Here is a 57,671-nt window from a genome sequence, read left to right as displayed (position 1 = left end):
GGAAATGACCTCCGACCCCGCCTCTGTCAGCGCAAAGCCGATAGGATTTTGGCGTTCTTCGAGGATATGGGCGATCAAGCTGGCCGTCCGGGCCAGGATCGGGACGCCCTTCATGCCGAGCAGCGGATAGCCCGCATCGAGCAGAAGCGAGGGAATGGCGCCCGACACATTGAGCACCAGCTTCCGGCCGGTGATTTCGGGAATGACCTCTTCGGCCAAGAGCGCGGTTTCGAAATGCTCTCCGAAAATCCCGAGTTCGCGTGCAACCTCGATCAACCGACCTGTCCTCGGGTCATGCGCCTTGTGGTAAGGATGTCCATAACCGGGAATGGCCTTCTTCTCGCTGCGCAGTTCGGAAACCACCTTATGGATCGCTGCGCGCCGGTCTCCGCCCGCATCTATGCATTGCTGCAAAAACGCCCCGGCCGCTTCGGCGGCGCCCAGGATTACCGATCCGCAGCCTAAAAGCCCCGCTGCAACGGCCCCCTGCACCGCTTCGGGCGCCGCCGCATATGTAACCCGTGCCGCCTGCACCGAAGGCACCAGCCCGTGTTCGGCGATCGCTACCAGCGCTGCATCGAGCGCTCTCGTTTGGGTTTCGGTGGGCATGGCGCCGGTCACCAGCAGCCAGGTATGCTGGGTAAACGAGATCTTGCCGATCAAATCCGCGCACAAATCCTTGCCGCGAATGACGATTTGATCCGGCGTCGCGGTCGAAATATTGGTTTGCCGTGTCGAGTTTGGGCCGATCTTCATACTGGACCTACTGCCTTTTCGGTGTGGGAGACGGAGAGCAACGGTTCAGGCGTGGGACTGCGGAAAAGACTGACCTCCTCCTGCCGCGCCTCTCCAGCGTTTGATGATCTACGGCGCAGAGTTCGCCTGCGCCCTCATCTGCCCCGCCCCCATTTTTCGTTTAGCGAAATTTTTTTCGCATAACGCATTTTGTTGAGTTCTCATCGGGATGTCAAGGGATACAAGTCTGCGGTGGAGGCTCTTTTTTGTCGGGGCTGGCTAAGGCGCCGGAATAAAAAAACCGTCCCATGCATCTCCATACGGAGCGCATGAGACGGCCAGGGAGGAATGCCCGAGGGGGTCGGGCACTCGCTTGTCAGGCGATGGCTTCCATTTCGCCGGCCGCTTCGATTTCCGGCGCGGTCTGGTTGTCGACGATCACCAGGTCGTAGCCATCATCGGCCAGCCGCCATTGGCCGCCCACCAGCTTGGTGGTCGAGACGTTGGCACTGGCAAAGCCCGGCACGTTGTCGCGGCCGAACGCGACCTGGCCCACAATGGTCTCGAGGTCGGTCGCCGCGATCGCATCGGTGTTGGCGTCCAAATCCTTCGGATCGGCGCTGCGCTTCAGAACGTCCAGCGCCACTTCGAACAGGGCGTGGGTGAAACCGATCGGCTGGGTCCACTGGCGCCCGGTCTGTTCGGTGAAGGCCTGGGCCAGTTCCGCGGCAGTCATGCCGTTCATCGACGAAGAATAAGGATGGCTCGGCGACCACCACACTTCGGTAGAGAGGTTATGCCCCTGCTCGCCCAACGCCTCGACTGCCGAGGGGAACAGGATGCAGCGGCCCATGGTACACACCGGCGGACGATATCCCTGCTGCAGCGACTGGGTCCAATAGGTGGTGAAGTCGGGCGGGATCATCAGGCCGGTGACGATATCGCAGTCATTCTGCTGGAACAGCGAGATCTGCGCCGAGAAATCGTCCGAAAGGTTCGCATATCGCCCCGGATCGTTGACGCTGTAGCCCAGATTGGCCAGGAACGGCGGAAAGCCGGTATTGGGATCGGAGAAGGCGTTGCCGTCCGGATCGTTCGGCCACAGGCCGCCCACATTCTGATTGAGTCCGTCGAGCTGTGCCCACATGTTCGTGTAGGTCGTGAACCAGTCCGCCGAGCCGGGAAAGAAGTGGTAGGTATAGAAGAACCCTTCGGGGCTGGCGGGATTGGCCTGGCGGCCCATAAACCACGCATCCCACGGTGCCATTGTCGAGATGCAGGGCATCTGCTCGAGTTCGCACACCGTCGAAACCGGATTGGTGGTGTCCGGGGTCGAGGCCGTCAGCATCAGGTCCACGCCTTCGGAAACGATCAGCTCCTGGGCCACTTCACCGGCGCGGTTGGGGTTGGACTGGCTGTCGCGAACCACAACTTCCACATTATATGTCGTGCCGCCAATGCTGAGGCCGCCGGCCACCGCTTCCTGGAACATTGCGATCATCATCTGATCGGCTTCGGCGAACCCGGCAAGCCCGCCCGATTGCGGCGTCACATAGCCGATGCGGATGGTGGGCGCCTGGGCGCGGATAGCTGGCGCGAACAGGCTGGTGGCAGCGATCGCCGTGCCAGCCCCGGCCGCGCCTTTGAGAAACCGGCGGCGATCGATGCCCCGCGGCAGGATAAGCTTGGTCATGATTGTCTCCCTTTTTCTCGCCCCGCAAGGCGAGCCCTCCCCTCTAATACCTGCATTAAACCGTCGCGTTCCTGCACAATCCAAGCGGACGCGCGCCGGAATGTGTCCTTCCCGAAAGGACGAACGCCCCGCCGCGAGAGGCGGCGAGGCATTATATATCAGCCGGCGACCTTTTCCTTGCCGCCCTTGGCCTTGTCGCCCGACGCAGGGGGAGCGCTCTTGAGCGAGCCGTCTGGACGGCGTGGATTGGTGATCGGGGTCAACTCGCGTTCAAGACGCGCCCTGAGCGGCTCGACGCGCTTGGAGAGCGCCAGACGCTCGCCCAACTCGCTCGCGTCCTGGTCCACCAGGAACCCCGGCCCAGCGCTGCACAATTCGATGATGCCACCCGGCGTCTGGGTATAGCAGCTATCGAACACGTGGTGATCATAGACCGGCGTGGTCGGGATCGGGCCCGAATGCGAATAGTCGCGCCAGCCGCCCAGATCCTCGTCGGCATCGAGCGCCAGATGGTGCCACAGCCCCACACCGATCTCCTGGAACGGCCCCTGCGGCGCCGGCGCGGTGTACCAGCGCGCGCTCTTGGTGTCGCCATTGAGCTCATAGCGCTGCAGCGCGTCATTGCGCACGAAGCCCATGTGCTCGGCATAGGGCTGCAGCTCGTCGAGAGTGGTATAGGAGCGGATGCCTTCGATCCCGGTGACGCGGAAGGCCTCGGGAATGTCCTGCGCCGGGAAAGCCAGCGGCTTGTCCTTGGCGTCGGTCGCCATCAGTTCGACCGTATGGCCCTCGAAATCCTCGAACACCAGCCGGCGCGGCTGTGTCGGGTCGAGCCGGATCAGTTCCGAATAGATCTGCTCGTTGGTCAGTCGGTCCATCCAGTAGTCCAGCGCCTCATGGCTGCGCACGCGCAGGATCGCGGCCGCGTGATTGCCCTTGCCCGGCGTGGCCTTGGGAGCGTCGTTGAACTCGAGGAACGTGACCACGCTCCCCCGCGTGCCGTCCGCATCGGCGTAATAGGTGTGATAGCGGAAGGTCGTCTCGAAATTGAGCGTCTTCTTGATGAAGCGCAGCCCCATGATGCGGCACCAGAAGTCCACATTGGCCTGCACATCGGCGGTGATGCCGGTGATGTGATGATTGCCGTCCAGGGCCTTGGCCGGCTTGTTGGTGTTGGGACGCTGAGACACTTTAAATCCTCCTTCTCTTGTCCGTGATGCTGCGCCGGCCGCCAGCGGCACGCGCAGGGTTATGTCCTAGGCGGCAACCCCTTTGACGAGTTGGCCCAGAAGCGACATTTCCTGATCGCGGACCACATGGTCGCCATCGGAAAACATGTGCAGTTCGACATTGGCCCCCGCCGCCTCGAGCAGCGCGCCGGTGGCCCTGAGATCGTCCATCGGCAGCCACGGATCGCCGGCGCCACCCGAGAGCAGGACAGGCATGCCCTCAAGCTTAGCGCTTGCCCGCCTGTGCGCTATGTCCAGCACGCTGCCGGTGAAGATCGCGGCGGCGGCCGGCCGGTGCGCGCCGCCCAGCAGATATTCCGCCACCATGCACCCGCCCTGCGAGAAGCCGGCCAAAACCACTTTCGAGGCTGGAAACGCGTTCTCCGCCGCCCGCTCGAACGCCGTATCGATCCACTCCAGGCCGGCCTTTACCGCGTCGGCGTTTTCAGCAAACGGCGCGTCATAACGGCCCTCGTACCAGTTTTTGCCGCGAGCATAAGGTGCGAGAACCCGCGTCATCTTGCAGCCGGACCGGGCGCTAAACCCATTCGGCAATTCGTCCGCATCCCGATCCCGCCCGTGCACCGCAATCAGCACACGGTCACATCGACCCCACGGCGCACCAAACTCGGCCAGCCCAAAACCCGAAGCTGCCGAGGCATCCTCAGGTATAGACCCCCTTGCGGAGTAAACGCTCTCCATCGATAGATTCTCCTCCCGGTAGAGCGTCGCTTTCGCGTTTGATTTTTTCGCTCAGCGAAGCTATATCCGTACAGCGAATATTTTATGAAAGGGAGCATCATGTCAAGCGTTCTGGATGGCAAAGTCATCGACGAGAAGGAATTCAACTCGGCCATCGCCCGTGGCTTTGCCGTTCTGGAGTCGTTCGACAGCGAAAATGTCGAGATGACGCTATCGCAGGTTGCCGCCCGCACCGGGCTCTCACCGGCCACCGCACGCCGCTGTCTCTATACGCTTTCGATCCTGGGCTATGTGCGCCAGCACGGCCGCAAATTCACGCTCGGCGCGCGGGTTTTGACCCTGAGTTCGTCCTATATGCGCTCGAGCCAGATCGACGAATTCCTGCTCCCCGAGCTGCGCCAGCTCGTCGAAACGTTCGGCGATGCCTCCTCGGTGGCGATCCTCGATGAGAACATGGTGCTCTATCTCGCCCACACCTCGCGCCAAAGCGCCGTTCGCCCCATCGCGGCGATCGGCGCGCGCTATCCGGCCCACGCCACCTCGCTTGGGAAGGTCCTGCTGGCCTATGCGGATTCGACCACCCAGAATCGTTTCCTCGCCACGGCCCCCTTCAAGGCGCTCACCGATCGCACGGTGACCGACCAGGCCGAGTTGTTGCAGATCCTCAAGGAAACCAAACGGCTCGGCTATGCGGTCGGCATCGACGAGCTCGACTATGGCATCGCCTCGCTCGCGGTGCCGGTATTCGACGGTGAAGGCCGGGCGGTCGCCGCGATCAACACCTCGGGCTACAGCGGCCGCCTCTCGGCACAAGCCCTGATCGAGGAGCGCCTATCGCTCCTGCTGCAAGCCTCGCGCAACATCACCGCCAAGCTCTCGCAATACCCCGTCCTGGTCAAAACAGCCCTCACCCCCGCGGGCCGCTAGACCCGAAGACGAGAGGGCCCCGCGCTTCGAACCTCATGGCCAACCGCCGGCGCGGGGCGGGTGAAGCGGAACGCCGCATGTACGTGCATCGCCAGACGGTGGTGCCGGAAACACCTTTTCTGAGGCCGTGGAGAGGTTGCGGGTCTCCGGTCAAGCCCGAAGACGACAAGGGGGAGAGGTGGCATCCCCCATCAACACCCCACATGGACCGGCCCCTCCTCGCCTAATCGATGCCACTTACCCCCACCCTCTCCGGCGTCATTGTCGGGCTTGACCCGACAATCCGCAACACATCCGGCGGCACGGGAGACGTGGGGCCACCCCTACCGTCCAGCCCCCCAAATCTGATCCGCCCCCAAGAGGCTTGACTTCCCACCTCCATCCATCAAAATCTTCGTATCACGAATTAATTTTCGCCTAGCGGAGAAATTGCATGGCAAAAATCCTTGTCCTTTACTATTCGAGCTTCGGTCACATGGAGGCGATGGCCCAGGCGGCGGCGGCCGGAGCCCGCGAAACGGGCGCCGAAGTCACCATCAAGCGCGTCCCCGAACTTGTCCCCGAAGAAGTAGCCCGCAAGGCTTACTACAAGCTCGAACAGGATGCCCCCTTCGCCACTCCGGCAGAACTGGCGGATTATGATGGCTTCATCTTCGGCATCTCGACCCGGTTCGGCATGATGGCTTCCCAGATGAAGAATTTCCTCGATCAGACGGGACCGCTCTGGGCCCAGGGTGCATTGGTCAACAAGGTTGCGACCGTCATGTCCTCCACCGCCGCCCAGCATGGCGGCCAGGAACAGGCGATCCTCAGCACCCAGGCGGCATTGCAGCACCACGGCATCATCATCGTGCCGCTGGGCTACGCCTATCAGGATCAAATGGGCGTGGACGTTGTCCGCGGCGGCTCGCCTTACGGGATGACCACCGTCACCCTATCCGACGGCTCACGCATGCCCAGCGCCCAGGAACTCGACGGCGCCACCTGGCAAGGCCGCCACCTCGCCGACATCGCCCGCCGCCTGCACGGTTAGGCTCCATCAGCCATTCGACGCCTTGCTCCAAGGCTGCTCCCCCCGCACCTCGTCACCCTCGGGCTTGCCCCGAGGGGATCCACGCCCCTTCCCAAATATGCGCGCCCTTCTCGGCTCTTGCCGCGCGCCTCTTCCAACCGGCAGCGCTGCGGATTGTCGGGTCAAGCCCGACAATGACGAGCGGAGAGGGGAGTGCCCCCAATCCGCGTTGTCCGCGCCCTTGTCCTAACCCACCGTGTCACCCCGGGCCTGACCCGAGGCAAGGTATGCGCGCCCCTCCCGGCTCTTGCCGCACCCTCTCGCCCCTCGTCGTCTTCGGGCTTGACCCGGAGACCCGCAAGGCTTCCACGCCCTCAGCAGAAGTGTGTCCAAACCCCTCCCGCACCGCCAGCAGCGCTGTGGATTGTCCCTCCTCACCTCCGGCTCACGCCACCCTTCCCCCTGCCACCTTGACAAGCCCAACCGCTTCGCCAACAGTATTCGCTGTACGGATATTTTTTCGTACAGCGAATTTTTGCTCTGGGAGGAGAGATCAACATGTCTTTAAGATTGCCAGGTCATCTGGCTTTCGCGTCCTTGGCCGTCGTCGGCCTGACGCTGGTTCCACCTGTCCTTGCGCAGGACGAGCAGGAAAGCGTCGGCTTTGGATGGCCGATGGCCGATCAGGAGGGCCATCAGGCCGTCGGCGCGGGAAGCGGAGGGGCTTTTGGAGGAGAAGCCATCGCCGCGCGCAACGGGGAGGTTCCAGAAGGGGTGGAACCGCTCGAGCGCGATATCTTCACGTCGGACGATTTCTATCAGGACGTCGATTTGTGGTCCGATCCGCGATATTTCCGCTGCAACAGTCCCATGGGGCTGGAAAGCCAGTGGGGCGCCTATGGCAATGCCATCATCGGAGACAATCCGCCGGAGTCCGGCGCCTGGGGCTTTTGCGATGCGGATTTTCCGCGCGGGGAGATCGTAAGCCCCTACCCGTTCGAAACCGCTCAAGAGCATTACGAAGCGCTGCTGGCCGAGGCCGAAGAGGCCGGAGCCACCCTCAAGCGCCCCATGGACGACCTTCCCGACTGGAACGGGGTCTATGACGATTCAAGCGAAAACTGGTTCTGGGGCCGCATCGTTCAGGCGACCACGATCACTTCGCTGCTCACCCCGGAATATCAGAAGCGTTTCGTTCAGGAAGCCTATCACCACGCCAACACCAATGCCGCCATGTGGCCCAGCCAGTATTGCTGGCCCGAGGGCTTCCTGCGCCGCTGGCACGAGCATTCGGTCCGCGACCATCAGGTTTTGATGAACGAGGATATCGTCCAGATCCTTACCGGGGTCGCCGACAATTTCCTCACTCAGATCCGCATCGGCGACGAGTTCATCATCGAGGAGGGCAGCGTGCCCCGTCTCGGCGAGGCCGTGCCGCGCTGGTACGGAGAGACCATCGGTTTCTGGAACGGCGACCATCTGATCACCTGGACGTCCAACATCCAGGGCTGGATGACCCATGGCGGGTTCGAACATTCCAACCTGATGCAGACGGTCGAAATCTATTCGCCCGAGACCGACGAGCAGGGCAACATGATCGGCCTGCGCCACGAAGCGATCTTTTACGATCCCGAAGCGCTGGTCGAGCCGATCCGCATGGTGCGCGTGCTCGAACGTGTTGGCGAATACCAGGACCGCCATCCGTACATCTTCGTTGAATGCAACCCGACCATCTACCCGGTCGACGGCAGGGCGCAGCCGGTCTCGCCCGGTCAGGTGATCGACTATGTCGTTCCCGACTGGTTCGGCCGTCCGTGGGCCCAGATGTGGGAACGCTTCCATGAAGAGGGCATGGAGCGGCCCGAGAACGAAGCCCTGTTCGGCTTCTGATCCTTCCCAGAACGTCCCGGTCGCAAAGCGATACTTGCGGCCGGGAAGCGCGGCCAGACAAAGACTTGGCCCAGTTCGAAGCGCTCCAGAGAAGAGCGGAAATGCACCAAACCGCCGGCACGGGAAGCTCCGGCCGGCCCCACGGGGATTGCGCATCGCCCGCAATCGGCCTGGCGTGATCCGGATGAACGGAGACGATTGATGCAGATGCATTTGGCGCGGGTAACCACCCCCGGCCCCTCCCTTACGGGCTCGCCACCGGTAACCAGCGGACGCCGCCGCATGGATTTGGAGATTCGCCGGGAAGGACCGTTCGCCGCTTCGTTCGGCGCGGCTTCCGATCTTATCATCATCCGCCACATGGGCGGCGAAATGACCGCCGACGTCTATTACTCCGACCGGGTCTATACCCGCTCGCTGCCCGAAGGCGGCGTGCTGGTCGTTCCGCCCAACGCCGCCTTCAGGCTGCGCTGTGCCCATCGCGCCACCAATCTCTATGCCGCGCTCGCCCTGCCTCAAGGGACCGCCGTTGCACGCTCGCACGATCAACGGCCCAATCTCAGCCGCCCCATGATGTTCGCCTCGGATGCGGTGCTGGGCGGGCTACTGGACATGGCCCAGGACGTTCTCGATCTTCCCATGGGGGCAGCCTCGGGATTGCTCGACAGCCTGGCGAGCGTGATCCTGTGCCATCTCGCGCGCAGCCACGCCGAAGCGCATGGTGAACAGCAGCGGCTCTTGTCCAACGCTGATCAGACCTCAAGCACCATGGTCACGCGGGCGGTGGAATACATGATCGGCAATCTGGACCGGTCGATCACCCTCAACGACGTCGGGAACCATGTGCGGTGCAGCGCCTCCCATTTGGGCCGGCTGTTCAAAACGCACCTGAGGGCGTCACCCCACCGCTATCTCCTGGGCCTCCGCGTCGAACGGGCACAACTCTTGCTCGCGGCGACCAGCCTGCCCATCGCCCATATCGCGCTTGAATGTGGTTTCGCCAGCCAGGAACACCTCACGCGCCATTTCCGGCGCCTCAGCGGCACGACGCCCGCCGCCTATCGCCGCGCGCAGATCCAGGCCTAGACGATGAAACGCGGCGGCATGACGCGCGCGTCCATGCTGTCGCAGATTTGCCGCAGCTCCGCGATATGCCGCTCCCCCTCGGGATGGTCGCGGAATGCGTGAAAGCTCGCGCGGTGGCTCCACTGGGAATAATTGATCACCATCCCTCCATCCTCCGAGGCGTGGACGGCGCTCGACACGAACCCTGGCTGGTGACGCGTGAAGGTTCCGATCATCTTCTCCAGCCGCTTAAGGAAATCGTCCTGCCGGAAAGGATCGACCATCACGACCACGATGACGGTCAGCACTTGCCGTTTTGTATCGATGAACGTTTGAGGCATTGGCGCTTCCTTTTCAGAGGACTTGATCAACGTTCCCACTGTGATTTTCGTTCGCATCCTTCTCTCGATGTGCATTGACGATATGCGGGTCCATCCCGAGCGGCATTGTGCAGGAGGATGGGCGGATCGTGCAGGCAATAAAATCCCCGCTGCGATTGGATTTGCCCGGCGATTACGATCGCCCATCCAAGGAGGAGAAACATATGATCCGCAAATTCACGGCCGCCCTGGCCGGCGCCCTGATGGCGACGACCGCCGCCGGCGCCATCGCTCAGGAGGCAACCTCGACCGGAGGGGAAGCCGGACCTATCCATTTGCGAGACATGGGAAATTTCTATGTCGGCGCCGAGTATTCCGAGCCTGATGCCGAAGGTAATGTGTTCGTCAAAAACCAGATGCACGTCGAGTTCTACCTGCCCGAGGAATCGCAGCACGAGCTGCCGCTCATCCTCGTTCACGGCGGTGGCGGGCAGGCTTCCGACTGGTATTTCACGCCCGATGGCCGCGACGGCTGGCGCGATTATTTCCTCAATGCCGGCTTCGATCTCTACATCGTCGATCGCCCCGGCTACGGCCGTTCTCCGGCATCCCCGGAATATGGCGAAGGCAATCTAACCGCCGTTCCCAGCGGGCTTATCGCGCGCCTCGCCGCAGCCAGCAACTGGCCCGAGGGCGAGGTAAGCGCGGAAAGCGAAAGCATCCTCAACTGGATCGTCGCTTCCTCAACCACGCCTTACGCAGGCAATGAAGTGGCCGCCCAAGGCATTGCCGAACTGCTTGAGCAAGTCGGCCCGGCCGTCCTGCTTCTACATTCGGCGGGCGGGGTCAGCGGCTTCTGGGCTGCCGACATGCAGCCGGATAACGTCGCTGGCATCATCGCGTTCGAGGCCAGCGGCTCGGATATGCTCAGCATCGCCGAAGGCCTCACCTTCGAACCCGCGCTGGCCGACGGCTTCGAGCCTGTGCAAAATGGCGATGGCTGTGACGTTCAGGCGGATGATTCCGTCAGCACCCTCACCAATTTCGCCGACATTCCAGTGGTCCTGATCGGGGCGCCGGAGAGCTTTTTGGCCGAACGCCTCCCCTGCCAACTTGCAGCCATGCAGCAAGCTGGGATCGATGCCACTCTCGTCGATTTCGGTGAACTCGGCGCTCCAGGCACCGGCCATTTCGCCATGGCCGAAACCAACAACGCCGATTCAGCCCAGGTCATGATCGATCTCGCCGCCGACATGGCTGACGGAGAATAACTGATCTTCATCAAGGCGATCTGATGCTCCGTGCATCAGATCGCCAATATCTTCAGGTGCTTTATCCGCCGGTGATCCCCAGGAACGAAAGTGCCAGGAACGTGGCGAACAGCACGAAATGGGTCATGCCCTCGATGGCATTGGTCTCCCCATCATTGAGGTTGATGGCCGCGACGATCAGGGTGATGAACACCATCATGGTCTGAACCGGCGTCATCGCCATGATGATCGGCTGGCCGGTAAAGAGCGCGATGCCCTCGATAACCGGCACTGTAAGGATCACCGTCGAAAGCGATGCGCCGAGCGCGATATTGATCACCACCTGCATGCGGTTGGCCAGCGCGGCGCGCAGGGCGGTGAGGATTTCCGGCGCCGCCGACATGGTGGCGACCACCAGCGCGGCAAGGGCCAGGGGCGCTCCGACCGCTTCGAGCCCTCCGGTGAGAAATTGCGACATCACCTCGGCCAGAAAGCCGATGATGACGATCCCCAGCACCAGAAACACCACCGAGGTGCCGAACGGCTGGTCGGCCAGGGCATGGTCGCCCCGGCGCTTTTTCTCGGGATAGCTGTAGTTGAAGAAATAGCTGTGGGCACCGATCTGGTTGCGCAGGAACACCCAGTAGAGCGTAACCATCGCGCAGATCGTGAAAATCGAGTAGTAATGCCATTTATCCGCCGGCACGAATTCGGGGATCACCATCGAAATCCCCATCGCCGTCAAGATCATCACGCCATAGGTTTTGCCTGAATCGTCATTGTAGGGCTGTTCGCCGAACTTCCATCCGCCCAAAAGCGCCGCCAGCCCCAGAATGCCGTTGATGTCGAGCATCACCGCCGAAAAGATCGTATCGCGCGCCAGAGTCGGCGACGAACTCGATGTCATGAGGATGGTAAGGATGATCACCTCGACAAGGACGGCCGAGATCGTAAGGATCATCGAGCCATAGGGATCTCCCACCTTGGCGGCCAGCACCTCGGCGTGATGGGCCACCCGCACTGAGACCGCAATGATCGCGGCGATGAGAACCGCCGCACCCATAAGCGAGCCGGTCGGTCCGACCCCTAAAATCTGGTGTTCGAACGCAAAAGCCGCGATTCCGGCCAGAACCGCGGGAACGAGGATGATTTCCTGCCGCGCGCTGGCAAGCAGATTGTCGGCGGTGCTTGCCATAGGTCCTCGCCCCTACATCTGATCATTGTAGGGCGGCTTGGTTTCCCCTACGCGCTTGGCCAGCCGGTGGAACGAGAGTCCGTGCCGGTCGGCGCCCCCGGCATTGGCGATCTGCAAGAGCCGCGCCGCAAAAGCTACGGCATCACGATTGGCCGGGCTCAAATCCTCGACCGAACGCTCGTCGTTGATCGCGCCCTGCTCGGCTCTTTTGAGTGCCTCGTCCACCTCCTCGCGGCTCAGTACTCCCTTGGAAACCAACGCCTCGGTGAGAGAGGCAATGACGAGATAAAGTCCTTCAAGTTGCAGATTGGCGGTGTTCACGGCGCCCTCTCCTCCATCCTGGTGCTTCCAGGAACACGATTACTCGTTGAGGAACTCTCGCAAGCCGTTATCGTTCGTTTCTGGATGCTTGAAAGGATATTACATGACTCTGCTGCTCGTTCCCCTCGTCATCGCATTGGGGATTTTTGTCCTCATGATCGCCGTGATCCTGAGCGCCGGCTACATCGAAGGCCTCCGCAATCCCGAGCACCAGGATCGCCCCTACCCAGCCACCGCGCCGAAGGACGTTGAGACGCCCCAGCACTGAGCCGCCGCGCTTGGAGCGAGTCGATTGATCGACGTTTTCGCTCCACTGCGCGACGGATTTTTTGAGCTTATTCGGCCGGGCCGGCTTCGCGTGCGGCAGCGACGTCTTCCGGCGTCACGCCGCCGAATTCATTGCCCCAGCTATTGCGGATGAACGTCGCGACCGAAGCGATCTCGGTATCATCGAACCGCTCACCGAACGCCGGCATGGCACCACGACCGTGAACGATGGTTTGAACGGCATACGCGACGTCCTGGATATTGGAATCGCCTGCAAAAGCAGGACCCACGCTGCCCTGCCCCTCGGGACCATGGCAGGCTTGGCATTGGACGTAAAGCGACTGTCCCTCGGCAAGCAATGTTTCATCGACCGGAGCGGGCGCGGCTGGTGCGGCTTCCGCGGGTTCGGCTTCTGCCGCTTCCTGGCTGGCCGGCGCCTCACTGACCGCTGCGGTTTCTTCCGTCGCCCCACCCAAAGGCCAATCGGATGTGAAAAGATAGGTCGTGCCGAACACCAGAACGGTGATGCCGACAAGCGCGCCAACGTGCTTCAATGTACCTGCTCCCGCAGAAGTTTGCCAAAGTCGATAGCCCCTCACGAAAACGCGAGGAGGCCGGTTCGGTTGCAGCTATACCAGATTTCCAAGCGCTGCCGATGCGACGATCGGCAGCGCCTTGGGATCAGTGTCCGAAGGCCGGCTCACCCACGGGCGGGCTGGGCGGACGACGGATGAAGAATGCAGCAACGATGGCAAAGAGCGAGATGATCGCGCCGCATAGGAAGGCGAGCTGAATGCCCTGTGAGGTGGCCGGAACCACCTCGACGCCGCTGGCGATGAGATCTGTGGTCCGCAATGTCATCAGCGAAACAAAGACGGCAATGCCTGCCGCGCCGGCCACCTGCTGCACGGTGCCGATCACCGCGCTGCCGTGGGAATAGAGGTGGCGCGGCAACGATCCCAGGCTTGAAGTGAAGAGCGGCGTGAACATGAGCGCCAACCCAACGCTGAGCGTCACATGCAGAGCCAGAATGAACATCACCGATGTCGACTGGTTGACGGTTGTGAGGGTCCAGAGCACCACGCTCACCAGTACCGTTCCCGGCACGATGAGAACCGTAGGTCCGAACCGGTCGAACAGCCGTCCCACGAACGGGGCCATCAAGCCCATGACGAGACCGCCCGGCAGAAGCATGAGGCCGGTTTGGGACGCATCGAGTCCGAGCACGTTCTGCATATAGATGGGCAAAAGGATCAGCGAACCGAACATCGCCATCATCGAGATCGCCATCATCACCACGCTGACAGTAAAAACCGGAGTGGCGAAGGTGCGCAAGTCGAGAAGTGCCGCGTCACGCTTTTGCAGCGAGAACTGGCGGGCAACGAATAGCCCCAGACCGACGATTCCCACGAGAACGGGCAGCCAGGCCGGGAATATCGACGGCCCAGCCCCGTGCGACGCATCGCCACCCAGGCTGGAGAGACCATAGACCAGCCCGCCAAAGCCCAGGGCCGACAAAATGACCGAGAGCACGTCGAGCGGTGCCTTGGTCGGCGTCGAAACGTTCTGGATCTTGGCAGTGCCGAGCGCCAGCGAAGCGACGGCGATCGGAAGCACCAGATAGAACATCCACCGCCATTCGAGATGCTCGAGAATGAACCCGCCAATGGTGGGACCGAGGGCCGGCGCTACCGAGATGACGATGGAGATGTTGCCCATGGTGCGCCCGCGCGATTCCGGCGCAACGAGATTCATCACCGTGGTCATGAGCAACGGCATCATGATTGCGGTGCCGCAGGCCTGCACGATACGGCCGACCAGCAGCACCTCGAAGCCCGGTGCAATACCGGAAAGCAAGGTGCCCGCGCTGAACAGGGTCATGGCGAGGATGAAGACGGGTCGAGTGTTGAGCCGCTGCAGCAGATAGCCGGTGATCGGGATAACAACGGCCATGGTCAGCATGAACGCCGAAGTGAGCCATTGCGCGGCACTGGCCGTGACGCCGAGATCTTCCATCAGGTGCGGAATGGCCACGCTCATGATGGTCTCGTTGAGAATCACGACGAAGGCCGAAACCAGCAAAAGCGCGATGACCAGCCTGTTACGGGCCGAGGTTTCGCTGTCGCTCAATGGCGTCGAGGGCGCAGCCGCGCCGTTCACATCGGTCGGTGACATGGTGATAACTCTTCAAAAAATTGGCGCGGCGACCAAGACGGCCGCGAATAGGGCCGTGTTGAATCTGCCTCTTGACGGCTAAAGTCAAGATGGATGTGGTCATGGCATGCATGCCACCGGCGCATGACAGAACAATAAAGGCTTGCGCGGCACGCCCGATAAGCCTTCACTTATCGAGCTGGTACGCACCGGCGCAATGAGAACGATCAAAGGATGAGGAACATGCAATTGGCACACAGCGGTGGGCTGTTGATCTCGGCCGCACTCCTGGCTTCGACGGCAGCTCTCGCACAAAATCCGCCACCCCAGCCCGAACAGACCACCGCAATCGCCGAGCGCGAGTCGGTGACCACCGACGACTTCATGGTCGCCGCGGCACATCCGCTGGCCACTCAGGCCGGCTATGACGTCCTGGCCGCCGGCGGCTCTGCGGCAGACGCCGCCGTCGCGGTACAGACCATGCTGGGCTTGGTCGAACCGCAAAGCTCGGGTCTGGGCGGCGGCGCGTTCCTGCTCTATTGGGACGCCGAAGCGGGCGAGCTCACAACCTATGATGCGCGTGAAAAGGCGCCGCTCGCCGCCGATGAAACCTATTGGCTCGACGAGGACGGCGAACCGCTCGAGTTCATGCAAGCTGTGGTGGGCGGCCGCTCGGCTGGCGTGCCCGGAACGCCGATGCTGCTCGAAGTGCTCCACGACGATCATGGCACCATGGAATGGGCCGAGCTGCTCCAGCCTGCCATCGACACCGCTGAAGAGGGATTCACGGTCACCCAGCGCCTCGCGGATTCAGTTGCGGACGCGGAAGGTCTCGATACCTTCGTGCAAACCGCTGAGTATTTCCTTCCGGGCGGCGAGCCGATCGCCGAGGGTTCCACCCTATCAAATCCCGAATACGCCGAAACGCTGCAGCTCTTTGCCGAGCAGGGCGCTGAACCCTTCTATACCGGCGAGATTGCCGAAGACATCGTCGCGGCGCTCAACACCAATATCAATCCGGGCATCCTCACCATGGAGGACTTTGCAGCCTATGAGGTGGTCAGGCGCGATCCGGTGTGCATGGACTACCGCGGCTATGAAGTCTGCGGCATGGGGCCTCCGAGCTCGGGCGCATACACTGTCGGGCAGATTTTGGGTTTGCTTGAACCCTTCGATCTCGCCGCCATGGAAGATGGCGTTGAGTTCCGGCATCTGTTCGCCGAGGCGTCGCGTCTCGCCTTTGCCGATCGTGGCATGTATTTGGCCGATAGCGATTTCGTCGATATCCCTACCGGTTATCTCGATGACGCCTATCTCCAGGAACGCTCGACGCTGATCGATCCCGCAGCCTCGATGGGAACCGCCACTGCCGGCACTCCTCCGGGCTGGGACGAGGCGCTATTGGCTCCAGACATCGAGCGGCCTCGCGCCGGCACGTCGCACTTTGTCATCATCGATAGTGCGGGCAATGCGATTTCGGCGACCACCACCATCGAAAGCGGCTTCGGCAGCCGGGTGATGGCCCGCGGGTTCCTGCTCAACAACGAGCTCACCGACTTCTCCTTCGCTCCAGAAGCCGATGGCATGCCGGTGGCCAACCGGGTGGAGCCTGGGAAGCGCCCGCGCTCGTCCATGGCGCCCACAATCGTGTTCGAGAACGACGAGCCGGTGCTGCTGACCGGTAGCCCCGGCGGGGCCGCGATTATCCACTATACGGCCCTATCGCTGATCTCTATCCTCGATTGGGACATGGATCCGCAGCAAGCCATCGACCTGCCGCATGTGACCAATCTCAACGGCCGCACCAATATCGAGGAAGGCGAAGGCGCCGAAGACCTCGCTTCTGGCCTCGAAGCCCTGGGCCATGAGGTCAATATCACCAACCTCAATTCCGGCCTTCACGTCATCGAAATCACCGATGACGGACTGGTCGGCGCCGCCGACAAGCGCCGTGAAGGCGCCGTGATGGGCGAATAAGGGCTAGCGCTCGGGGGCTCTGCCCCCGAGCGACACCGTCAACTCGCGAGCTGCCTCGGCGACGAGCTTTCCCAACGCCTCCACCCGATCGTCGGTCACACGAACCGACAGCCCCGATATGGAGATCGCGCAAAGCGGTTCTGCCTGAGGTCCATAGACGACCGAAGCGACACAGCGCAGCCCGGTGACGAATTCCTCGTCGTCGAAGGCGAACCCTTTTTCACGGATGGCGGCGATCTCGTCCCTGAGCACGGCAACGCTGGTGATCGATTTTCCGGTCGCCTTCCGCAACCCCTGTCGGTTGATGAGCGCGTCGATATCCGCGTCGGCGTAAGATGCCAGAATCGCCTTGCCCATGCCGGAATTGGCCATCGGCGCCCTGCCCCCTACGCGGGTGATGGCGCGCATGATCTCACGGCTTTCCACCTGCGTGAGCACAACAACCTCGCCGTCATCGACGACACCCAGATTGGCGGTCTCCCGTGTCTGGTCGCGCAGGCGGCGCAGGATGGGCAACGCCGGGGCGACGAAATTGCGCTGGCGTGTGAAGGCCGAGCCCACCGCGAATGCGCCGCGTCCCACATGCCACATGCCATCGCTGCGATCGAACTGAACGAAGCGGCGTTGCTCGAGCGTCGTGAGCAGGCGATGGACCGTCGACACCGAAAGTCCGGTGCGCCGGGCGATGTCGGTCAGCCTACAGCCCTCTTCGTCTTCCCCGAGCACTTCGAGGATGGCCATAGCTCGGTCCACGGACTGAACCGTGCCTGAGCGCTTCTCGATGTCGTCCATTGTCATCTCCCTCGCTTCCCCATAGCGCAAAACAAACCGCCCGCGCCATCTCTGGCGCGGGCGGCACGATATTCGTGGCAGAGATCGTCAGCGCTTGCTGGCAACCCGGCCCGTTGCAGCGGGAAGCGGGGTCGTCCAATCCTCGAACGAGAGGTCGCGTTCGCCATTCTCGTCACGGATCGAGGTCTGCAGACCCATCTTGTTGAGCAGGCCAAGGAAGGGCTGCGGGGGCAGTTCTTCCACATTGACCATCTTGTGGACATCCCAGACGCCCTTGGCGACCAGGATCGCCGCGGCCACCGGCGGCACGCCGGCAGTATAGGAAATGCCCTGGCTGCCCACTTCAGCATAGGCTTCTTCGTGATCGGCGACGTTGTAGATGAAGACCTCACGGTCTTCCCCATCCTTCTTGCCCTTGACCAGATCACCGATGCAGGTCTTGCCGGTGTAGTTGGGCGCGAGCGAAGAGGGATCGGGCAGCACGGCCTTCACCACCTTGAGCGGCACGACTTCGAGGCCTTCGGCGGTCTTAATCGGCTGCTCAGAGAGCAGGCCAAGATTCTTCAAGACGGTAAAGACATTGATGTAGTGCTCGCCAAACCCCATCCAGAACCGGATGTCGGGCACGTCGAGATTGCGCGAGAGCGAGTGCAACTCGTCATGACCGGAGAGATACGAGGTGTGTTCACCCACGACCGGAAGGTCATCGGTGCGGGAGACCTCGAACATCTTGTTGGTCTGCCACTGGCTGTCCTGCCAGGAATAGACCACGCCGGTGAATTCGCGGAAGTTGATCTCCGGGTCGAAATTGGTCGCGAAATAGCGGCCGTGCGATCCGGCATTGATGTCGATGATATCGATCGAGTCGACCGTATCGAAGTACTCTTCCACGGCTAGCGCCGCATAGGCATTGACCACGCCGGGATCGAACCCGGCGCCCAGAATGGCGGTCACACCGGCCTTCTCGCACCGCTCACGACGCTTCCATTCGTAATTGCCGTACCAGGGCGGCGTCTCACAAATCTTGTTGGGCTCTTCGTGGATGGCGGTGTCGATGTAAGCCACGCCCATCGCAATGCAGGCCTCGAGGACCGACATGTTGATGAAGGCGGAACCGACGTTGATGACAATCTGAGACCGCGTCTTCGCGATCAGGGCCTTGGTCGCTTCGATATCGAGGGCATCAAGCTGATGGGCCTCGATAATGCCGGGTTTTTTGAGCGACTTCTTCTCGAGAACACTCGAGACGATATCCTGGCATTTGGCTAGGGTGCGCGAAGCGATATGGATATCGCCGAGCACATCGTTAGCCATTGCACACTTATGGGCGACGACCTGCGCCACACCTCCGGCACCAATGATCAGTACGTTCTTTTTCAATTTTCACGTAACACCTTTTCAGAGGTTGAACCAATCTACGCACCCTGTCGAATTCGGGATCTCACCCCAAGCTTACGACAGGCTCTGCGCGTAGTCCTCAAACGTGAACTCGCGAACGAGTTCCACCTGCCCGTCCAGGTGACGTACCGCGATAGACGGCATCTGGACCCCGTTGAACCAGTTCTTCTTGACCATTGTGTAGCCGCCGGCATCGAGGAAGGAGATACGGTCCCCGGCCTTGAGCTCAGTCTCGAACTGGAACTCTCCAAAAATGTCTCCGGCAAGACAGGTTTTGCCGCAGACAATATACGTGTGCGGCCCGGTATTGGGGGCCACGCTGGTATATTCGCTATATGTCAGCAGATCGAGCATATGCGCCTCGGTCGAGCTGTCAACGATGGCCACGTGCTTGCCGTTATAGACGACGTCGAGCACCGTCACTTCAAGCGTCGTGGACTTGGTGACCGAGGCCTCGCCGGGCTCCAGGTAGAGCTGGATCCCGTAGCGCTCGCTCATTTCCTTGAGGCGCTGCGCAAGCTTTTCGATCGGGTAATTATCACTTGTAAAACGGATTCCGCCGCCCAGGCTAACCCATTCCAGCTTATGGAGAACATCGGCAAAACGTGCCTCGATCTTGCTCAGCAGCGCATCGAGGCTTTCGTATTCGTCGTTCTCGCAATTGAAGTGGAACATCACGCCCGAGATGCGATCGAGCACCGGTTCCACCCGCTCCATGTCCCATTCCCCGAGGCGCGAAAAGGGGCGCGCCGGATCGGCGAGGAGAAAGTGGGAATGCGAAATCCCCGGATTTAGACGCAGACCGATCTTCTTGCCCTGAGCCTCGGCCTTATCGCCATAGCGCTCGAGTTGGTTGACCGAGTTGAAGATGATCTTGTCGCAGTTTTCGATCGCTGCATCGATCTCGTGATCGGCCCAGGCCACCGAATAGGCATGGGTCTCGCCGCCGAATTTCTCGCGGCCGAGCTTCACTTCATAAAGCGAGGACGAGGTCGTGCCATCCATGTGCTCCGCCATGATGTCGAAGACCGACCAGGTGGCGAAAGCCTTGAGCGCAAGGACGCATTTGACGCCCGATGCCTGACGCAAATACGATATTTTTTCCAGGTTGCGGAGAAGTACCGACTTGTCGAGCAGATAATAGGGTGTCTGTAGCGTCAATTCTTGCGTTCGAACCTCCTTGGTCCCGGAGACTGGGGGCGAGAGCAATGCGTTTGGCGTTGCCGCCATAAAAAAATCCGCGCCGGATGAAACGCGGAAGACACCCCATCTAACGATTGGGGGTGTCACACACAAGACCCCGCTTGGAAAATTTTCGTGACGACACGAAAAGCCTTTGCTCTAAGAGCGGCATGAAAAAGCTTTTCGTCATCGGCATCGGCACCGGCAACCCCCAGCACATAACCATGCAGGGGATTTCCGCGCTCAACCAGACCGATGTGGTGTTCATACCCACCAAGGGCGAGGAAAAGGCCGGGCTCGCGGACATCCGCATGCAGATTTGCGACCGCTACATCTCGCGAGCCTATGAGCTGGTGGAATATCCCATTTCGCCGCGCAACGAAGCGACCGCAGACTACACGCAGCGCGTGCTCGATTGGCACGATCTGATCGCCGAGAGCTATGCTCAGATGTTCGCCCGAGCCGCTGCGGATGCCACCGGCGCGCTGCTGGTCTGGGGCGATCCGGGACTTTACGACAGCACCCTGCGCATTCTCGCGGCGGTTCGGGAGAAGGCCGGCCTCGATTTCGAGATCAAGGTCATTCCCGGTATCACCGCAGTTCAGGCGCTGACGGCGGCGTTCGGCATTCCGCTCAACACGATCGGCAATCCCGTGACGATCACCACTGGACGGCAACTGGCGCGCGGATGGCCGGAGGGTGCCGACAGTGTGGTGGTGATGCTCGACGGGCGGAAAAGTTATGAGAGCCTCGATGCGGACCTCCACATATATTGGGCGGCCTATGTGGGAATGGAGGAGGAACTTCTCATCCAAGGCCGGTTGGCCGATGTGAGAAATGAGATTTCAAAGACCCGGGATTCAGCGCGGTCCCGGCACGGGTGGATCATGGACATCTACCTTCTTCGCAAGGCCCGTTAGGTAATCGCTATCTCGCGGTGGCGGCGCTTGCTAAGAGACTGCCATGACAGACACTGAACCACCCCCTGCCCCGCGCGGTGCGTGCCCGACGCTCGACAATCCAATGCGGGTCGCGGACGGCCTTTTGGCACGCTTTCGGCCTGAAGCGGGGCTGACGCCGGATCAAGTGGCGGCGCTCGCGCAAGCGGCCAAGACCTATGGCAATGGCCTGATCGAAGTTACCGCCAGAGGCAATCTCCAGATTCGAGGCCTCTCCGACACCTCGACCGACGCTTTCCGGAGGGCCTTGAACCAGGCCGGTATCATGGCCCAGCCAGTTCCCGCCATCGAAACGTCTCCCATAGCGGGGAACGATCCCAAGGAACTCGCCGACCCGAGATCGTTGGCACGAAAACTCCGAGCCGTGTGCGATGCCGCACTTGCCAAAGGCCCCCTCTCGCCCAAGCTGTCGATCGTTCTCGCCAGCGGCGGGCAGGTGTTGCTCGACGGTCTCAAGGCAGACATTCGATTGGTTGCGCGCAGCGATGGATGGGCGCTGGATGTCGGTAGCACCTCGCTCGGTATCCTGGGCGAAGATGGCGTGCCCGGCGCGGTTGAGGCGATCCTTGAGGCGCTGCAGGAAATGGGGCCGAAGGCGCGAGGAGAACACCTCGATCGTGCGGCCATGGCCGGCACTCTCAACGAGCTCCGTCCACTGGCTGAGCCGGGCGCTCGCGCGCTGGGCATGACGATCGGCCCTCTCAGCCTGGCCGCCGGCGCGCCGGGATTGCGGATCGGGCTGCCGTTCGGGCAGGTGCGGGCCGAGCAGGTCGAAGAGCTCGCGCGCACGATGCAATTGTACGGGGTTTCCGAACTGCATCCGGCCCCTGAGAGAACCTTCGTGCTTCTTGGGTTTTCGGCCCGCGCGCTGCGCGATCTTGCCCCCGCGCTGGCTGCGTTCGGCTATCTGACCCGCCCGGACGTGGGGATGGCGCAGCTCTCCCTTTGCTCGGGGGCGGAGCGTGCGGAAGGGGGAATTATTCAGGCGGCCGAGGTGGCCAAGGCGCTCTATGCTACCAGAACGGATGTGGTGGATGGTTCTTTTCACCTTCACGTTTCCACCTGCGCCAAGGGATGTCCGCATGCGGGGCGGCCGGGTCTCGTTCTGGATGGGGGCGAACTGAGGCTTTATCGCGCAGAGGGTGCCAAACCGCTTGCAACGCTCGACGCCGCCGCTATTGAAGCCGGCGTCGTTTCCTTGGCCGAGCGAATCCGTGATAATCGCCGATCCGGCGAGACGACGCTCATGGTTCTCGACCGGCTGGGGCATCAATGACCGAATACGACTATATCCGCGACGGGCAGGAGATCTACCGCCAGTCCTTCGCCACCATCCGGGCCGAGGCCGATCTTTCGCGCTTTTCAGCCGAGGAAGCCGAAATCGCGATCAGGATGATTCATGCCTGCGGGATGGTTGAGGCGGCAGAATTCTTCCGGTTTTCCGACGGTTTCGTCGATGCGGCGCGCAAGGCCATCCAGCGTGGCATGCCGATTTTCACCGATGCGGAAATGGTGGCGCGCGGGGTGACCCGCTCGCGGCTGCCGGCCAACAACGAGGTGATCTGCGAGATCAACAATCCCGAGACGCCGTATCTGGCGCAGGACTATGGCAATACCCGTTCGGCTGCCGCCATCCATATCTGGCTGCCGCGACTGGAAGGCTCCGTGGTGGCGATCGGCAATGCACCTACCGCCTTGTTTCATCTGCTCGAATTGCTGCGCGACGGCGCGCCCAAGCCTGCGGCCATCATTGGGATGCCGGTGGGATTCGTGGGAGCGGCTGAGTCAAAACAGGCGCTTGGCGAGAATTCCTATGGCGTTCCCTTCGCCATTGTCGAGGGCCGATTGGGGGGCAGCGCCATGACGGCGGCGGCGCTCAATGCGCTGGCGAGGCCTGGAATATGAGCGGGCGCCTGATCGGGGTCGGGACCGGCCCCGGCGACCCGGAGCTTTTGACGCTAAAAGCCCTAAGAGCCATCGAAACCGCCGATGTGATCGCGCATTTTCTCAAGCGCGGGCGCAATGGCAATGCGCGTTCGATCGTGGCGGCTCATTGGCCAGAGAAGGCGATCGAGCTGCCTCTGCCCTATCCCGTCACCACCGAAATGGATCGACGGGAGGATGGCTACAAAGCTCAGATCGGCGCGTTTTTCGATGAATCGGCAAAAAACATCGCCGAACATCTCGATCAGGGACGGACCGTTGCCGTGCTTTCGGAAGGCGATCCGTTTTTTTATGGCTCCTACATGCACATTCATGTGCGACTGGCCCCACATTACCCCACTGAAGTCATCGCGGGGATAACTTCGTTGTCCGGCTGCTGGTCGCAGGCGGGGGTGCCGCTGATGCAGGGGGACGATGTTTTCACCGTTTTGCCCGGAACGCTTGAGCTTTCGGACCTGGCGCGGCGCCTTGGGGAAACCGACAGCGCGGTGATCATGAAGGTCGGGCGCAATCTGCCCAAGATACGCCAAGCGCTTGAGGCGGCGGGGAAAATCGACCGCGCAATCTATGTCGAGCGCGGGACGATGGCCGATTCCGTGGTGACACCGCTCGCCGAGCGCGACGACTCCCCTGCCCCATATTTTTCGCAGGTTCTGGTTCCGGGCTGGAAGGATCGGCCATGACGGGGACGCTCTATGTGGTCGGGCTAGGGCCCGGAAATCAAAAGCAAATTACGCCCGAGGCCATGGAAGCGATTTCGGCTGCCAGCCACTTTTTCGGGTACAAACCTTATGTGGATCGGCTCGAATTACGGGCCGACCAGATTGCGGTTCCTTCGGACAATCGCGAGGAAATCGACAGGGCGAAAGCGGCGCTGGAGATGGCGGCGGAGGGGCAAACCGTGGCCGTGGTTTCCGGGGGCGATCCGGGAATTTTCGCAATGGCATCAGCGGTTTGCGAGGCGATCGATCATGGGCCGGAGCATTGGAAAACGGTCGATCTTCGGGTGGTGCCGGGGGTAACGGCGATGCTGGCGCTGGCGGCGAAGGTGGGGGCGCCGCTGGGGGCGGATTTTTGCACGATTTCGCTGTCGGACAACCTAAAGCCTTGGGATCTAATAGAAAAACGGCTGCGGCTGGCGGCGGAGGCGGAGTTTGCGATCGCGATCTACAATCCGATCTCCAAGGCGCGACCGTGGCAATTGGGCAAGGCTTTCAATATCTTACGGGAAATTCTCCCCGCCGGGATTCCGGTGATCTTCGGCCGTGCGGTGGGGCGGGAGGACGAGGAGATTGTCATCACGAACCTGGAAAAAGCCGCCCCGGAACAGGCGAATATGGCCTCAACCATCATAGTGGGCTCACGGCATGTTCGTGGTGTTGAACGCCCGGATAGGCGGAATTTAATGTATGCGTTGAGACGGGTGCCTGAAAGTTCGACATGACTGAACGCTGGCTGACGATTGTGGGCATCGGAGAGGACGGTCTGGACGGGCTGACCGACCTCACCAAATCGCTGATCGCCGATGCCGAGGTGGTGTTCGGCGGCGCGCGGCACCTCGCTCTGGTGCGCCGGCTCAACCTTGCCGAGCAGCGGCGTTGGCAATCCCCCATCGAGACGTCGGTGGAAGAGGTGGCGCGGCTGCGCGGGCGCAAGCGGGTGTGCGTTTTGGCCAGCGGCGACCCGTTCCATTTCGGCATCGGCGCGACGCTGGCGCGGCGCATTCCGGCGCGCGAGATGCAGGTGGTCACTTCCCCCTCCTCCTTCTCGCTTGCGGCGGCGCGGATGGGGTGGGCGCTACAGGACGTGACGGTGCTCTCGCTGCACGGGCGGCCAATCGAGCTGATCCGGCCGCATCTGCATCATGGACGCAAGATCCTGGCGCTGACCTCGGACGAAAAGGGACCGGGAGAGATTGCCGCCTTGCTCTCGGAGGCCGGATTCGGGGCCAGCGCGTTCACGGTGCTCGAAGCGCTGGGCGGTCCCAAAGAGCGCCTGAAGACCGTCGTGGCGAGTGGGTTCGAGATGACCGGCATCGATCCGCTCAATATCGTGGGCATCGATGTCGTTGCGGGAGCCGACGCCAGGGTGTTGCCCATGACACCGGGCGTGCCCGATGAATGGTTCGACCATGACGGGCAGATCACCAAGCGGGAAATCCGCGCGTTGACGCTCTCGGCGCTGGCGCCGCGACGGGGCGAGCTGCTGTGGGACATCGGGGCCGGCTCAGGGTCGGTGGGCATTGAATGGATGCTGGCCGATCCTTCGCTCTCGGCGATCGCCATCGAGGTGGATGGAACCCGGCTTAAGAGAATTGCGGGCAATGCCGCAGCGCTCGGCGTGCCGGGACTGGTGCTCAAGCAAGGCAAGGCGCCGCAGGTGCTGGAAAAGCTTCCGCAGCCCGATGCGATCTTCGTGGGCGGTGGCGGCACCGATGACGGGGTGATCGACGCGGCGATGGAAGCGCTCAAGCCGGGCGGACGGCTGGTGGTCAATGCGGTGACGCTGGAGATGGAAGCCTTGCTGGCGCTTCTGCATGGGCAGGCGGGCGGCTCGCTGACCCGCATTCAGATTGCTCGCGCCGAGGCCCTGGGGTCGATGAGCGGCTGGCGGCCGGCCATGCCGATCACCCAATGGGTGTGGCACAAATGACCGTCCATTTCATCGGCGCTGGTCCGGGGGCGGCCGACCTCATCACCGTGCGCGGACGGGACCTGCTGGCGCGCTGCCCGGTATGCCTTTACGCCGGTTCGATCGTTCCACGCGAGTTGCTTAACTGGTGCCCCGAAGGTGCGCGCCTTGTGGATACCGCGCCATTGTCCCTCGATGAGATCGAAGCGGAATACCTCGCGGCGGAGGCGGCAGGACAGGACGTTGCCCGGCTGCATTCGGGCGATCTTTCGGTCTGGAGCGCGGTTGCCGAGCAGATCAGGCGGCTGGAAAAGCATTCAATACCCTATTCGCTGACACCGGGCGTGCCGGCTTTCGCGGCGGCCGCCGCAGCGCTGGGGCAGGAACTGACCAAACCGGGGCTGGCCCAAAGCCTCGTGCTTACACGTGTATCGGGCCGCGCCTCGCCGATGCCCGAACGCGAAACACTGGGCAATTTCGGCGCGAGCGGAGCGACGCTGGCCATCCATCTGGCCATTCACGCGCTGGACGATATCGTTGCGGAACTGACCCCGCTCTATGGCGCCGACTGTCCGGTGGCCATCGTCGCCTGGGTGAGCTGGGACAAGGAGCGCATCGTGCGCGGTACGCTCGGAGACATCGCGGCAAAGATCGCGGCGGACCCGATCGAGCGCACCGCGATCATTTTCGTGGGGCCGACGCTGGCGGCGGAAGCGTTTTCCGATAGCGCCCTCTATGACGCCGCCTATCAGCGGCGGTTCAGGGGGCTCGGCGGGTAGAGCAACCGATTTCCAGGTGCTGCGGGCAGCGCAGCACTGGATGGAGGAGACAAGCTGAATGCATGGCAGGGGAACGCCGCCCTCCATCGTCTCGCCACGGAACAAAACCCCCGCTCCTGCCTTGTGATCCCAACAACAAAGAGGGATGGCCTTGGTCGGAACGCGCAACACATTCGAGATATTGGCCCGGGCGGGGTATGGCGCCAAGGGAGTCGTCTATCTTTTGCTCGGCGGGCTCGCCTTTTCCTCGGTTCTGGTCGGCGGTTCGGGCGAGGACAGCCCCGAAGGGGCGCTTTCGCGACTGCTCGGGGCCCCCATGGGCCGGGCGGTGCTGGGCGCCATCGCCGTCGGGCTTGCCGGCTACGTCCTGTGGCGGCTCGCGCAATCGCTGCTTGATGCCGACGACAACGGCACCGATGCCACGGGGCTCCTCACTCGGGCCGGTCAACTGGCGAGTGCCGTTGCCAACAGCGTGCTGGCCGCAACGGCTGCGGGACTTGCGCTCAATGGCGGGGGCAGTGGCGGATCGGATTCCTCCAGTATCATCGCCATGGTCATGAGCCAGCCATTCGGACAATGGATGGTGGGCGCGATCGGCGCGACCTTCATCGGCGCGGGGATCGCCCAGGTTTATCGCGGGGCGGTACGCGACTATGAGGATCGCATAACCATCCCGGCGCGCTTCAAGCCCGTGCTCGATCCCGTCTGCCAGTATGGACTGATCGCTCGCGGGGCGCTTTTCGTCATCATCGGCGGTCTTATCATTTTCGCCGCGATCACCGTTTCGCCCGAGAATGCGGGCGGGCTGCGCGATGCGCTGGACTGGCTGCGCAGCCAGCCCTACGGCGCGGCGCTCTACGGGTTGATGGCGGCGGGGTTGGCCGCCTATGGAGCCTATGCCATCGTGCAGGCCTTCTATCGGCGCATGGATCCGCCCGATGCCAACGACGTCAAACGCATGATGCCGGGGACGGCATGAAATCCGACATCTTCAAACGCTACATTTCGGAAGGCAACATCCGCCGGGTGCGGGAATTCGTGGTCACCGAATATGCGGTGCTGATCGCCATCGGAATTGCGAGCGCGTTTGCCTTCGGCTTCATCCAGGTTGCCGACGAGGTGACGGAGGGCGAAACGCACGACCTCGACATCGCCATCCTTGAACTGTTCAGGGCGGCGGGCGATCCGAGCCAGATGATCGGCTCGTTCTGGTTCCGTGAAGCGGTGCGCGACATCACGGCGCTCGGAAGCGTTTCGGTGCTCACGCTGATCGTCGCGAGCGTCATCATCTTCCTGCTCATGACGCGGCAGGCGCACGCGGCGCTGCTGGTCGCGGTATCGGTGATCGGGGGATCGATCCTTTCGACCTTCCTCAAGAATTTCTTCGACCGGCCGCGTCCCGAATATTCAGCGATCACCGAGGCGCTTTCGGCGAGTTTTCCCAGCGGCCATGCCATGCTGTCGGCGGTGACCTACCTGACGCTCGGGGCGCTGCTGGCGCGGCTGTCGCAGAGGTGGCGGGTGAGGATCTTCTTTTATGGCGTCGCCATAATTCTCACTGTGCTGGTGGGCATCAGCCGTGTCATGCTCGGCGTCCATTACCCTAGCGACGTGCTGGCGGGATGGGCGCTGGGGGCGGCGTGGGCTCTTGGGGCAACGGCGGTCGCCTCGTTTCTGCGGCACCGGGGGATGGTGTAGGGCGCGGCGGGGGTTATTCAGGCGTTGGTGGGTGCGCAAGCTCAGCACACCCCTCATCCGCCCCTTCGGGGCACCTTCTCCCTCAAGGGGAGAAGGGTAAAGGGGGCGGACATCGGGGTTGAAGCTCATGGCTGGCTCAGCGCCCCCCTCATCCGACCGCTTCGCGGCCACCTTCTCCCACCAGGGGAGAAGGGTAACGGGGCAAACACGGGGCGCAGGTGAAAGGGTCGAGGCGAGTGCAGGGTTCCTGGCTTCTCTCAGGAGCATGCCTCAGGAGCCCCCTTCTCCCCTGGTGGGAGAAGGGACGGGGATGAGGGGGGCTCAGCATATCAGCGGCAACCGTGGGGATTGCTGAAGCGCAGCGCACCCCTCATCCGCCCCTTCGGGGCACCTTCTCCCTCAAGGGGAGAAGGGTAAAGGGGGCGGACATCGAGGTTGAAGCTTTCGGCTGGCTCAGCGCCCCCCTCATCCGACCGCTTCGCGGCCACCTTCCCACCAGGGGAGAAGGGTAAGAGGGGCAAACGCGGGCGGGCGCAGGGTTCCTGGCTTTTTTTCAAGGAGTATGCCTCAGCCCCACTTTCTCCCCAGAGGGGGACGAGGGGGCTAAGCATGTCAGCGGCAACCATAGGGATTGCGCCACCGACACGATTGGCCAAAGGGCGGCTCGAAGTCTCCCTCAAAGGGAGAAGAGTAACGGGGGCAAACGGGGCGCAGGGTGAAGGGGTCGGGCACGCATTGGGGAAGTGCTACCCACTTTTACGGGCAAATGTGCGGTTTTGATCCGAGGGACCCGCGGCGGACGTTGCAGTTTGCCTATCGCCGCACTAGCGATACACTCGATAAAAACACATTCTTCCCCGGGAGGAGGAGCTAATGCGTGCGCTCGCACTTGCGGTGCAGGCCATAGGCGGCCTGAACCGGCTGGTCGGCAATGTATTCTCTTGGTTGGCCGTCGGCGTGGTGGCCATCTGTTTCATTGTCGTCGTCCAGCGCTATCTGTTTCACACGACCTTTCTCTGGATGCAGGACCTTTATGTCTGGCTCAGCGGGGCGATGTTCACCGCCGTGGCCGGATTTGCGTTGTTCCGCGACGATCATGTGCGGGTGGATATCCTCTATCGCCCGGCATCGACGCGCACCAAGGCGATCTGCGATATCGTGGGCGTGCTGATCTTCCTGTTTCCCTTCATGTTCGTGGTGTGGACCTGGGGCCTGCCCTATGTGCAGCGCTCCTGGAGCTTTTACGAAGCCTCCCAGAACATCGGCGGGATGCCGGGGCTGTTCGTGCTCAAGACCTTCATCCTGGTCTTTGCCGTGCTGATCGCCCTGCAGGGCGTCTCGATGATCGCGCGGGCCATCCTGGTGCTGGCCGACAAGGAAGACCTGCTGCCCCCCGCCTACCGCTATCCGGTCGAAGCCGAGGAGGAAATGCCCAGTGTCTAGCGTTCTCATCGGCGAGATTCTCTCGGGCCTTTTGTTCTTCGGCGTCATCGGCTTTCTGCTGCTGGGCTTTCCGGTGGCCTTCACGCTGGCCGGCACGTCGCTGATCTTCGGGGCAATCGGCTATTTCTTCGGCGTGTTCGACTTCTCGAACATGGGCAACCTCATGGGCCGCTATATCGGCTACATGACCAACGAAGTGCTGGTCGCCGTTCCGCTCTTCATCTTCATGGGCGTGATGCTGGAGAAATCCAAGATCGCCGAGCAATTGCTGCTCACCATGGGCAAGCTGTTCGGGCGCCTGCGTGGGGGCCTGGGCATTTCGGTGATCGTGGTGGGCGCGCTGCTGGCGGCGTCCACGGGCGTGGTGGGCGCCACCGTGGTCACCATGGGGCTCATCTCGCTGCCGGCGATGCTGCGCGCCAATTACGATCCCAAGCTCGCCTCGGGCGTGATCTGCGCCTCGGGCACGCTGGGGCAGATCATTCCGCCCTCGACGGTCCTGATCTTCATGGGCGACATGCTCTCCTCGATCAACGCGCAGGTGCAGATGGAGCTGGGCAATTTCGCGCCGGTTCCCGTGACCGTGGGCGACCTCTTCGCCGGCGCGTTCATTCCGGGGCTGCTGCTGGTCGGGCTCTACATCGTCTACATGATCTACAAGGCGATCACCCAGCCCGAGAGCTGCCCGGCAACGCCGATGACCGACGAAGAGCGCAAGGGGATCGTCAAGGACGTGATCGTGGCGCTGGTTCCGCCGCTGGTGCTGATCCTTCTGGTGCTGGGCTCGATCCTCACCGGCATCGCGACGCCGACCGAGGCCGGTTCGGTGGGCGCGGTGGGCGCCACGATCCTCGCGGCGCTGCGCTGGAGGCTGTCGTTCCGCGTGTTCCGCGAATGCGCTATGGCGACGGCGACGATCACCTCGATGATCTTCATCATCCTGTTCGGCGCTTCAGTGTTCTCGATCGTCTTCCGCGTGATGGGCGGGGACAATTTGGTGCACGAATTCCTGGCCAACCTGCCGGGCGGGGCCATCGGGGCGATGATCGTCGTGATGCTGATCATGTTCGTGCTCGGGTTCATTCTCGACACGTTCGAGATCATCTTCATCATCATCCCGATCACGGCGCCGATCCTTTTGGCGCTGGGCGTCGATCCGATCTGGCTGGGCGTGATGGTGGGCGTGAACCTGCAGACGAGCTTCATGACGCCGCCCTTCGGGTTCTCGCTGTTCTACCTGCGCGGGGTGGCGCCGAGCCGGGTGACGACGGGGATGATCTACAAGGGCGCCCTGCCCTTCGTGGTGCTGCAGATCATCGCGATAGCGCTGCTGTTCGTGTTCCCGCAGCTCATCACCTGGCTGCCGTCGATCAATTAGTCTTTTGCTGGTCGCGCTTCCGAACCGGATAAGTGGGACCACTTATCCTGGAAGCGCTCAACGATCGAACACCAGCCAGGTCCAGACAACGCCGGCCGCCCGGTTCGCCTTTTGCAGCGAACCGGCGGCCTGGCGCGAGAGGAGGACGAGGCCGGCGCAGGCGGCGGCGTCGAGGATGGCGTCCACGTCGATGTCATGGACCTTGCGGTCAGGATGTCCCGGGCCGTGGCGCAGCGAGAGGATGAGGCGACCGCCGGGCGTGGCCAGGCGGTAGAGCGTATCGATGGAGCGGATCTGATCGGGCGGGGAGAGATGCTGGAGCATGGCCAGGGCGAGGACGAGATCGTAAGCCCTGCCCTCGGCCATCACCGCCGGAAGCTCGGGCAGCCTGTCGTCGCGCCATTTGACGTTTCCGGGCATTCGGCCGGCGGCCTCGCGGAAGGCGGCGACGGGTTCGACGGCGACGACGCTGTGGCCCTGGGCGTCAAGCCAGCGCGCTTCGGTGCCGATCCCTGCCCCGATATCGATGATCGTAGCGGGCATGGGTGGCAGAAACGCCCGGACCGGAGCCAGGTGAGCCTCGGGATCGATATCGCCGTAGCGGTCGATCAGCTCCGGGGCGGCGGATGCATAGCCTTCGATAGCGCCTTGGGACATGTCCGAAAGCCTCGTTATCGTCGTTGATACGAGGGATAAGCCGAGTCGATGACAGAAACAAAAAGGCCGCGGAGGTGATCCGCGGCCTTCTCCTATGATGTGCGTCTTCGATCAGTCGAAGGAGATGTACTGCTCGCGGGCGCGCAGGAACAGGGTGTCGGTGCCGTCTGTCTTCTGGCGCACGACGTTGAAGGCCGCAACGAAGCTTTCGGCAACGCGCCGGGTGAGATCGTCACCGCCCTCGCGGATTTCGGCGAGCAGTTCCATGGACGCCTGGGCGCCGGCTTCGAGGATTTCCTCGGGGAACTGCTGGACGACGACGCCATGGTCGTTGACGAGCGTCTGGAGGGCGCGCGGGTCGTTGGCGGCGAAGTCGGAGGCGACTTCGTCATATTCGGCCTGGCAGACGAAGCGGACGATGTCCTGCAGATCCTGGGGCAACTCCTGGTACTTGGCCTTGTCGACCACGAGTTCGGTGGCCAGACCCGGCTCGACGAAGCTGGGGAAGTAGTAGTTCTTGGCGATCTGATAGAAGCCAAGCGCCAGGTCGTTGTAGGGGCCGACGAATTCGGCGGCATCGAGGGTGCCGTTCTGGAGCGCGGCGAAGATGTCGCCGGCGGCGAGGTTGGTGACCGATGCGCCCAGGCGCTCCCACACCTGGCCGCCAAGGCCGGGGCTGCGGAAGCGCAGGCCCTGCACGTCGGAAACGCCGGTCAATTCGTTGCGGAACCAGCCGCCAGCCTGGGTGCCGGTATCGCCCGACAGGAAGCCCTGAAGGCCGAACTGGTCGTAAATCTCGTCCCAGAGTTCCTGCCCGCCCATGTGGCGCACCCAGGCGGCCAGCTCGCGGTTGGTCATGCCATAGGGCACGCCGGTGTAGAAGGAGAGACCCATGGACTTGTTCTGCCAGTAATAGGCAGCGCCGTGGCTCATTTCGGCCGAGCCGTCGATGACGGCGTCAAGCGCCTGCAGGCCGGGGACCATTTCGCCGGCGGCATAGACCTGGATGGTCAGGCGGCCGCCCGAAGCGGCGGTGATGCGGTCGGCAAGGCGCTGGGCGCCGACGCCGAGGCCGGGGAAGTTCTTGGGCCAGGTGGTGACCATGCGCCAGTTGATATTGCCCTGAGCAATGGCCGGAGCGGCCAGAGTCGTGGCAGCCGCCGCGGCACCCGCAGTCGCCGCGCCGGCCTTCTTGAAGAAGTCGCGTCTTTTCATCAATTTCCTCCCAATGGTGCTTTTGCACCGATTAGAAAACGGTTAGAGCCTGCGCCTCGAGAGCCGCCACCGTTTTCGAGCGCATCGTCGAAGCGCGAGCAAAACAGACCGTATTTGCCCGCCTCCGTCGAGGCCCCGCTTCCCATGGTTACAGGCTTTATCGCCAAACACTACCCACTATTACGCAGGAAATGGTATTGGGTTGGCTGCTGGCGCGGTTACAGCCGGTGCGCGGCTGGTAAAAGTCGTTGAGGAGGAGGGCTTTAGCCCATGCAGTTGAGGCATCAGATTCTGGCGCTCGCCACCGTGCCGCTGATCCTGGCGATCGTTGCGGTGACATGGCTCATCACCTGGCAATCGACCAATCTGGCGCGGGCCAGTATCGACACGTTCGAGCGCAACATGCTGCAGGCCAAGCAGGACGAGTTGCTGAACCTCACCAATCTCGCGCTCTCGGCCATCGACGGCATCTATGCCAATGCGGGGCCCGAAGACGAAGAGGCCAAGGAACAGGTCAAAGCCATTCTCAACGCGCTCGACTATGGCGAGGACGGATATTTCTTCGTCTATGACTATGACGGGGTGAATGTCGTCCATCCGCGCCAGACCTACCGGCCGGGGCAGAACTGGCTCGACCTCTACGACCCCAATGGCGACAGGGTGATCTACAACCTTATCGAAAAGGCCAAGGAAGGCGGCGGGCTGCATCAGTATCTATGGGAAAAGCCCTCCGCCGGGGTGATGGCCGAGAAGGTCTCTTTCGCCGTAGGACTGGACAAATGGGAATGGATGCTGGGCACCGGCGTCTATCTCGACGACGTCTACGCGCAAACCGCCGCCGCGCATGAGGATCTGCGCAAGACCATCAATTCGACCTTTCTGACCGTGGTTCTGATCGCGGTGCCGGCGGTGCTTTTGGTCTTTGCCTGGCTGATGGGCCTCAACCTGCATGAGCGGCGGATGGCCGACCACAAGCTCAAGGAGCTGACCCAGCGCGTGATCGACACCCAGGAAGAGGAGCGCACCCGCATCGCGCGAGAACTCCATGACGGGATTTCGCAAATCCTGATCGGGGTGCGCTATGCGATCGACCTGGCGCGGCGCAAGGTGGAAAGCGGGGCCGAGGGCGCGCCCGAGGCGATCGGAAAAGGCGCCGATGCGCTCAACGGGGCGATCAAGGAGGTGAGGCGCCTCTCCCACGACCTGCGCCCAGGCGCGCTGGACGATCTGGGACTTTCGGCGGCGCTCGAGGCGCTGATCCACAATTTCGCCGAGCGCACCGGCATAAAGGTTTCGCTCGAGGCGGTCGCCTTCAAGAACATGCTGCTGCCCGAGGCGCGCACGGCGCTTTATCGGGTGGCCCAGGAAGCTCTCAACAATATCGACCGCCATGCCGCCGCCACCGAAGTCACCATTGCGCTGTCCAGCCCGCATGGGCGAGTGCAGATGGTGATCACCGACAATGGCAAGGGCTTTTCGAGCGACAACGACCGCAAGGGCGGATTGGGCCTGCGCAACATGCAGGAGCGCATGGCCCATTTCGGCGGCAGCATGCTGGTGGAAACCTCGCCCAGCGGAACGACGCTGCGCGCCCTGCTGCCCAAATCGGTCTTCATACGTCAACCAAGACTGGCGGAGGTGGCATAGCATGGAGGCCCCCATCAAGGTGCTGCTGGTCGACAACCATCCGCTGGTGCTCGACGGGCTCAAGGCGATCCTTGAAACCTACGACCACATCGACGTGGTCGGCGCCGCGCCATCGGCACGGGCGGCACTGGAAATCGCCAGGACCGCCGAGCCGGACGTGGTGCTGATGGACATCAACATGCCTGAACTGAACGGGCTCGATGCCATCGAGCTGTTCAAGGAGCAATCGTCCGCGATCAAGCTTTTGATGCTCTCGATGCACGACAGCCGCGAATACATCTCGACATCGGTGATGTACGGAGCGTCGGGCTATATCCTCAAGGACGTCTCGACCGAGGAGATCATCGAGGCCATCGAGACCGTCGCGGCCGGGGGAACGTTCTTTTCGACGGGAGTGTCCGACGTGCTGCTCGAACGCAATGCCCAGCGCAGCAAGGCCAAGGCGCTGACCACGCGCGAGCAGGCGATCCTGCTGCTGATCGCGGCGGGAAAATCGAACAAGGACGTGGCGGCCACTCTCGACATCTCGGCACGGACCGTGGAAACCCACCGCAAGAACATCAAGAAAAAGCTCGGTATCGCCACGACGGCAGGGCTCACGCGCTATGCCATTGAAAATGGCCTCATCGGGAACTGAGGCCCTGCCCTAAACACCTGACATTCCAAAATGCTTCCGCAAGCACGTTTTGGAACACTCCGGGCGAGAGCGAATTAGCCCCTCATCACCGAGCAACACGGGAGATCGAGGATGGCAAACCCAACAGCCCCCAATGGCGACGGTCCCGCCACCGACGCGATCCGCAAGGATGCCGAGACGATCAAGCAGACGGCGCGCGAGGATTTCAGCGAGATCAAGGACCGGGCGCGCAAGGATTTCGAAACGGTCAAGCGCGAAGCCAAATCCGAATTCGAGCATATGCGGCACGAGGCGGGCAGCTATGCCGAAGGGCAGAAGAACTACGCCGCCGACCAGCTTTCGGGCATAGCGTCGGTCTTCGAGCGGGTTGGCAACGAAATGCGTTCGGGCGAACAGCCCTGGGCCGGCCGGTATGCGGGCGACATCGCCCAACGCATCGAAGGGTTCGCCGACAGAGCCCGCCACAGCAGTCTCAATGAAATCGTGGGCGATGTGGAGCAGTTCGGACGGCAGCGTCCCGGCGCGTTCCTGGCCACCGCCGCGCTTTTGGGTTTCGCGGCCAGCCGGTTCCTCTCCGCCTCGTCCAGCCGCCGGCGTCCCTCCCAATATTCCGGCAGCGCCTATCGCGGCGACCCCTATTACGGGAACGGACAGGGCTATGGCACCACCCGTTCCAGTGGATCGAACGACGGAGAACAATCATGAGCCATGCTGGAGAACACAGCGAAACCCGCACCCTGGCGAGCATGGTCAAGGGCCTGGTTTCGGACGTTTCGACACTGTTCCGCCAGGAGATCGAACTGGCCAAGACCGAGGCCAGCGAGCGCATGGAAAGCGCGGTGCATGGCGGCCAGATGCTGGTCATCGGCGCCATACTGGCGATCGGCGCGCTGGGCGTCTTGCTGGCCGCAATCGTCGCCCTGGGCACCGCCCTGCTGGTGAACATGGGCATGGACGAGATGACCGCAAACATCATCTCCGCCGTCGTCGTCGCCCTCATCGTGGGGCTGATCGGCTGGATGATGATTTCCTCGGGCGTCAAGCGGCTCAAAACCTCCAATTTCAAGCTGGAGCGGACCGCCCATTCGCTGTCTGAAGATGCCAATGTCGTAAAGGAGAGGCTCTAATGGCGCGCCATCACAAGTCATCCGACGAAATCGAACGCGAGATCGAGGCGCGCCGCGCGCGCATCGAACAGCGGGTCGACCAGATCACCTCTCGCCTGTCCCCCGGCCAACTGGTGGACGAAGCGCTCCGCTTTACGCGTGAAGGTCCGGGCGCCGATTTCACCCGCAACCTGGGCCGCAGCGTCGTCAACAATCCTCTTCCCGTCGCCCTGATGGGCATGAGCCTTGCCTGGCTGGCGGTGCAATCGAACATGCCCCGCCGCGAGCATTACGAAGACGGGTACGACGCCGACGCGATGTACGGACGTTACGAAGTGGACGAGGAGGACTACCCCGTCGCCACGATCCAGGGCCGCACGCTGCAGCGCGTGGGCGTCATCGAGAGCGATGAAGGACGGCACAGCGAGTTCACCGACGATGCCGGACGCAAGTTCAAGGCGTTGACCAGCGATGCGGGCCACAGGGCCGGCCACTTCGTCGACGAGTCGGGACGCATGTTCCGTGGCTTCATCGATGAAGCCGGGCATCGGGTCAGCGACTTCCGCGACGAAGCGGGCAACCGCATGCATCAGGCGAGCGGCTGGGCGTCTCACACCTGGCGCAAGGCGGGTGAAAACGCTTCCCGGCTCGGCGAGCGGATGCGTCACGGCGCCGACCGGATGGGCGCCCAGGCCCAGCACGCCGGCGACAGCCTGCGCCGGCAAGGCAGCCATGCCGCTCACATGGCCGACGATTTCATCCACGAGCAACCGCTGGTCAGCGGAGCGATAGCCTTTGCCATGGGCGCATTGTTCGGCGGTGCCCTGCCCCATACGCGGCAGGAAGACGAGATGTTCGGCGAGGCGGCGGACTCGGTCAAGGATCGCGCGGCACACGAGGCCGAGCATCTCTACGACCGTGGCCGCGAGGAAGCCGCACACCTGCACGAGCAGGCGCGGGAAGTGGCCGGACGCGCCTATGGCGACGCCAAGGACGCGGCGCGCGGCGCAGCCGACACCGCCAAGGCCGAAGCGGACAAGATAACCCATCACTGAGAGCGCCATGAGCGGGCAGAGCAACGGAACGGCGTCGACCACACCAGCCGATCTGGGCGCTGCCCGACAAAAGGGCCGCGGGCGCGAGGCGGATGCTCCTAACGCCTTGCCCCCGCGAGCCTGGCGGGAACTCCTTGGCCGCGTATTCGCCGATATCGGGCGCGACCGGGTCATGCTGCTCGCGGCGGGCGTGACCTTCTACCTTTTGCTGGCCCTGGTGCCGGCGCTCACGGCCTTCGTCGCCATATACGGGCTTTTTGCCGATCAAAGCACGGTTCTCGATCACATCAGCCTGCTCGAAGGCATCGTGCCGGCCGGCGGGCTCGACATTTTACGCGAGCAATTGCAGCGGCTGGTCAGCGAAGGCAACACGGCGCTGGGCTGGACGCTGGCGATCTCGCTGGCCATCGCGCTCTGGAGCGCGAGCGCGGGGATCAAGGCAATGTTCGAAGCCATGAACATCGCCTATGAGGAGGACGAGGATCGCGGCTTCATCAAGATCAGCGCGCTGGGGCTGGCGTTCACCCTCGGCATGGCGGTTGCGGCGGCGCTGTCGCTGGCGGCGGTTATCGTCATGCCGGCGCTCGTCGCCATACTGCCGATCGGGCCGGCGGTGAGCTGGCTGGTGCGGATCCTGAGCTACGTCCTTTTGGTCGCGGTCCTGGTGGTGGGGCTCGCCGCGCTCTACCGCTGGGGGCCGGCGCGACAGCAGGCGCGCTGGCGCTGGATCACGCCCGGCGCGGCGGCTGCGGTCTTGCTGATGATCGTCGCCTCGCTCATCTTTTCGTTCTACGTGGCCAATTTCGGCAATTACAACGCGACCTATGGCTCGTTGGGGGCGCTGATCGGGTTTTTGACCTGGATGTGGATTTCGATCACGCTCGTCATCATGGGCGCCGAACTCAATTCGGAACTCGAGCACCAGACCGCCCGCGACACCACAACCGGCGAAGAACGCCCCATGGGTGAACGCGGCGCCTATGTGGCCGACACGATAGGGTGAAGGCCAACAAACCCCCTTGCCGTTTGTGACAAAGCCGCCATGCTGACAGGTTAGTGACTCGTTAGTGACTCGCGTAACCTGCCGGAGCCTCGATGGCGGCCTATATCCTGCGACGCCTGCTGTTGATGATCCCGACCGTGTTCGGGATCATGGTGGTGTCGTTCCTCGTCATCCAGTTCGCGCCGGGCGGGCCCGTGGAGCAGGCGATCGCGCGCTATTCGGGGATGGAGACCTCCGCGCTTTCACGGGTGACGGGTGCTGCCGAGGGCGATTTCGCCGGGCAAGGCACGGTCGGTGCGACGGCGGCCGAAGGCTCTGGCGGCCAACAAGGCGCCTATCGCGGCGCGCGCGGGCTCTCGCCCGCCTTCATCGCGCAGCTCGAGGAGCAATACGGGTTCGATAAGCCCCCGCTCGAGCGGTTCTTCTCGATGATCTGGGACTTTCTGCGCTTCGATTTCGGGGAATCGTACTACCGCGACATCTCGGTGATCGATCTGATCGTCGAGAAGATGCCGGTCTCGATTTCGCTGGGCTTTTGGATGCTGCTGATCTCCTACGGCATCTCCATCCCGCTGGGGATCGCCAAGGCGGTGCGCGACGGGACGCGGTTCGACATCTGGACCTCGGGCGTGGTGATCGTCGGCTATGCCATCCCCGGGTTCCTGTTCGCCATTTTGCTGATCGTGCTGTTTGCGGGCGGCAGCTTCTGGTCGATCTTTCCCCTGCGCGGGCTGACATCGGCCAATTTCGCGTCCATGCCGTGGTACAGCCAGATACTCGATTATGCCTGGCACATGGCACTGCCGATCGCAGCGATGGCGATCGGGGCGTTCGCGACCTCGACGCTGCTGGTCAAGAACTCGTTCCTCGATGAAATCCGCAAGCAATATGTGACCACGGCTCGGGCCAAGGGGCTGACCGAGAACCGGGTGCTCTACGGGCATGTGTTCCGCAACGCCATGCTGATCGTGATCGCCGGATTTCCTGGCGCATTCATCGGGGCGTTTTTCGGGGGATCGCTGCTGATCGAGACGATCTTTTCGCTCGACGGGTTGGGGCTCCTTGGGTTCCAGTCAGTGCTCAACCGCGATTACCCGGTGATCTTTGCCACCCTCTACATCTTCTCGCTGGTGGGGCTGATCCTGGGGCTGATCTCGGACCTCACCTATATGTGGATCGATCCGCGGATCGATTTCGAGACGCGGGAGGTCTGAGGGATGGCGCTTTCGGCGATCAACCGGCGCAGGCTCGCCACGTTCAAGCGCAACAGGCGCGGCTATGTCGCGTTCTGGATTTTTGTGGCGCTGTTCATCGTGACGCTATTTGCCGAGGCGATCAGCAATGACCGGCCGCTCATCGCCTATTACAAGGGCGAATTGCTGTTTCCCGTGGTGGTGGATTATCCGGAGACCAAATTCGGCGGCTTCCTTGCGGTGACGCAATATCGTTCCTCCTTCATCCAGAACGAAATCGAGGACAATGGCTGGATCGTGTGGCCTCTGTTCCGCTTTTCGCACCAGAGCGTCGATACGCTGCTACCCGGACCCGCGCCCACCCCGCCAAGTTGGCTGATGAGCGCGGAGGAAAATTGCGCCCGCTACCCGCAAGGGGTGGACGATCCCGGATGCGTCCTGGGCAACATGCATGTCCTTGGGACGGACGATCAGGGGCGCGATGTCCTTGCGCGGCTGATCTATGGATTTCGCATCTCGGTGTTGTTCGGGCTGACGCTGACCGTTCTTTCCTCGGTGATCGGCGTGGTGGCGGGCGCCGTGCAGGGGTATTTCGGCGGTTGGACGGACCTCATCTTCCAGCGCTTCATCGAAATCTGGACCTCGATCCCCACCCTCTACCTGCTGCTGATCATATCGAGCATTCTGGCGCCCAGTTTCTGGGTGCTGCTGATCATTCTGCTGCTGTTTTCCTGGGTGGCGCTGGTGGGCGTGGTGCGCGCCGAGTTCCTGCGCGGACGGAACTTCGAATATGTGAACGCGGCACGGGCGCTGGGGGTGGGGAACTGGACGATCATGTTCCGGCACCTCTTGCCCAACGCAATGGTCGCGACGATCACCTTCATGCCGTTCATCCTGGGCGGCTCGATCACGACGCTCACCTCGCTCGATTTCCTCGGCTTCGGCATGCCGCCGGGCTCGCCCTCGCTGGGGGAATTGCTCGCGCAGGGCAAGAACAACCTCCAGGCGCCCTGGCTGGGCTTCACCGGCTTTGCGGTGATCTCGGTGATGCTCAGCCTCCTGGTCTTTGCCGGCGAGGCGGTGCGCGATGCTTTCGACCCGCGCAAGACGTTCGCATGATGGGAATGGGCGCAGAAAGGGACTATATTGGCGGCGGTTGCCGATGGAGCGTGCGATGAACAAGATCGTCCTTGAACATTATCCGGTGGACAAGCTGCCCGAGGATTTGCAGAGGGCGGTGAGACCGGCGACATCGGTCAGCCTTACGCTCGTTCCCGAAGAAACGGTGAAATCGCTGGCCGACATCAAGAAATCCGCCGATGCGATAAGAGCACGGCCAGGGTTCAAGCCCGTCGCGCCGCAAGAGGCCGTCGACCGCATTCGCGACCTGCGTAACGAGTGGGACTGACCGGACCGCATGAGGCTTTATCTCGATGCCAATTTCTTCATCGAAGCCATCGAAGGAGCCGGCGCGGTACGAGAGGCGTGCCTGGGGCTTCTCGATCTTGGGGAAGCCAATCCCGGCTTGCTTGTTACCAGCCATCTGACGCTGTCGGAAGTCCTCGTGCATCCGTTGCGCGAGCGGGCGGACGAACTTGCTCAAATCTACAAGGACCTCATTGCCGATAGCGGCCGTCTTGCTGTTTCAGACCCCGACCGTACGATTTTCGTCGAAGCGGCTTCGGTGCGAGGCGTACAGCATGCAATCAAGCTTCCCGATGCCATCCATTTGGCGACGGCCCGCGCGCTAAAGTGCTCGCATCTGGTTTCCGGCGACGGAAGGCTTAGGTCGGCGGCGGAAAAGTCAGATATCAACGGTATTGACCTCGATCAACTCGAACCGCTGCTGACGGCAATCGAGGCCACGTCTTGACCTCCTCTCTCCTCTCCGTCCGCAATCTCGATGTCACTTTCCGGCTGGAGGATCGGGAGATAGATGCCGTTAGGGGAGTGAGCTTCGATATCGCGCCGGGCGAGACGTTGGCTTTGGTGGGGGAGTCGGGGTCGGGCAAATCGGTGACCGCGCTTTCGGTGCTCAGGCTCCTGTCCTATCCGGCGGCGTTCCATCGCCGGGGCGAGATCGTGTTCAAGGGGCAGGACCTGCTCGGGGCAGATGACAAGACGCTGCGCAAGGTGCGGGGCAATGCGATTTCGATGATCTTTCAGGAGCCGATGACCTCGCTCAACCCGCTGCACACCATCGAAAAGCAGGTGAGCGAGGTGCTCTCGGTGCATCTGGGCATGGGGCGGACGGCGGCGCGCAGGCGAGTGCTTGAAATGCTCGACGCCGTGCGCATTCCCGATCCGGCGTCGCGGCTCGAGGCCTTTCCGCACCAGCTTTCGGGCGGGCAGCGCCAGAGAGTGATGATCGCCATGGCGCTGGCATGCGAGCCAGACCTTCTGATTGCCGACGAACCGACCACGGCGCTGGACGTCACCGTGCAGGCGCAGATTCTCGATCTGCTCAAGGATGTGCAGCGCCGGATGGGCATGGCCATGCTGTTTATCACCCACGATCTGGGCATCGTGCGGCGCATGGCCGACAAGGTCTGCGTGATGCGCGATGGCGAAATCGTCGAGCGGGCGGAGACGGCCGAACTCTTCGGCAATCCCCAACACGGCTATACGCGCCAACTGCTTTCGAGCGAGCTGGCGGAACCGCCCCCGCCGCCGGCTGTCGGAGCGAAACCGATCATCGAGGTCGATGACCTCAAGGTCTGGTTTCCGATCAAGCGGGGCCTGTTCAAGCGGACGGTCGGGCATTTCAAGGCCGTGGACGGCGTGGATCTCGTGGTGCGTGAGGGCCAGACGCTGGGCGTGGTCGGCGAATCCGGATCGGGCAAGACCAGCCTGGGCCTGGCCATGTTGCGGCTGATCTCCTCAAAGGGCCGCATCGTCTTTCTGGGCGAGGACATCCAGGACAAGCGCTCACGCGCCATGCGCCAGCATCGGGCGGACATGCAGGTCGTGTTTCAGGACCCCTATGGTTCGCTTTCGCCGCGCATGAGCGTGGGCGACATCATTGCCGAGGGGCTGGCGGTGCATTTCCCGCGCGTTTCGGCGCGGGAGCGCGATGAGCGCGTGAAGGCGGTGCTGGGCGAAGTGGGGCTCGACCCAGAGACGCGGCATCGTTATCCGCATGAATTTTCCGGCGGGCAGCGCCAGAGGATCGCGATTGCGCGGGCGCTGGTGCTCGAACCCAAATTCATGATCCTGGACGAGCCCACATCGGCGCTGGATATGAGCGTGCAGGCCCAGATCGTCAAACTCCTGCGCGATTTGCAGACCCGGCACGGGCTCACCTATGTGTTCATTTCCCACAACCTCAAGGTGGTGCGGGCCATCGCCAGTGAGGTGGCGGTGATGCACGAAGGGCGCATCGTCGAATTCGGCGCGACCGAAGCGGTCTTTGCCCATCCGCGGGAAGATTATACGCGAACCCTCCTGGCCGCCGCGCTGGATGAAACTCTGGCCGCGAACACCAAAAGTTAGGTGTTCACTCTGGCGCAAACCGATTTAAGATCAACGCATTCGGCATCGTCTCGGTAGGATGGACGCAAATGAAAACGCTCAGCATGACCTTAGCTTTTGCGATCGTCGTGGCGGCCGGAACGCCGGCCCTTGGGCAGGACGGCGAATGGCGGCACGCGCTGGCGCTGGATGCCGAGCCGAAATATCCGGCGGGGTTCGAGATGTTCGACTACGTCAATCCCGACGCGCCCAAGGGCGGGACGGTGCGGATGTCGGCGCTCGGTGGTTTCGACACCTTCAACCCGGTGCTGCCGCTCGGCGAGGCCGCAGGTGGGCTGGGGCTGGTGTACGAAACGCTGATGACGCCGAGCGGAGACGAAACCTCCGTAAGCTACGGGCTTCTGGCCGAAGCGGTCCGCTATCCCGACGATTTCTCCTCGGTCACCTTCAGGCTCAATCCCGACGCGCGCTGGCAGGACGGCGAGCCGGTGACCGCCGAGGACGTGTTGTGGAGCTTCGAGACGGTGATGGAGCTTTCACCGATCTATTCGGAGTATTACGCGCCGGTCGAGGACGCACAGATCACCGGCGAGGGCGAAGTGACGTTCACCTTTTCCGAAACCGGAAACCGCGAACTGCCCTACATCATGGGCCAGCTCATGGTGTTGCCGCAGCACTGGTGGGAAGGCGAGAATGCCGACGGCCAGCCGCGCGACATCGGCGCCTCGACGCTCGAATTGCCCATGGGTTCGGGACCTTACGAACTCACGAGCTTCGATGCCGGCCGGACGGTGACCTACACCCGCGATCCCGACTATTGGGGCATCAACGAGCCGGTGAATGTCGGAACGCACAATTTCGACGAGTACCGGTTCGAGTATTTCCGCGACCTCACCGTGGCGTTCGAGGCCTTCAAGGCCGATGAGTTCGATTGGTGGATCGAAAACATGGCGCGTCGCTGGGCCACCGCATACAACTTTCCCGCCGTCGAGGACGGGCGCGTCGTGCGCGAGGAATTCGAAGAACCCTACCGCGCAGCCGGTCTGATGGTGGGCTTCATCATGAACCTGCGCGACCCCAAGTTTGAAAATCCGCTGGTGCGGCAAGCGATCAATTACGCTTTCGATTTCGAAGAGCTCAACCGCACCATGTTCTACGAACAGTATCAGCGCATCGACTCGTTCTTCTACGGCACGGAACTGGCGGCGCCCGACGGACCGCCGCAGGGCCTGGAACTCGAGATTTTAGAGGAAGTGCGTGATCTGGTGCCAACCTCGGTGCTCGAGGGCGAATACACTAATCCCGTGGGCGGGAGCGAGGATGCCCTCCGTGCCAATCTGCAGGAGGCGCTGCGCCTGTTCGGTGAGGCCGGCTACACCCTCAACGGTACCCAGCTTGTCGATGCCAACGGGCAGCAATTCGGTTTCGAGATCATGCTCAATGGGCCGACCATCGAACCGATCGCTCTGCACCTGGCCCAAAACCTCAATCGGATCGGTGCCAATGTAACGGTGCGCAGCGTGGACTCGGTGCAGTTCGTCAATCGTCTGCGCAGCTTTGACTATGACGTGGTTTATCAGGGCTGGACCCAATCGCTTTCACCCGGCAACGAGCAACGCTACTTCTGGGGGTCGTCCTCGGTCGATGAAGAAGGATCGAGCAATTATGCCGGCGTCTCCGATCCGGGCATCGATGCGCTGATCGAGAGGGTCGTCATGGCGCCCGACCGCGATTATCTGGTGGCGGCGACACGGGCTCTGGATCGGGTTCTGCTCGCCCACCATTTCGTCGTGCCCAGCTATACCCGGGCAGCCTACCCAACGGCCCGCTGGAATCGGTTCAGCCATCCCGAAACGCTGCCGGAATATGAGATCGGGTTCCCCTCCATCTGGTGGTGGGACGAGGACAAGGCGGCGGCTACCGGCGGCAATTCACGATAGGACAGAACACTATGGCTCAGGACGTCCTGGTCATCGGCGCCGGCATCGTCGGCATTTCCACGGCCATCCATCTGCTGCGGCGCGGACGCAGCGTGTTGCTGATCGACAAGAACGAGCCGGGCAAGGAGACCTCGTTCGGCAATGCCGGCATCATCCAGCGCGAAGGAGTGCGCCCGCACGCATTCCCGCGTGACCTGGCAACGCTGATGCAGGTGGGGCTGCACCTATCCACCGCCGCCCGCTACGATCCGCTCGCCCTGCCCCGCTTCGCGCCGGCGCTGCTGCGCTATTGGTGGGAGTCCTCGCCCAACCACTATTCCCATGTGGTCAAGAGCTACGCGCCGCTGATCGGGCGGTCGATCGAGGAGCATGCCGACCTCATCGCGGCGTCAGGGGCCGAGGACCTGATCGTCAAGAAGGGCTGGTTCCTGATCTTTAGGACCGATCATGCGCTCAAGGAGGAAGCGGCAAAGGCCAAGTCCGATCTCGAACTCTATGGCATCAACCACCGCGTTGTGGACGGCGCCGAGTTCGCGCAGATCGAACCCGACCTCAAGGAGAAGCTGGCCGGGGCCATTCACTGGACCGACCCTTGGACGGTGCGCGATCCGGGCGCGCTGGTGGCCAAATATTTCGAGCTCTACAAATCCATGGGCGGGCAATTCCTCGCCGGAGAAGCCAAGGGGCTGGAACAGGACGGCGAAGGCTGGTCGACGTCCGTGAGCGGCACGCGCCACAAGGCGCGCGAGGCGGTAATCACGCTCGGGCCCTGGGCGCCGGAGGTTCTCGATCCCCTGGGTTATCGGCTGCCGCTGTTCGTCAAGCGCGGCTACCATATGCATTACGGCGCCCAGGGGGATGCCAAGCTCAACAACTGGATGATCGATGCCGAGGTCGGCTATTGCCTGGCGCCGATGGAAAAGGGCATCCGGCTGACCACGGGTGCCGAATTCGCGCTGCGTGACGCCGCGCCCACGCCCATTCAGCTCGGCCGCGCCGAAAGGACGGCGCGGGCGCTGTTTCCGCTCGGCGAGCGGCTGGACCCGCACCCCTGGAAGGGTGCCCGCCCCTGCACGCCGGACATGATGCCGATCATCGGGCCGGCGCCCCGGCATCGCGGGCTTTGGGTGGGGATCGGGCATGCCCATCACGGCTTCACCCTCGGGCCGGCGACCGGACATCTTCTGGCGCAAACGATGACGGGGGAAAAGCCGGCGATCGACATTACCCCGTTCGCGATGGATCGTTTCGTGGGGACGTATTCGGGCCGGGGTTAAGTCTCTGGCCAAGGCGTATGCGGAAACTCGGCGCACCCCTCATCCGACCCGGCTTCGCCGGCCCACCTTCTCCCTCATGGGGAGAAGGGCAGAACGGGCAAGCGCCGCGAGGCGGGTGCGCGAATGGTAGGACGAGGAGGCGCTGAGCCTCAACATCCACCACAGCGGCCGTTGATATGCTGAGCCCCCCTCATCCCCATCCCTTCTCCCACCAGGGGAGAAGGGGGCTCTTGAGGAAGCGCTGGGACATGCACAAGCACTGCATTCGCGTTTGTCGTTCTCCCCTGGTGGGAGACGGTGGCCCGAAGCGGCGGATGCTGAGGTGGCGGCACGCACAACCGCCAGCAGGTTATTGAAGCCCTTTCTCCCCACGAGCTTGCAGAAATCATCCAACCGGCAGCGCCGCGGATTGTCGGGTCAAGCCCGACAATGACGAGAAGAGCGATTGTTCGGGCTTTCCCTAAGCGTAGCTACGCTGTGCTCCGATTGCGGGTCGGGGTGAGAGGCGGGTGACCAGTTCGAGCGCGTCCCTTTCGGGCAGCGGGCGGGAGAACAGAAAGCCCTGGATCTCGTCGCAGCCATGGGCGCGCACGGCGTCGAGCTGGGCTTCGGTTTCGACGCCTTCGGCGGTGGTCGACATGCCAAGGCTCCGGCCGAGCGCGATGACGGCCTTGATGATCTCGAAATTGGCGTCCTTGGAACCCACGTCTTCGATAAAGGAGCGGTCGATCTTGATCTTGTCGAAGGGGAAGGCGCGCAGGTAGGAGAGCGAGGAATAGCCGGTGCCGAAATCGTCCATGGAGATGCGGATGCCCATGGCGCGCAGGGTGTGGAGGGTTTCCAGCGTCTGGTCGGAATCGCTGAGCAGGACGGATTCGGTAATCTCGAGTTCGAGCCGGGAAGCCGGCAGGCCTGCCTCTTCCAATGCCCGCTCGACGCTTTCGAGCAACCGGCGGCTCTTGAACTGGACGGGCGAAAGATTGACGGCCACGCGGATGTCTGACGGCCAGGTCGCGGCGACGCGGCAGGCTTGCTGGAGCACCCATTCGCCGAGTTGCACGATGAAGCCGATTTCCTCGGCGACGGCGATGAATTCGACCGGAGAGATGAACCCCATCTCCGGATGTTCCCACCGCAACAGGGCTTCCATGCACGAAATACGGTTGCTCTCGAGTTCCATGAGCGGCTGGAAGACGAGCTTGAATTCGTTCCGGATCAGCCCGAGCTTCAATCCGCTTTCGATGGCGCGGCGGCGCTGCATGGCGGCGTCCATGCCCTTTTCGAAGAAGCGGTAATTGCCGCGTCCGTCGCCCTTGGCGCGATAGAGCGCCAGGTCGGCGTTCTTCATCAGCGTTTCGCCATCCTCGCCATCGGTGGGCGCGACGGCAACGCCGACCGATGTGCCGATGATGACGCGATGGCCTTCGATTTCCATGGGCTTGCTGATGGTTGCGATCAGGCGTTCGGCGAGCGCGGCGGCGTCGCTGGGGCTCCTGAGCGGGCCGGCGAGAATGGCGAATTCATCGCCGCCCAGGCGGGCAGCGCACTCATGCTCGCGCTTGGCGTAATTGATGCGCGCGGCCACCTGCTGCAAAAGAGCGTCACCCACGGCATGGCCCAGAGTATCGTTGATGACCTTGAAGTGGTCGAGGTCGAAGCAGACGACGGCCATCATCTCACCGCGCCGGATGCGGGATTCGGCCATGGCCATCTCTTCGGCGAACAGCGTCCGATTGGGCAGGTCGGTGAGCGCGTCGTGACGGGCCAGATGGTGGATACGGGCCTCGGAGCGACGCTGCTCGGTGATGTCCTGATGGGTTTCGACCCAGCCGCCATCCTCCATGGGCTGGTGGATGACGGAGATGATCTGTCCGTTCTCGAACTCGCAGATATCGACGCTTCGCTTGCCTTCCGAAATCGTGCGCACACGCCGATGCAGGAACGCCATGGGGCCTTCCTTGGGGCGCATGCCGTTTTCGAAGCGGTAATCGAGAATGTCGGTCAAAAGCGTCCCGGGACGCTGCAAATGATCGGGCAACTCGTAGAGATTGGCGTAATTGGCGTTGCAGATCACGAGCTTGTGGTCGGCGTCGATCATGCACAGGCCGTGCGCCATGTTGTCGACGGCGGTCTCGAAGCGCATGGCCTGGCGGGCGAGGTCGGCCTCGCGCTTGGAGAGCGCGGTCAGGTGATCGCTGGCGTCGGTGATATCTTCATGTGTCACGAGCCACCCGACGCCGGGGCGGTTGGTATAGGTGGTGCGGATACTGCGGTCGCGCAGGAACTGCTCGTATTGGGAGGGCGCTTCCTGGCGCTTCTGGCGCTCGAAGCGGTCGATCATCGCCTCGTAAAGCTCATCGACGCTGTAGCCGAAGTAATTACCGGCCTCGATGACGGCGCGGCAGCATTCGCGCAGGCTCATGCCCGCCGCAAGCGCGTCGGAGGCCAGGCCGAATGTCCAGGCATAGCGGGAATTGAAGACCTGGAGCGTCAAATCCTCGCTCCAGACGCACAGGCCGTAGGGCATGGCCTCGAGGGCCGCATCCACCGCATGCGTATTGGTCATTCCTTTGCCTGACGGCATTTACGCGTTCTCCAGCCCCGATGACGAACGTCGGCAGATCATGGAGATGACCCCTAAAACAACAGTGAACGGCTTCGGTGGATTTGCTGATTTCCAAATAAGCAGTCATATAGAGTTATATAAAAGGCAGGAACAAAACGTGCGGTAGAGGCATTTGGAGAACTCTTTCCGCACGGGACGCCGATTTTTCAGATTTGGAGATTTCCTATGAGCCGCAACACGCTCTATCTCGTGATCGGTGCGTTGATCGTTGTCGTCGTGGGCTTTGCGATCTATGCCTATCAGCAGGAGACCGAGCCGCAGGGCGTGCAGATCGAGCTCAATGAAGAGGGTTTGTCGATCGAAAACAATTAGGCGGGCCGCAACGCATTTTCGCTGACCGAACCGCAAAACCGTTCCACTTTTGCTGGACACGCTCTAAATCCCCCGCTCATTCGGACGCTGCGGCATAAACGTGCTTTTCGATGCCCCCCTGTCCCGCTATTGAGTGCGCAAGCACCGAATGGGAGAGGGCGATGGGGTTTCCGGCACAGACGATCGACGACCTGAAGGCGCGCGCCAGGCGGCGCGTTCCGCGCATGTTTTTCGACTATGCGGATTCCGGCTCGTGGACGGAAAGCACCTATCGCGCCAATGAAGGCGACTTCCAGAAGATCAAGTTCCGCCAGCGTGTCGCCGTCGACATGACCAACCGCTCCCTCGCCTCGACCATGGCGGGGGAAAAGGTTTCCATGCCCGTCGCCATTGCGCCGACCGGCTTTGGCGGCATGCAGCATGCCGATGGCGAGATGCTCGGAGCCAAGGCGGCGCGGGCCTTCGGCATCCCGTTCACTCTTTCGACTATGAGCATCTGCTCGATCGAGGACGTGGCCGAAGCCACGGGCGGGGCGCCGTTCTGGTTCCAGCTCTATGTGATGCGCGACCGCAAATTCATGCACAACCTCATCGACCGGGCCAAGGCGGCGGGATGCTCGGCGCTGGTTCTGACGCTGGACCTGCAGATCCTCGGCCAGCGCCACAAGGATGCGCGCAACGGGCTTTCGGCTCCGCCCAGGATCAATTTCAACACCTTCCTCCAGCTTGCCAGCCGTCCGCGCTGGTGCATGTCCATGCTTCGAACCCGGCGGCATACGTTCCGCAACATCGTCGGACATGCGGATAATGTGGGCGATCTCTCCTCGCTCTCGTCCTGGACTGCCGAGCAGTTCGACCCTCGGCTCAACTGGTCCGATATCGAGTGGATCAAGGAACGCTGGGGCGGCAAACTGATCCTCAAGGGCATTCTCGATGCCGAAGATGCGCGCATGGCCGCCGCATCGGGTGCTGATGCCGTTATCGTTTCAAACCATGGCGGGCGCCAGCTCGACGGCGCGCCCTCCTCGATTTCGGCATTGCCGGGCATAGTCGAAGCGGTCGGCGACAGGATCGAGGTGCATATGGATGGCGGCATCCGTTCGGGTCAGGACGTGATGCGGGCGCTCTGCCTTGGCGCAAAGGGCGTCTATATCGGGCGGCCCTGGCTTTATGGGCTCGGCGCGGGCGGAGAAGCCGGCGTCAAGCAGGCGCTCGACATCATCCGCAACGAACTCGACATCACCATGGCGCTCTGTGGCGAGCGGGACATCCGCAATGTCGGGCGGCACAACCTGGTCAATCCGGACGTCTTCAAGTCATGAGCGCCAGCTATCCCCCTGCCCTGCCCCGCCATATCGTGGAAGCCACCGTGCGCCGGGCCTTCGAGGAAGATCTTGGACAGGCGGGCGATATCACCAGCCAGGCGACCATCGCGCCCGGCGCAACGGCCGTGGCGCGGATCAATGCGCGCGAGGGCGGCGTGGTCTGCGGCCTCGACTGCGCGAAAATGGCATTCTCGCTGATCGGGCCTGGACTTGAGGTGCAAGCCTACGTTTCCGACGGCACGACGATCGAGGCAGGCACCGACGTGCTTGAGGTACGCGGCAATGCACGGATGCTGCTGGCCGCCGAGCGTACGGCGCTCAACTTCATGACGCATCTGAGCGGGATTTCGACACTGACTTCCCGCTTTGTGGCCGAAACCGAGGGCACCGATGCCCATATCTGCTGCACGCGCAAGACCACGCCGGGGCTGCGGGCGCTGGAGAAATACGCCGTCAAATGCGGCGGCGGGCACAATCACCGCTTCGGGCTGGACGATGCCATCCTGATCAAGGACAACCATATCGCGGTGGCCGGCGGGGTCGCGGCGGCCATTGCGGCAGCGCGCGCCTTTGCCGGACATCTGGTCGCCATCGAGGTCGAGGTCGATACGCTCGAACAGCTCGAAGAGGCTTTGGCGGCCGGGGCCGATGCGGTGCTGCTGGACAATATGGATGAACCCACGCTGACCCGGGCGGTCGCGATCACCGCGGGCCGCGCCAAGCTCGAAGCCTCCGGCAACGTGACACTCGAGAGGATCGCTGCGATCGCCCGCACGGGGATCGATTATATCTCCACCTCCCGGATCACCATGGCCGCAACGCCACTCGATCTGGGGCTGGATATAGCAATCTCTTAACAGCCTTTCCTCACCCCACCGTAACCAGCCCCATCGTACCCGGCCGCTTCCGGGTGCGACTCTGTGGCCTATGGCTTGGCAAATGACGATGCGTCATATATAGCCCCACCATATTCTCGTTAGGCATATTGCAGTTTTGAACATGAACGTCCGTACCTTGTGTCTCTCGATCCTTTATTGCCAGGAAGCGAGCGGCTACGAGATCCGCAAATTGTGCACCGAAGGTGAAGGGGCCTATTTCATCGAGGCCAGCTTCGGCTCGATCTATCCCGCGCTGGCCAAGCTCGAAAACGAAGGGCTGGTTACCTCGCGCGTGGAACATCAGGCGGGCAAACCCTCGAAAAAAATCTATGCCATCACCGAGGCCGGACGGTCCGCGTTCTGCGACGAACTGCATGAGCCGCTCGCCCCCGATGTTTTCCGCAGCCCGTTTCTCCTGTTCGCGCGATTTGCGCACCTCCTCGATGCGCAGATCGTCCAGACCCGCGCCGAGGAGCAATTGGCGCAACTGGACCGGAAAATCGCGGATCTACGCCGGCTTCAGGATGAGCTCTGCAGCGGCGAAGACGAAGATCACGGAAACGATCAATGGGTGCTCGGATACGGCCTCAACTGTCTAGAGGTTGCACGCGAGCATCTGCATACCCACATGAACGCCTTAATTGCCTCCGCGCGACAAGAAGAACCGCACGCCGGGCAGCAAGCAGCTGAATAGAGGGCGCTGTTTATGCAATTTCTCAAGTCTTTTGGTTTGTCGTTTTTCATTCTCGCGGTTGCAGCAGCCTGGCTCGCCACAGGAACGCTCGTTCAAGGCGGCCAGGGTCCCGGCAATGGCGAGCATTCGATCATCGGCCTTATCGAAGGCGATGACCATGGCCCGATCTCAAAAACGCTGTCCGATGCAGGGCTTCTCGTCGAGCACGACGAAGACGTTGTCGAGCAGGCGCGGATGACCGTGGCCCAGCGCGTGGCTCAAGCCAATGGTGGCGCGGACGCGCCCGCCATTTCGGTGCGTACGCAGACATTCGAACAGGAGCCCATGCCGCTTCTGGTGAGCCTGCGCGGGCGCACCGTGGCGCATGCCAATGTCGAGGCGGTGGCGGAGACCGCCGGCGTCGTCCAAACCGTTCATGTCGAAAAAGGCCAGCGGGTCGAAGAGGGCGAATTGCTCTGCACGCTGGACCAGGGTACGCGGCAGGCAGCCGTGGCCCAGGCTGAAGCTGGCCTGGCACAGGCGCGGGCAGGGCTGGAACAGGCCCAGCTCGATTTCGAAACCAATGAATCCCTGCGTGAGCGGGGTCTTGCCGCCGCCAATACCGCCAATGCGGCGCAGGTGGCGCTCTCGAGCGCCGAGGCTCAGGTGCTGACGGCCCAGGCCGCGCTCGACAATGCCGTGGCCGAACTCGAACGCACCGAGATCACCGCCGAAGTCGCGGGCCTCGTGCAGGCGCCGGTGGTAACGCGCGGTGCGATGCTGGCCCAGGGCGGGGTGTGCGCCACCATCGTCCAGCTCGACCCGATCGTCTTTTCCGGTTCGATTGCCGAAGCCAATATCGGGCTGGCCCGGACAGGGCTGGAAGCGACACTGCGCACCGTCACCAACCAGGAAGCGACCGGCGAGGTGACCTATGTTGCCGCCAGCGCCGACGAAGCCACCCGCTCCTTCCCCATCGAGATCGAATTCGACAATCCCGAGTTCGACATCCGGGAAGGCGTGACCGCAACGGCCACCGTGGACATGGGCACCATGCCCGGCCACCTGCTGCCCCAGTCCGCCCTCACCCTCAATGACGAGGGCGTGCTTGGGGTCCGGGCGGTGGAAGACGGCGTCGTCGCCTTCCATGAAGTGACAATCGTGTCCGACACCCGTGATGGGGTTTGGGTTTCGGGACTGCCCGAAACGATCGAGATCATCACCATCGGCCAGGAATTCGTGGTCGATGGGCAGGCCGTGGCGACCGGACAAGGAACCGGAACCGAGCCGGCCACAGAGGCTTCTGAAGAAGGCGCTGCCGCATGACGAACTTCATCGAACGCATTCTGCGCATGCCGCGCGTGGTCATGACGATCATGGCGCTGCTGCTGCTTGGCGGTGGCCTCTCCTATTCGGTGCTGCCCAAGGAAAGCTTCCCGGCGATCGACGTGCCCTATCTCTACGTTTCGATCAGTCAGACGGGCGTGTCGCCGCGCGACGCCGAAAACCTTTTGGCAAAACCAGCAGAAGAAGAACTGGCCGACCTCGACGGCCTGGTCAACATGACTTCGACGTCAACCACCGGTCATGCGTCGGTGGTGCTCGAGTTCGACACCAACGTCGATACCGACCAGGCGCTGGCCGATACGCGCGCACGGATGGATGCCATCCGCGCCAATATTCCGGACGATGCAAACGATCCCACGGTCAACGAAATCGACATGGTCGGGTTCCCGATCCTGTCGGTGGCCGTCTATGGCGAGGCTCCCGAGCGCGAACTGGTGCGGCGGGCCGAGGAGTTGCAGACTGCTCTCGAAGGCATCAACAGCGTGCGTGAAGTGGAGCTGTCGGGCTCGCGCGAGGAAGTGGTCGAGGTGACCATCGACCTGCTGCGGCTCGAAGCCTACAATCTCACGGCCAACGAGCTGCTGGACGCCCTGGCGCGCAACAACATGGTCGTGCCGGGTGGCACGATCAACACCGGCCAGGGCTCGTTCGCGGTCGAGGTTCCAGGGCTGATCACCGGACCGCAGGACGTGTTCGACCTGCCGATCAAGACCGACGGGGAAACCGTCGTCACTTTTGGCGATGTTGCCGATGTCACGCGCACGCTCGAGGACGCCACCGACTACACCAATGTCAACGGCTCCCCTGCCCTGATCCTGGGCGTTTCCAAGAAGATCGGCACCAACGTCATCGAGGTGTCCGAACAGGTGCGCGCGCTGACCGAACAGGTGGCGAGCGAATGGCCGCAAGGGGTGAGCTACAGCTTCTTCCTCGACCAGGCCGACACCACCATCTCGCTGTTCCGCTCGCTCGAAGCGGCGGTGCTGACGGCCGTGGCGCTGGTGCTCATCACCTGCGTGGCCGTGCTGGGCGTACGGGCGGCATTCATGATCGGCATGAGCATCCCGCTCTCGTTCATGATCGCCTTCCTCTACATGCAGATGACCGGCATGACGATCAACATGATGGTCATGTTCGGGCTGGTGATCGCCGTGGGCGTGCTTGTCGACGACCCCGTGGTGGTCGTCGAATATGCCGAGCGGAAGCTGCAGGAGGGCGTTTCCAAGAAGGAAGCCTTCATCCAGGCGATGCACAAGATGTTCGTGCCGGTGATCGGCGCGACGGCCACGACATTGGCGGCCTTCGTGCCGCTGCTGTTCTGGCCGGGCATCATCGGCAAGTTCATGAGCCATCTGCCCACGATCGTGATCGTGGTGATGTGCGCCTCGTTCATCTCGGCGCTGATCTTCATGCCGGTGATCGGGTCGATCATCGCATCGACCCATGTCGATCCCAAGCGCAAGGAACAAGCCGATATCGTCATGTATCCCGAAAAGTTCCACCCCAAGAAGGTGAAGGGACTGACCGGGGTTTACGTGCGCATGATGTCTGTGCTGTTGCGCTGGCCGATCCCGACGCTGCTCGTCGGCTTCGGCATCGTCTTCGGCGTTTTCATCGCCTATGCGAACAACCCCACGGGCGTCGAAGCCTTCCCGCCCTCCGAGCCCGAATATGCGACAGTGGCCGTGGTGGGCCGTGGCAACTATTCGCCGCAAGAGATCCGCGACATGCTGATCGAAGTCGAGGACGAGCTGATGCAGGTCCAGGGCATCCAGGACATCATCATGCAGTTCGGCGAGACCGGGGCCATGGGCACCATGCCGCCGGATACGATCGGCAACTTCCAGCTCCAGCTCGTCAACTACAACAACCGCGTCCAGGCAGAGGAGATCTTCACCGAAATCCGCGAGCGCGTTGCCGATATCTCGGGACTGCAGGTGCAGGTGTTCGGGATGGAAAGCGGGCCTCCGGCGGGCAAGGACATCAACATGCGCGTCGAGAGCAATAGCTACGACGACCTGATCCCGACCGTTACGCGGGTGCGCGAATATCTCGAAACCGAGCTGCCCAACACGGCCGACATCGAGGACGGACGTCCCTCGCCCGGCATCGATTGGCAGGTGACCATCGACCGTGTCGAAGCGGCCCGCTACGGCATCGGCGTGCGTGAGCTGGCCCCCTATGTGCAGCTCGTCACCTCGGGCGTCGAACTGGGCACGTACCGGGACTCCGAGACCGGCGACGAACTCGACATCAAGGTGCGGCTGCCGCAGGACGAGCGCACGCTCGACGCGCTCGATTCCATGCGGATCGCAACCCAGCAGGGCATGGTTCCCGTCTCCAACTTCATCGAACGGCAAGCCGTGCCCAAGGTCGCCAATATCGAGCGGCGCAACCAGGTTTATGTGATGCCGATCGCGGCAAACCTGGTGAACCTGCCCGAGGGCGTCTATCCGGCTCAGCGCGTGGCCGAACTGCAGGCGTGGCTGGACGGCCAGGAATGGCCGGACGGGGTGACCTTCGAGTTCGGCGGCGCCGAAGAACAGATGGGCGATGCCAACGCGTTCATCGCCCAGGCGTTCGGCGCGGCCATGTTCATGATCTTCCTGATCCTGCTGCTCGAGTACAACAGCTTCTATCAGGTGCTGGTGACGCTCTCGACCGTCATCATGTCGGTGGCCGGGGTGCTGCTGGGCATGCTGGCGACGGGCATGAGCTTCTCGGCGATCATGACGGGGCTGGGTGTGGTTGCGCTCGCAGGTATCGTTGTCAAGAACGGTATCGTTTTGATCGACACCTATAACGAGTACAACCGCCATCAGGGCGTCGAGCCGGTGACGGCCATGCTGCTCACCACCGCGCAGCGCGTGCGGCCGGTGCTGCTGACGGCGTTCCTCACGGCCTTGGGCGTCATCCCGATGTGGGCCAATGTCGAGTTCGACTTCATCCGCCGCGAGATCGTGGTGGGCGGTATCGCCGGCTCGTGGTTCATCCACCTCTCGGCGGCGCTGGTCTCGGGCCTGTTCTTCTCGACGGCTCTCACGCTGATCATGGTGCCGGTGCTGGTCACCGCGCCGAAGGTGGTCAAGGAGCAGGTGCGCGGCGCCTTCAACTGGATCCGCGGGCGCAGGTCGGAAGAGGCCGCAGTGCCCCAAGGGTTCGACGGCATGGCCGTCGCCGTGGAAGCGGATGGCTCGCGGCATGTGGTGACCAAGGACACCGAACTGGTCGAGCGCAACGAAAATGGCGTGACGGTTCTCTCCAGGCGCCCTGCCGCGGAGTAACTTCCCAAACGACTATGCAAAGGCCCCGCTCCGGCGGGGCCTTTCGCTTTTCGGGGTGCTCTTGACCGACATATAGCTATGCAGCTATTGATTTAACTGACCGCTGCCACAGCATGGAGTGAGCGCGATGACCGGCAAGACGAAATCGAAGGAGAACGCCGGAAAAGCAGACGGCAAGCCGGTGCTTTTATTGGGCGGCAATCCGCAGATCGCCAAGGGATATGGCGACGAGCCGGTGCAGGCCTATATCGCCGCCATGCCCGAATGGAAGCAGGATGTCGGCCGCAAGCTGGACAAGATCATCGAGAGCGTGGTTCCGGGCGTGGAAAAGGCGGTCAAGTGGAACACGCCGTTTTACGGCAATGAGCGCGATTACTGGTTCCTGTCCTTCCATGTCTTTACGCGCTACGTGAAAGTCACGTTCTTTCGTGGCAGTTCGCTCAAGCCCATGCCGGCCGGAACGAGCAAATATCCCGACGTGCGATATCTCGACATCTACGAAGGCGACGATTTCGAGGACCAGTTCACCGAATGGGTGAAACAGGCCAGCAAGCTACCTGGCGAAAAGATGTGAGCCCGCTAGAGCATTTCCGCTTTTCTCCGAATCGCTTCAATGCTCTAAGTCCTTGTTTTGTCGCGTATCCGAACCGCAAAACCGTTTCCACTTTTGCTGGACACGCTCTATTCGGCGGGCTGTTCCGCCGGCTTGCGGGTGACAAAGCCCTCTGGGTCGTCCTGGGCGGCGCGCAGGCGTTCGCTGGCTTCCGCCGCCTCGCGTTGGCGGTTCCACATCTGGGCATAAAGGCCACCGCGCGCCAATAGCTCGTCATGCCGGCCCCGTTCGGCGATCCGGCCTTCCCGCAATACGATGATCTCGTCAGCATCGACGACCGTCGAGAGCCGGTGGGCGATGACCAGCGTGGTCCTGCCTTTCGAGACCGTATCGAGCGCCGACTGGATCTCGCGCTCGGTATGGGTGTCGAGCGCCGAGGTCGCCTCGTCGAGGATCAGGATCGGCGGCGCCTTAAGAATCGTGCGGGCGATGGCCACGCGCTGCTTCTCGCCGCCCGAGAGCTTCAGTCCC

The 57,671-nt window shown here is 62.5% G+C and carries 54 protein-coding genes (2 of these 54 running past the window's edge); 38 read left to right on the top strand and 16 right to left on the bottom strand.

The window, feature by feature from the left end:
* From NO932_RS06195 to NO932_RS06180, 4 genes are all read right to left on the bottom strand, one after another.
* Positions 1-756: the 5' portion of a citryl-CoA lyase gene (locus NO932_RS06195; RefSeq protein WP_309210233.1), read on the bottom strand. The gene continues 51 nt to the left of window position 1, outside the view; 756 of the gene's 807 nt are visible here — the first part of the coding sequence; the start codon lies at positions 754-756; its stop codon lies off the left edge, out of view.
* 355 nt (positions 757-1,111) lie between these two features.
* The gene (locus tag NO932_RS06190; protein WP_309161903.1) at positions 1,112-2,428 is read right to left on the bottom strand and encodes an ABC transporter substrate-binding protein; all 1,317 of its coding nucleotides are present in this window, start codon (positions 2,426-2,428) and stop codon (positions 1,112-1,114) included.
* Positions 2,429-2,586: 158 nt separating this feature from the next.
* On the bottom strand, positions 2,587-3,618 hold the full coding sequence (locus NO932_RS06185) for a VOC family protein (protein WP_309161905.1): 1,032 nt from the start codon (positions 3,616-3,618) through the stop codon (positions 2,587-2,589).
* Positions 3,619-3,684: 66 nt separating this feature from the next.
* Positions 3,685-4,176 (bottom strand): dienelactone hydrolase family protein, encoded by a 492-nt coding sequence (locus NO932_RS06180; protein ID WP_309210232.1) that lies wholly within the window; start codon positions 4,174-4,176, stop codon positions 3,685-3,687.
* 282 nt (positions 4,177-4,458) lie between these two features.
* Here NO932_RS06180 and NO932_RS06175 point away from each other — a divergent pair, with 282 nt between their 5' ends.
* The 4 genes from NO932_RS06175 (at position 4,459) to NO932_RS06160 (ending at position 9,274) form a co-directional block, all read left to right on the top strand.
* A complete protein-coding gene (locus NO932_RS06175; protein WP_309161909.1) occupies positions 4,459-5,286 on the top strand; it encodes an IclR family transcriptional regulator C-terminal domain-containing protein in 828 nt (275 codons plus the stop codon).
* A 433-nt stretch (positions 5,287-5,719) separates the two neighbouring features.
* A complete protein-coding gene (gene wrbA / locus NO932_RS06170; protein ID WP_309210230.1) occupies positions 5,720-6,319 on the top strand; it encodes an NAD(P)H:quinone oxidoreductase in 600 nt (199 codons plus the stop codon).
* Positions 6,320-6,856: 537 nt separating this feature from the next.
* Positions 6,857-8,188 (top strand): hypothetical protein, encoded by a 1,332-nt coding sequence (locus NO932_RS06165; RefSeq protein ID WP_309210229.1) that lies wholly within the window; start codon positions 6,857-6,859, stop codon positions 8,186-8,188.
* Positions 8,189-8,389: 201 nt separating this feature from the next.
* On the top strand, positions 8,390-9,274 hold the full coding sequence (locus tag NO932_RS06160; protein WP_309210227.1) for an AraC family transcriptional regulator: 885 nt from the start codon (positions 8,390-8,392) through the stop codon (positions 9,272-9,274).
* Here NO932_RS06160 and NO932_RS06155 read toward each other — a convergent pair.
* On the bottom strand, positions 9,271-9,594 hold the full coding sequence (locus NO932_RS06155; RefSeq protein ID WP_309210225.1) for an antibiotic biosynthesis monooxygenase: 324 nt from the start codon (positions 9,592-9,594) through the stop codon (positions 9,271-9,273). The genes NO932_RS06160 and NO932_RS06155 overlap by 4 nt on opposite strands.
* A gap of 203 nt (positions 9,595-9,797) precedes the next feature.
* On the opposite strand from NO932_RS06155, the gene NO932_RS06150 reads away from it, so the two are divergent.
* Complete coding sequence (locus tag NO932_RS06150) at positions 9,798-10,844, top strand: alpha/beta fold hydrolase (protein WP_309161915.1); 1,047 nt, start codon at positions 9,798-9,800, stop codon at positions 10,842-10,844.
* A 61-nt stretch (positions 10,845-10,905) separates the two neighbouring features.
* Here the strand turns inward: NO932_RS06150 and NO932_RS06145 are convergent, their stop codons facing one another.
* Positions 10,906-11,997 (bottom strand): calcium:proton antiporter, encoded by a 1,092-nt coding sequence (locus NO932_RS06145; protein ID WP_309210990.1) that lies wholly within the window; start codon positions 11,995-11,997, stop codon positions 10,906-10,908.
* Positions 11,998-12,030: 33 nt separating this feature from the next.
* On the bottom strand, positions 12,031-12,339 hold the full coding sequence (locus NO932_RS06140; RefSeq protein WP_309210223.1) for a hypothetical protein: 309 nt from the start codon (positions 12,337-12,339) through the stop codon (positions 12,031-12,033).
* A 103-nt stretch (positions 12,340-12,442) separates the two neighbouring features.
* Here NO932_RS06140 and NO932_RS06135 point away from each other — a divergent pair, with 103 nt between their 5' ends.
* Positions 12,443-12,607 (top strand): hypothetical protein, encoded by a 165-nt coding sequence (locus tag NO932_RS06135; protein WP_309210221.1) that lies wholly within the window; start codon positions 12,443-12,445, stop codon positions 12,605-12,607.
* A 67-nt stretch (positions 12,608-12,674) separates the two neighbouring features.
* Here the strand turns inward: NO932_RS06135 and NO932_RS06130 are convergent, their stop codons facing one another.
* Both NO932_RS06130 and NO932_RS06125 read right to left on the bottom strand, forming a co-directional pair.
* A complete protein-coding gene (locus NO932_RS06130) occupies positions 12,675-13,160 on the bottom strand; it encodes a cytochrome c (protein WP_309210220.1) in 486 nt (161 codons plus the stop codon).
* A gap of 127 nt (positions 13,161-13,287) precedes the next feature.
* Entirely contained in the window at positions 13,288-14,781 is a 1,494-nt protein-coding gene (locus NO932_RS06125; RefSeq protein WP_309210218.1) for an MDR family MFS transporter, read from the bottom strand.
* A 222-nt stretch (positions 14,782-15,003) separates the two neighbouring features.
* Here NO932_RS06125 and ggt point away from each other — a divergent pair, with 222 nt between their 5' ends.
* Positions 15,004-16,737 carry a gamma-glutamyltransferase gene (ggt, locus tag NO932_RS06120; RefSeq protein ID WP_309210216.1) on the top strand — a complete coding sequence of 578 codons (1,734 nt, stop codon included), beginning with the start codon at positions 15,004-15,006 and terminating at the stop codon, positions 16,735-16,737.
* Between the two features lie 3 nt (positions 16,738-16,740).
* Here the strand turns inward: ggt and NO932_RS06115 are convergent, their stop codons facing one another.
* The 3 genes from NO932_RS06115 to nspC form a co-directional block, all read right to left on the bottom strand.
* On the bottom strand, positions 16,741-17,529 hold the full coding sequence (locus NO932_RS06115) for an IclR family transcriptional regulator C-terminal domain-containing protein (RefSeq protein WP_309210215.1): 789 nt from the start codon (positions 17,527-17,529) through the stop codon (positions 16,741-16,743).
* A gap of 87 nt (positions 17,530-17,616) precedes the next feature.
* Positions 17,617-18,909, bottom strand: a complete 1,293-nt coding sequence (locus tag NO932_RS06110) for a saccharopine dehydrogenase family protein (protein ID WP_309210213.1) — start codon at positions 18,907-18,909, stop codon at positions 17,617-17,619.
* 72 nt (positions 18,910-18,981) lie between these two features.
* The gene (gene nspC, locus NO932_RS06105; RefSeq protein WP_309210211.1) at positions 18,982-20,088 is read right to left on the bottom strand and encodes a carboxynorspermidine decarboxylase; all 1,107 of its coding nucleotides are present in this window, start codon (positions 20,086-20,088) and stop codon (positions 18,982-18,984) included.
* 191 nt (positions 20,089-20,279) lie between these two features.
* On the opposite strand from nspC, the gene cobF reads away from it, so the two are divergent.
* The 11 genes from cobF to NO932_RS06050 all read left to right on the top strand — a co-directional run bounded on the left by cobF (position 20,280) and on the right by NO932_RS06050 (position 30,941).
* Positions 20,280-21,029 carry a precorrin-6A synthase (deacetylating) gene (gene cobF, locus NO932_RS06100; RefSeq protein ID WP_309210209.1) on the top strand — a complete coding sequence of 250 codons (750 nt, stop codon included), beginning with the start codon at positions 20,280-20,282 and terminating at the stop codon, positions 21,027-21,029.
* Positions 21,030-21,072: 43 nt separating this feature from the next.
* Positions 21,073-22,344: a hypothetical protein gene (locus NO932_RS06095; RefSeq protein ID WP_309210207.1), complete on the top strand. Its 1,272-nt coding sequence runs from the start codon at positions 21,073-21,075 to the stop codon at positions 22,342-22,344.
* Positions 22,341-22,973 carry a precorrin-8X methylmutase gene (locus NO932_RS06090; RefSeq protein WP_309210205.1) on the top strand — a complete coding sequence of 211 codons (633 nt, stop codon included), beginning with the start codon at positions 22,341-22,343 and terminating at the stop codon, positions 22,971-22,973. Before NO932_RS06095 ends, NO932_RS06090 begins: the two co-directional genes overlap by 4 nt.
* A complete protein-coding gene (locus NO932_RS06085; RefSeq protein ID WP_309210203.1) occupies positions 22,970-23,695 on the top strand; it encodes a precorrin-2 C(20)-methyltransferase in 726 nt (241 codons plus the stop codon). Before NO932_RS06090 ends, NO932_RS06085 begins: the two co-directional genes overlap by 4 nt.
* The gene (locus tag NO932_RS06080) at positions 23,692-24,456 is read left to right on the top strand and encodes a precorrin-3B C(17)-methyltransferase (protein ID WP_309210201.1); all 765 of its coding nucleotides are present in this window, start codon (positions 23,692-23,694) and stop codon (positions 24,454-24,456) included. Before NO932_RS06085 ends, NO932_RS06080 begins: the two co-directional genes overlap by 4 nt.
* Positions 24,453-25,664 carry a precorrin-6y C5,15-methyltransferase (decarboxylating) subunit CbiE gene (gene cbiE / locus NO932_RS06075; protein WP_309210200.1) on the top strand — a complete coding sequence of 404 codons (1,212 nt, stop codon included), beginning with the start codon at positions 24,453-24,455 and terminating at the stop codon, positions 25,662-25,664. The genes NO932_RS06080 and cbiE overlap by 4 nt, the downstream gene beginning before the upstream one ends.
* Complete coding sequence (cobM, locus tag NO932_RS06070) at positions 25,661-26,422, top strand: precorrin-4 C(11)-methyltransferase (RefSeq protein WP_309210198.1); 762 nt, start codon at positions 25,661-25,663, stop codon at positions 26,420-26,422. Before cbiE ends, cobM begins: the two co-directional genes overlap by 4 nt.
* A 145-nt stretch (positions 26,423-26,567) precedes the next feature.
* Positions 26,568-27,401, top strand: a complete 834-nt coding sequence (locus tag NO932_RS06065; protein WP_309210197.1) for a DUF1206 domain-containing protein — start codon at positions 26,568-26,570, stop codon at positions 27,399-27,401.
* Entirely contained in the window at positions 27,398-28,120 is a 723-nt protein-coding gene (locus tag NO932_RS06060; protein WP_309210196.1) for a phosphatase PAP2 family protein, read from the top strand. Before NO932_RS06065 ends, NO932_RS06060 begins: the two co-directional genes overlap by 4 nt.
* A gap of 873 nt (positions 28,121-28,993) precedes the next feature.
* Positions 28,994-29,563, top strand: a complete 570-nt coding sequence (locus NO932_RS06055) for a TRAP transporter small permease subunit (RefSeq protein ID WP_309210195.1) — start codon at positions 28,994-28,996, stop codon at positions 29,561-29,563.
* Positions 29,556-30,941, top strand: a complete 1,386-nt coding sequence (locus tag NO932_RS06050; protein WP_309210194.1) for a TRAP transporter large permease subunit — start codon at positions 29,556-29,558, stop codon at positions 30,939-30,941. The genes NO932_RS06055 and NO932_RS06050 overlap by 8 nt, the downstream gene beginning before the upstream one ends.
* Positions 30,942-30,998: 57 nt before the next feature.
* Here the strand turns inward: NO932_RS06050 and NO932_RS06045 are convergent, their stop codons facing one another.
* Together NO932_RS06045 and NO932_RS06040 are read right to left on the bottom strand one after the other, a co-directional pair.
* Positions 30,999-31,598 (bottom strand): class I SAM-dependent methyltransferase, encoded by a 600-nt coding sequence (locus tag NO932_RS06045; protein WP_309210193.1) that lies wholly within the window; start codon positions 31,596-31,598, stop codon positions 30,999-31,001.
* Between the two features lie 111 nt (positions 31,599-31,709).
* Entirely contained in the window at positions 31,710-32,813 is a 1,104-nt protein-coding gene (locus NO932_RS06040; protein WP_309210192.1) for a TRAP transporter substrate-binding protein, read from the bottom strand.
* Positions 32,814-33,083: 270 nt separating this feature from the next.
* On the opposite strand from NO932_RS06040, the gene NO932_RS06035 reads away from it, so the two are divergent.
* From NO932_RS06035 to NO932_RS05975, 13 genes are all read left to right on the top strand, one after another.
* Entirely contained in the window at positions 33,084-34,460 is a 1,377-nt protein-coding gene (locus NO932_RS06035; RefSeq protein WP_309210190.1) for a cache domain-containing protein, read from the top strand.
* Between the two features lies 1 nt (position 34,461).
* Positions 34,462-35,097: a response regulator transcription factor gene (locus NO932_RS06030; RefSeq protein ID WP_309210189.1), complete on the top strand. Its 636-nt coding sequence runs from the start codon at positions 34,462-34,464 to the stop codon at positions 35,095-35,097.
* Positions 35,098-35,208: 111 nt separating this feature from the next.
* Positions 35,209-35,802 carry a nutrient deprivation-induced protein gene (locus NO932_RS06025; RefSeq protein ID WP_309161946.1) on the top strand — a complete coding sequence of 198 codons (594 nt, stop codon included), beginning with the start codon at positions 35,209-35,211 and terminating at the stop codon, positions 35,800-35,802.
* On the top strand, positions 35,799-36,224 hold the full coding sequence (locus NO932_RS06020) for a phage holin family protein (RefSeq protein WP_309161947.1): 426 nt from the start codon (positions 35,799-35,801) through the stop codon (positions 36,222-36,224). The genes NO932_RS06025 and NO932_RS06020 overlap by 4 nt, the downstream gene beginning before the upstream one ends.
* The gene (locus tag NO932_RS06015; RefSeq protein WP_309210188.1) at positions 36,224-37,258 is read left to right on the top strand and encodes a DUF3618 domain-containing protein; all 1,035 of its coding nucleotides are present in this window, start codon (positions 36,224-36,226) and stop codon (positions 37,256-37,258) included. The genes NO932_RS06020 and NO932_RS06015 overlap by 1 nt, the downstream gene beginning before the upstream one ends.
* A gap of 7 nt (positions 37,259-37,265) precedes the next feature.
* A complete protein-coding gene (locus NO932_RS06010) occupies positions 37,266-38,261 on the top strand; it encodes a YihY/virulence factor BrkB family protein (RefSeq protein WP_309210187.1) in 996 nt (331 codons plus the stop codon).
* A gap of 92 nt (positions 38,262-38,353) precedes the next feature.
* Positions 38,354-39,475: a microcin C ABC transporter permease YejB gene (locus tag NO932_RS06005; RefSeq protein ID WP_309210186.1), complete on the top strand. Its 1,122-nt coding sequence runs from the start codon at positions 38,354-38,356 to the stop codon at positions 39,473-39,475.
* A gap of 3 nt (positions 39,476-39,478) precedes the next feature.
* Positions 39,479-40,573, top strand: a complete 1,095-nt coding sequence (locus NO932_RS06000) for an ABC transporter permease (protein WP_309210185.1) — start codon at positions 39,479-39,481, stop codon at positions 40,571-40,573.
* Between the two features lie 55 nt (positions 40,574-40,628).
* Positions 40,629-40,862: a hypothetical protein gene (locus tag NO932_RS05995; RefSeq protein WP_309210184.1), complete on the top strand. Its 234-nt coding sequence runs from the start codon at positions 40,629-40,631 to the stop codon at positions 40,860-40,862.
* Between the two features lie 9 nt (positions 40,863-40,871).
* Positions 40,872-41,327, top strand: coding sequence for a PIN domain-containing protein (locus NO932_RS05990; RefSeq protein ID WP_309210182.1), 456 nt, complete (start codon positions 40,872-40,874; stop codon positions 41,325-41,327).
* Positions 41,324-42,946 carry an ABC transporter ATP-binding protein gene (locus NO932_RS05985; protein WP_309210181.1) on the top strand — a complete coding sequence of 541 codons (1,623 nt, stop codon included), beginning with the start codon at positions 41,324-41,326 and terminating at the stop codon, positions 42,944-42,946. Before NO932_RS05990 ends, NO932_RS05985 begins: the two co-directional genes overlap by 4 nt.
* A 68-nt stretch (positions 42,947-43,014) precedes the next feature.
* Positions 43,015-44,865: an extracellular solute-binding protein gene (locus NO932_RS05980; RefSeq protein ID WP_309210180.1), complete on the top strand. Its 1,851-nt coding sequence runs from the start codon at positions 43,015-43,017 to the stop codon at positions 44,863-44,865.
* 11 nt (positions 44,866-44,876) lie between these two features.
* Entirely contained in the window at positions 44,877-46,142 is a 1,266-nt protein-coding gene (locus tag NO932_RS05975; RefSeq protein WP_309210179.1) for an FAD-binding oxidoreductase, read from the top strand.
* A 460-nt stretch (positions 46,143-46,602) separates the two neighbouring features.
* On the opposite strand, the gene NO932_RS05970 is transcribed toward NO932_RS05975, so the two are convergent.
* Positions 46,603-48,708, bottom strand: a complete 2,106-nt coding sequence (locus NO932_RS05970) for an EAL domain-containing protein (RefSeq protein ID WP_309210177.1) — start codon at positions 48,706-48,708, stop codon at positions 46,603-46,605.
* A gap of 225 nt (positions 48,709-48,933) precedes the next feature.
* Here NO932_RS05970 and NO932_RS05965 point away from each other — a divergent pair, with 225 nt between their 5' ends.
* From NO932_RS05965 to NO932_RS05935, 7 genes are all read left to right on the top strand, one after another.
* Positions 48,934-49,080 (top strand): hypothetical protein, encoded by a 147-nt coding sequence (locus NO932_RS05965; RefSeq protein WP_309210176.1) that lies wholly within the window; start codon positions 48,934-48,936, stop codon positions 49,078-49,080.
* 161 nt (positions 49,081-49,241) lie between these two features.
* Complete coding sequence (locus NO932_RS05960) at positions 49,242-50,402, top strand: alpha-hydroxy acid oxidase (RefSeq protein WP_309210175.1); 1,161 nt, start codon at positions 49,242-49,244, stop codon at positions 50,400-50,402.
* Entirely contained in the window at positions 50,399-51,262 is an 864-nt protein-coding gene (nadC, locus tag NO932_RS05955; RefSeq protein ID WP_309210174.1) for a carboxylating nicotinate-nucleotide diphosphorylase, read from the top strand. The genes NO932_RS05960 and nadC overlap by 4 nt, the downstream gene beginning before the upstream one ends.
* 142 nt (positions 51,263-51,404) lie before the next feature.
* Positions 51,405-51,977: a PadR family transcriptional regulator gene (locus NO932_RS05950; RefSeq protein ID WP_309210173.1), complete on the top strand. Its 573-nt coding sequence runs from the start codon at positions 51,405-51,407 to the stop codon at positions 51,975-51,977.
* A gap of 12 nt (positions 51,978-51,989) precedes the next feature.
* A complete protein-coding gene (locus tag NO932_RS05945; RefSeq protein WP_309210172.1) occupies positions 51,990-53,282 on the top strand; it encodes an efflux RND transporter periplasmic adaptor subunit in 1,293 nt (430 codons plus the stop codon).
* Positions 53,279-56,587 (top strand): efflux RND transporter permease subunit, encoded by a 3,309-nt coding sequence (locus NO932_RS05940; protein WP_309210171.1) that lies wholly within the window; start codon positions 53,279-53,281, stop codon positions 56,585-56,587. Before NO932_RS05945 ends, NO932_RS05940 begins: the two co-directional genes overlap by 4 nt.
* 127 nt (positions 56,588-56,714) lie before the next feature.
* Entirely contained in the window at positions 56,715-57,161 is a 447-nt protein-coding gene (locus NO932_RS05935) for a DUF1801 domain-containing protein (protein ID WP_309210170.1), read from the top strand.
* A gap of 107 nt (positions 57,162-57,268) precedes the next feature.
* On the opposite strand, the gene NO932_RS05930 is transcribed toward NO932_RS05935, so the two are convergent.
* Positions 57,269-57,671, bottom strand: partial view of an ABC transporter ATP-binding protein/permease gene (locus tag NO932_RS05930; RefSeq protein ID WP_309210169.1) — the end only. The gene runs 1,490 nt beyond the window's last position; only the last 403 of its 1,893 coding nucleotides appear in the window; its start codon lies off the right edge, out of view; it ends in the stop codon at positions 57,269-57,271.

This window comes from Pelagibacterium sp. 26DY04 (assembly GCF_031202305.1).
GTDB lineage: Bacteria > Pseudomonadota > Alphaproteobacteria > Rhizobiales > Devosiaceae > Pelagibacterium.
This window is presented reverse-complemented; position numbering and strand designations above follow the sequence as displayed.

Coding starts and splice junctions, on each gene's coding strand:
- NO932_RS06045 (WP_309210193.1), bottom strand. CDS start 31,598: ATGTCCCAAGGCGCTATCGAAGGCTATGCATCCGCCGCCCCGGAGCTG.
- NO932_RS06135 (WP_309210221.1), top strand. CDS start 12,443: ATGACTCTGCTGCTCGTTCCCCTCGTCATCGCATTGGGGATTTTTGTC.
- NO932_RS06165 (WP_309210229.1), top strand. CDS start 6,857: ATGTCTTTAAGATTGCCAGGTCATCTGGCTTTCGCGTCCTTGGCCGTC.
- NO932_RS06065 (WP_309210197.1), top strand. CDS start 26,568: ATGGCCTTGGTCGGAACGCGCAACACATTCGAGATATTGGCCCGGGCG.
- NO932_RS05965 (WP_309210176.1), top strand. CDS start 48,934: ATGAGCCGCAACACGCTCTATCTCGTGATCGGTGCGTTGATCGTTGTC.
- NO932_RS06040 (WP_309210192.1), bottom strand. CDS start 32,813: ATGAAAAGACGCGACTTCTTCAAGAAGGCCGGCGCGGCGACTGCGGGT.
- NO932_RS06010 (WP_309210187.1), top strand. CDS start 37,266: ATGAGCGGGCAGAGCAACGGAACGGCGTCGACCACACCAGCCGATCTG.
- NO932_RS06150 (WP_309161915.1), top strand. CDS start 9,798: ATGATCCGCAAATTCACGGCCGCCCTGGCCGGCGCCCTGATGGCGACG.
- ggt (WP_309210216.1), top strand. CDS start 15,004: ATGCAATTGGCACACAGCGGTGGGCTGTTGATCTCGGCCGCACTCCTG.
- NO932_RS05975 (WP_309210179.1), top strand. CDS start 44,877: ATGGCTCAGGACGTCCTGGTCATCGGCGCCGGCATCGTCGGCATTTCC.
- NO932_RS05980 (WP_309210180.1), top strand. CDS start 43,015: ATGAAAACGCTCAGCATGACCTTAGCTTTTGCGATCGTCGTGGCGGCC.
- NO932_RS06025 (WP_309161946.1), top strand. CDS start 35,209: ATGGCAAACCCAACAGCCCCCAATGGCGACGGTCCCGCCACCGACGCG.
- NO932_RS05950 (WP_309210173.1), top strand. CDS start 51,405: ATGAACGTCCGTACCTTGTGTCTCTCGATCCTTTATTGCCAGGAAGCG.
- NO932_RS06115 (WP_309210215.1), bottom strand. CDS start 17,529: ATGGACGACATCGAGAAGCGCTCAGGCACGGTTCAGTCCGTGGACCGA.
- NO932_RS06155 (WP_309210225.1), bottom strand. CDS start 9,594: ATGCCTCAAACGTTCATCGATACAAAACGGCAAGTGCTGACCGTCATC.
- cobM (WP_309210198.1), top strand. CDS start 25,661: ATGACCGTCCATTTCATCGGCGCTGGTCCGGGGGCGGCCGACCTCATC.
- NO932_RS06125 (WP_309210218.1), bottom strand. CDS start 14,781: ATGTCACCGACCGATGTGAACGGCGCGGCTGCGCCCTCGACGCCATTG.
- NO932_RS06005 (WP_309210186.1), top strand. CDS start 38,354: ATGGCGGCCTATATCCTGCGACGCCTGCTGTTGATGATCCCGACCGTG.
- NO932_RS06085 (WP_309210203.1), top strand. CDS start 22,970: ATGAGCGGGCGCCTGATCGGGGTCGGGACCGGCCCCGGCGACCCGGAG.
- NO932_RS06000 (WP_309210185.1), top strand. CDS start 39,479: ATGGCGCTTTCGGCGATCAACCGGCGCAGGCTCGCCACGTTCAAGCGC.
- NO932_RS06020 (WP_309161947.1), top strand. CDS start 35,799: ATGAGCCATGCTGGAGAACACAGCGAAACCCGCACCCTGGCGAGCATG.
- NO932_RS06015 (WP_309210188.1), top strand. CDS start 36,224: ATGGCGCGCCATCACAAGTCATCCGACGAAATCGAACGCGAGATCGAG.
- NO932_RS05990 (WP_309210182.1), top strand. CDS start 40,872: ATGAGGCTTTATCTCGATGCCAATTTCTTCATCGAAGCCATCGAAGGA.
- NO932_RS06055 (WP_309210195.1), top strand. CDS start 28,994: ATGCGTGCGCTCGCACTTGCGGTGCAGGCCATAGGCGGCCTGAACCGG.
- NO932_RS06080 (WP_309210201.1), top strand. CDS start 23,692: ATGACGGGGACGCTCTATGTGGTCGGGCTAGGGCCCGGAAATCAAAAG.
- NO932_RS05970 (WP_309210177.1), bottom strand. CDS start 48,708: ATGACCAATACGCATGCGGTGGATGCGGCCCTCGAGGCCATGCCCTAC.
- cobF (WP_309210209.1), top strand. CDS start 20,280: ATGAAAAAGCTTTTCGTCATCGGCATCGGCACCGGCAACCCCCAGCAC.
- NO932_RS06060 (WP_309210196.1), top strand. CDS start 27,398: ATGAAATCCGACATCTTCAAACGCTACATTTCGGAAGGCAACATCCGC.
- NO932_RS05945 (WP_309210172.1), top strand. CDS start 51,990: ATGCAATTTCTCAAGTCTTTTGGTTTGTCGTTTTTCATTCTCGCGGTT.
- NO932_RS05960 (WP_309210175.1), top strand. CDS start 49,242: ATGGGGTTTCCGGCACAGACGATCGACGACCTGAAGGCGCGCGCCAGG.
- NO932_RS06180 (WP_309210232.1), bottom strand. CDS start 4,176: ATGACGCGGGTTCTCGCACCTTATGCTCGCGGCAAAAACTGGTACGAG.
- NO932_RS06190 (WP_309161903.1), bottom strand. CDS start 2,428: ATGACCAAGCTTATCCTGCCGCGGGGCATCGATCGCCGCCGGTTTCTC.
- NO932_RS06030 (WP_309210189.1), top strand. CDS start 34,462: ATGGAGGCCCCCATCAAGGTGCTGCTGGTCGACAACCATCCGCTGGTG.
- NO932_RS06090 (WP_309210205.1), top strand. CDS start 22,341: ATGACCGAATACGACTATATCCGCGACGGGCAGGAGATCTACCGCCAG.
- wrbA (WP_309210230.1), top strand. CDS start 5,720: ATGGCAAAAATCCTTGTCCTTTACTATTCGAGCTTCGGTCACATGGAG.
- NO932_RS06095 (WP_309210207.1), top strand. CDS start 21,073: ATGACAGACACTGAACCACCCCCTGCCCCGCGCGGTGCGTGCCCGACG.
- NO932_RS06175 (WP_309161909.1), top strand. CDS start 4,459: ATGTCAAGCGTTCTGGATGGCAAAGTCATCGACGAGAAGGAATTCAAC.
- NO932_RS05995 (WP_309210184.1), top strand. CDS start 40,629: ATGAACAAGATCGTCCTTGAACATTATCCGGTGGACAAGCTGCCCGAG.
- cbiE (WP_309210200.1), top strand. CDS start 24,453: ATGACTGAACGCTGGCTGACGATTGTGGGCATCGGAGAGGACGGTCTG.
- NO932_RS05940 (WP_309210171.1), top strand. CDS start 53,279: ATGACGAACTTCATCGAACGCATTCTGCGCATGCCGCGCGTGGTCATG.
- NO932_RS06160 (WP_309210227.1), top strand. CDS start 8,390: ATGCAGATGCATTTGGCGCGGGTAACCACCCCCGGCCCCTCCCTTACG.
- NO932_RS06035 (WP_309210190.1), top strand. CDS start 33,084: ATGCAGTTGAGGCATCAGATTCTGGCGCTCGCCACCGTGCCGCTGATC.
- nadC (WP_309210174.1), top strand. CDS start 50,399: ATGAGCGCCAGCTATCCCCCTGCCCTGCCCCGCCATATCGTGGAAGCC.
- NO932_RS05935 (WP_309210170.1), top strand. CDS start 56,715: ATGACCGGCAAGACGAAATCGAAGGAGAACGCCGGAAAAGCAGACGGC.